The 43,158-nt window shown below is 59.8% G+C and carries 42 protein-coding genes, 1 tRNA gene and 1 pseudogene (1 of these 44 cut by a window edge); 17 read left to right on the top strand and 27 right to left on the bottom strand.

The genetic code is table 11. The annotated features are described in order from the left end of the window. The 12 genes and pseudogenes from J5M66_RS21910 to J5M66_RS21855 form a co-directional block, all read left to right on the top strand. A pseudogene (locus J5M66_RS21910) lies at window positions 1–340 on the top strand (arginine-ornithine antiporter); the annotation flags it as partial. A 35-nt stretch (window positions 341–375) separates the two neighbouring features. Then, window positions 376–1,632 carry an arginine deiminase gene (gene arcA / locus J5M66_RS21905; protein WP_016773516.1) on the top strand — a complete coding sequence of 419 codons (1,257 nt, stop codon included), beginning with the start codon at window positions 376–378 and terminating at the stop codon, window positions 1,630–1,632. A gap of 69 nt (window positions 1,633–1,701) precedes the next feature. Next, entirely contained in the window at window positions 1,702–2,712 is a 1,011-nt protein-coding gene (locus tag J5M66_RS21900; protein ID WP_024014074.1) for an ornithine carbamoyltransferase, read from the top strand. Between the two features lie 138 nt (window positions 2,713–2,850). Further along, the gene (arcC, locus tag J5M66_RS21895) at window positions 2,851–3,780 is read left to right on the top strand and encodes a carbamate kinase (protein WP_016770621.1); all 930 of its coding nucleotides are present in this window, start codon (window positions 2,851–2,853) and stop codon (window positions 3,778–3,780) included. A gap of 62 nt (window positions 3,781–3,842) precedes the next feature. After that, a complete protein-coding gene (locus J5M66_RS21890; protein ID WP_041479784.1) occupies window positions 3,843–4,205 on the top strand; it encodes a DUF5064 family protein in 363 nt (120 codons plus the stop codon). 200 nt (window positions 4,206–4,405) lie between these two features. Continuing rightward, a complete protein-coding gene (locus tag J5M66_RS21885; protein ID WP_073472002.1) occupies window positions 4,406–5,914 on the top strand; it encodes a sigma-54-dependent transcriptional regulator in 1,509 nt (502 codons plus the stop codon). A gap of 450 nt (window positions 5,915–6,364) precedes the next feature. Further along, the gene (gene gcvH, locus J5M66_RS21880) at window positions 6,365–6,748 is read left to right on the top strand and encodes a glycine cleavage system protein GcvH (RefSeq protein WP_016773514.1); all 384 of its coding nucleotides are present in this window, start codon (window positions 6,365–6,367) and stop codon (window positions 6,746–6,748) included. Between the two features lie 11 nt (window positions 6,749–6,759). Next, the gene (gene gcvP / locus J5M66_RS21875; protein WP_016773513.1) at window positions 6,760–9,612 is read left to right on the top strand and encodes an aminomethyl-transferring glycine dehydrogenase; all 2,853 of its coding nucleotides are present in this window, start codon (window positions 6,760–6,762) and stop codon (window positions 9,610–9,612) included. A gap of 176 nt (window positions 9,613–9,788) precedes the next feature. Then, the gene (locus tag J5M66_RS21870; protein ID WP_016773512.1) at window positions 9,789–11,165 is read left to right on the top strand and encodes an L-serine ammonia-lyase; all 1,377 of its coding nucleotides are present in this window, start codon (window positions 9,789–9,791) and stop codon (window positions 11,163–11,165) included. Between the two features lie 50 nt (window positions 11,166–11,215). Continuing rightward, a complete protein-coding gene (gene gcvT / locus J5M66_RS21865) occupies window positions 11,216–12,340 on the top strand; it encodes a glycine cleavage system aminomethyltransferase GcvT (protein WP_207808330.1) in 1,125 nt (374 codons plus the stop codon). A 403-nt stretch (window positions 12,341–12,743) separates the two neighbouring features. Next, complete coding sequence (locus tag J5M66_RS21860; RefSeq protein WP_003227496.1) at window positions 12,744–12,956, top strand: cold-shock protein; 213 nt, start codon at window positions 12,744–12,746, stop codon at window positions 12,954–12,956. Window positions 12,957–13,053: 97 nt separating this feature from the next. Next, complete coding sequence (locus J5M66_RS21855; protein ID WP_024014082.1) at window positions 13,054–13,542, top strand: RDD family protein; 489 nt, start codon at window positions 13,054–13,056, stop codon at window positions 13,540–13,542. A 177-nt stretch (window positions 13,543–13,719) separates the two neighbouring features. Here J5M66_RS21855 and nadA read toward each other — a convergent pair whose 3' ends face one another. The 19 genes from nadA to J5M66_RS21760 all read right to left on the bottom strand — a co-directional run bounded on the left by nadA (window position 13,720) and on the right by J5M66_RS21760 (window position 28,699). Continuing rightward, window positions 13,720–14,778 (bottom strand): quinolinate synthase NadA, encoded by a 1,059-nt coding sequence (gene nadA, locus J5M66_RS21850; RefSeq protein WP_016773509.1) that lies wholly within the window; start codon window positions 14,776–14,778, stop codon window positions 13,720–13,722. A gap of 272 nt (window positions 14,779–15,050) precedes the next feature. Next, window positions 15,051–15,126, bottom strand: a tRNA-Lys gene (locus tag J5M66_RS21845). 62 nt (window positions 15,127–15,188) lie between these two features. Continuing rightward, on the bottom strand, window positions 15,189–15,881 hold the full coding sequence (gene queC / locus J5M66_RS21840) for a 7-cyano-7-deazaguanine synthase QueC (protein WP_071173362.1): 693 nt from the start codon (window positions 15,879–15,881) through the stop codon (window positions 15,189–15,191). Window position 15,882: 1 nt separating this feature from the next. Further along, the gene (gene queE, locus J5M66_RS21835) at window positions 15,883–16,530 is read right to left on the bottom strand and encodes a 7-carboxy-7-deazaguanine synthase QueE (protein WP_041479789.1); all 648 of its coding nucleotides are present in this window, start codon (window positions 16,528–16,530) and stop codon (window positions 15,883–15,885) included. Window positions 16,531–16,697: 167 nt separating this feature from the next. Then, complete coding sequence (gene ybgF, locus J5M66_RS21830) at window positions 16,698–17,537, bottom strand: tol-pal system protein YbgF (protein ID WP_024014085.1); 840 nt, start codon at window positions 17,535–17,537, stop codon at window positions 16,698–16,700. A gap of 6 nt (window positions 17,538–17,543) precedes the next feature. Next, on the bottom strand, window positions 17,544–18,041 hold the full coding sequence (gene pal / locus J5M66_RS21825) for a peptidoglycan-associated lipoprotein Pal (RefSeq protein ID WP_003178634.1): 498 nt from the start codon (window positions 18,039–18,041) through the stop codon (window positions 17,544–17,546). 52 nt (window positions 18,042–18,093) lie between these two features. Further along, window positions 18,094–19,374: a Tol-Pal system beta propeller repeat protein TolB gene (gene tolB / locus J5M66_RS21820; RefSeq protein ID WP_016773506.1), complete on the bottom strand. Its 1,281-nt coding sequence runs from the start codon at window positions 19,372–19,374 to the stop codon at window positions 18,094–18,096. Between the two features lie 17 nt (window positions 19,375–19,391). Then, window positions 19,392–20,393, bottom strand: coding sequence for a cell envelope integrity protein TolA (tolA, locus tag J5M66_RS21815; RefSeq protein ID WP_207817500.1), 1,002 nt, complete (start codon window positions 20,391–20,393; stop codon window positions 19,392–19,394). Continuing rightward, a complete protein-coding gene (gene tolR / locus J5M66_RS21810) occupies window positions 20,393–20,845 on the bottom strand; it encodes a protein TolR (RefSeq protein WP_160767866.1) in 453 nt (150 codons plus the stop codon). Before tolR ends, tolA begins: the two co-directional genes overlap by 1 nt. Window positions 20,846–20,868: 23 nt before the next feature. Then, on the bottom strand, window positions 20,869–21,564 hold the full coding sequence (tolQ, locus tag J5M66_RS21805; RefSeq protein WP_008080223.1) for a protein TolQ: 696 nt from the start codon (window positions 21,562–21,564) through the stop codon (window positions 20,869–20,871). Further along, entirely contained in the window at window positions 21,554–22,021 is a 468-nt protein-coding gene (gene ybgC, locus J5M66_RS21800) for a tol-pal system-associated acyl-CoA thioesterase (RefSeq protein ID WP_041479792.1), read from the bottom strand. The genes tolQ and ybgC overlap by 11 nt, the downstream gene beginning before the upstream one ends. 127 nt (window positions 22,022–22,148) lie before the next feature. Beyond that, window positions 22,149–23,210 carry a Holliday junction branch migration DNA helicase RuvB gene (gene ruvB / locus J5M66_RS21795; RefSeq protein ID WP_024014087.1) on the bottom strand — a complete coding sequence of 354 codons (1,062 nt, stop codon included), beginning with the start codon at window positions 23,208–23,210 and terminating at the stop codon, window positions 22,149–22,151. After that, a complete protein-coding gene (ruvA, locus tag J5M66_RS21790; RefSeq protein ID WP_024014088.1) occupies window positions 23,211–23,819 on the bottom strand; it encodes a Holliday junction branch migration protein RuvA in 609 nt (202 codons plus the stop codon). It abuts the gene before it with no gap. A 114-nt stretch (window positions 23,820–23,933) separates the two neighbouring features. Beyond that, window positions 23,934–24,461, bottom strand: coding sequence for a crossover junction endodeoxyribonuclease RuvC (gene ruvC / locus J5M66_RS21785; RefSeq protein ID WP_016773501.1), 528 nt, complete (start codon window positions 24,459–24,461; stop codon window positions 23,934–23,936). Window positions 24,462–24,616: 155 nt separating this feature from the next. Next, window positions 24,617–25,363: a YebC/PmpR family DNA-binding transcriptional regulator gene (locus J5M66_RS21780; protein WP_024014089.1), complete on the bottom strand. Its 747-nt coding sequence runs from the start codon at window positions 25,361–25,363 to the stop codon at window positions 24,617–24,619. Window positions 25,364–25,482: 119 nt separating this feature from the next. Further along, window positions 25,483–27,258 carry an aspartate--tRNA ligase gene (gene aspS, locus J5M66_RS21775; RefSeq protein WP_064365013.1) on the bottom strand — a complete coding sequence of 592 codons (1,776 nt, stop codon included), beginning with the start codon at window positions 27,256–27,258 and terminating at the stop codon, window positions 25,483–25,485. Window positions 27,259–27,356: 98 nt separating this feature from the next. Then, entirely contained in the window at window positions 27,357–27,578 is a 222-nt protein-coding gene (locus tag J5M66_RS21770; RefSeq protein WP_016773499.1) for a zinc ribbon domain-containing protein, read from the bottom strand. A gap of 130 nt (window positions 27,579–27,708) precedes the next feature. Then, window positions 27,709–28,047, bottom strand: coding sequence for a ribbon-helix-helix domain-containing protein (locus tag J5M66_RS21765; RefSeq protein ID WP_038861040.1), 339 nt, complete (start codon window positions 28,045–28,047; stop codon window positions 27,709–27,711). 181 nt (window positions 28,048–28,228) lie between these two features. After that, window positions 28,229–28,699, bottom strand: coding sequence for a Dps family protein (locus J5M66_RS21760; RefSeq protein ID WP_016773497.1), 471 nt, complete (start codon window positions 28,697–28,699; stop codon window positions 28,229–28,231). Between the two features lie 311 nt (window positions 28,700–29,010). Here J5M66_RS21760 and J5M66_RS27185 point away from each other — a divergent pair, with 311 nt between their 5' ends. Further along, a complete protein-coding gene (locus J5M66_RS27185) occupies window positions 29,011–29,613 on the top strand; it encodes a cold-shock protein (protein ID WP_016773496.1) in 603 nt (200 codons plus the stop codon). A 62-nt stretch (window positions 29,614–29,675) separates the two neighbouring features. Here J5M66_RS27185 and J5M66_RS21750 read toward each other — a convergent pair whose 3' ends face one another. Both J5M66_RS21750 and J5M66_RS21745 read right to left on the bottom strand, forming a co-directional pair. Further along, a complete protein-coding gene (locus J5M66_RS21750; protein WP_016773495.1) occupies window positions 29,676–29,882 on the bottom strand; it encodes a SlyX family protein in 207 nt (68 codons plus the stop codon). Between the two features lie 3 nt (window positions 29,883–29,885). Continuing rightward, window positions 29,886–30,311, bottom strand: a complete 426-nt coding sequence (locus J5M66_RS21745) for an HIT domain-containing protein (protein WP_016773494.1) — start codon at window positions 30,309–30,311, stop codon at window positions 29,886–29,888. Between the two features lie 889 nt (window positions 30,312–31,200). On the opposite strand from J5M66_RS21745, the gene J5M66_RS21740 reads away from it, so the two are divergent. Then, window positions 31,201–32,550, top strand: coding sequence for an OprD family porin (locus tag J5M66_RS21740; RefSeq protein WP_039758197.1), 1,350 nt, complete (start codon window positions 31,201–31,203; stop codon window positions 32,548–32,550). Window positions 32,551–32,662: 112 nt separating this feature from the next. Here the strand turns inward: J5M66_RS21740 and J5M66_RS21735 are convergent, their stop codons facing one another. Then, entirely contained in the window at window positions 32,663–33,505 is an 843-nt protein-coding gene (locus J5M66_RS21735; protein WP_016773492.1) for a mechanosensitive ion channel family protein, read from the bottom strand. Between the two features lie 152 nt (window positions 33,506–33,657). Then, window positions 33,658–34,143, bottom strand: coding sequence for a YajQ family cyclic di-GMP-binding protein (locus tag J5M66_RS21730; protein WP_016773491.1), 486 nt, complete (start codon window positions 34,141–34,143; stop codon window positions 33,658–33,660). A 139-nt stretch (window positions 34,144–34,282) separates the two neighbouring features. On the opposite strand from J5M66_RS21730, the gene J5M66_RS21725 reads away from it, so the two are divergent. From J5M66_RS21725 to J5M66_RS21715, 3 genes are read left to right on the top strand one after another with little or no spacing between them, the layout of a single operon-like run. Beyond that, complete coding sequence (locus J5M66_RS21725) at window positions 34,283–35,200, top strand: putative 2-dehydropantoate 2-reductase (protein ID WP_207808332.1); 918 nt, start codon at window positions 34,283–34,285, stop codon at window positions 35,198–35,200. A gap of 45 nt (window positions 35,201–35,245) precedes the next feature. Next, window positions 35,246–37,282 carry a HAMP domain-containing sensor histidine kinase gene (locus tag J5M66_RS21720; RefSeq protein ID WP_016773489.1) on the top strand — a complete coding sequence of 679 codons (2,037 nt, stop codon included), beginning with the start codon at window positions 35,246–35,248 and terminating at the stop codon, window positions 37,280–37,282. Between the two features lie 3 nt (window positions 37,283–37,285). After that, window positions 37,286–37,870, top strand: a complete 585-nt coding sequence (locus J5M66_RS21715; RefSeq protein ID WP_110602529.1) for a cob(I)yrinic acid a,c-diamide adenosyltransferase — start codon at window positions 37,286–37,288, stop codon at window positions 37,868–37,870. A gap of 124 nt (window positions 37,871–37,994) precedes the next feature. Here J5M66_RS21715 and J5M66_RS21710 read toward each other — a convergent pair whose 3' ends face one another. The 4 genes from J5M66_RS21710 to secA form a co-directional block, all read right to left on the bottom strand. Beyond that, window positions 37,995–38,939 carry a Nudix family hydrolase gene (locus J5M66_RS21710; protein ID WP_207808334.1) on the bottom strand — a complete coding sequence of 315 codons (945 nt, stop codon included), beginning with the start codon at window positions 38,937–38,939 and terminating at the stop codon, window positions 37,995–37,997. After that, complete coding sequence (locus J5M66_RS21705; RefSeq protein ID WP_024014096.1) at window positions 38,936–39,568, bottom strand: glutathione S-transferase family protein; 633 nt, start codon at window positions 39,566–39,568, stop codon at window positions 38,936–38,938. Before J5M66_RS21705 ends, J5M66_RS21710 begins: the two co-directional genes overlap by 4 nt. Window positions 39,569–39,727: 159 nt before the next feature. Then, the gene (gene argJ / locus J5M66_RS21700; RefSeq protein WP_024014097.1) at window positions 39,728–40,945 is read right to left on the bottom strand and encodes a bifunctional glutamate N-acetyltransferase/amino-acid acetyltransferase ArgJ; all 1,218 of its coding nucleotides are present in this window, start codon (window positions 40,943–40,945) and stop codon (window positions 39,728–39,730) included. A gap of 121 nt (window positions 40,946–41,066) precedes the next feature. Next, window positions 41,067–43,158, bottom strand: partial view of a preprotein translocase subunit SecA gene (gene secA, locus J5M66_RS21695; protein ID WP_038861039.1) — the 3' portion only. It continues 650 nt past the right edge of the window; only the last 2,092 of its 2,742 coding nucleotides appear in the window; the start codon falls outside the window, past its right edge; the stop codon is at window positions 41,067–41,069.

Raw genomic sequence — 43,158 nt, 5'->3', positions numbered from 1 at the left:
CTCGATGATTCTGGTGCCCTACCTGTGGTCGGCGGCCTATGCCCTGCTGCTGGCGGTGCGCGGCGAGAGCTACGAAGGCTTTGCCGCCGAGCGGCGCAAGGATCTGATCATCGGCGGTATCGCCCTGATCTATGCGGTGTGGTTGTTGTACGCCGGCGGGGTCAAGTACCTGCTGCTGTCGGCCCTGCTCTACGCGCCCGGCGCGATCCTGTTCGCCAAGGCCAAGCTGGAACTCAAACAACCGGTTTTCACCAACGTCGAGAAGCTGATTTTCGCCGCAGTGGTCGTGGGCGCCGTGGTGGCGGCCTACGGTCTCTACGATGGCTTCCTGACGCTGTAACCCCTGATTGAATTGTCATCTGGAGGAACACAGAAATGACCACGGAAAAAGTGAAGTACGGCGTCCACTCCGAAGCCGGGAAACTGCGTAAAGTCATGGTTTGCTCCCCAGGTCTGGCCCATCAGCGGCTGACCCCGAACAACTGCGATGAACTGCTGTTCGATGACGTGCTGTGGGTAGCGCAGGCCAAGCGCGACCATTTCGACTTTGTCACCAAGATGCGCGAGCGCGGCATCGACGTGGTGGAAATGCACAACCTGCTGACCGACATCGTCGCCATTCCCGAAGCGCTGGACTGGATTCTTGAGCGCAAGGTGACCGCCGACTCGGTGGGCCTGGGCCTGATCAGCGAAGTGAAATCCTGGCTGAAAAGCCTCGAGCCACGGCACATCGCCGAATTCCTGATTGGCGGCGTCTCGGCCGATGATCTGCCGGACAGCTTCGGTGGCAAGACCATCCAGATGTTCCGCGATTTCCTCGGCCACTCCAGCTTCATCCTGCCACCGCTGCCCAACACCCAGTTCACCCGCGATACCACCTGCTGGATCTACGGTGGTGTGACGCTGAACCCGATGTACTGGCCGGCGCGCCGTCAGGAAACCCTGCTGACCACCGCCATCTACAAATTCCATCCGCAGTTCACCAACGCCGAATTCGAGATCTGGTACGGCGACCCGGACAAGGACCACGGCAACTCTACCCTTGAGGGCGGCGACGTCATGCCGATCGGCAACGGTGTGGTGCTGATCGGCATGGGCGAGCGTTCATCGCGTCAGGCCATCGGCCAACTGGCGCTGAACCTGTTCAACAACAAAGCAGTGGAAAAAGTCATCGTCGCCGGCCTGCCGAAATCCCGCGCCGCAATGCACCTGGACACCGTGTTCAGCTTCTGCGACCGCGACCTGGTGACGATCTTCCCGGAAGTGGTCAACCAGATCGTCGCCTTCACCCTGCGCCCTGACGAAAGCAAACAGGGCGGCATCGACATCCGCCGCGAAGAAGGCAGCTTCCTCGACACCGTCGCTGCGGCGCTCAACCTGCCGAAACTGCGCGTGGTGGAAACCGGCGGCAACAGCTTCGCCGCCGAACGCGAGCAATGGGACGACGGCAACAACGTGGTCGCGATGGAACCCGGCGTGGTCATCGGCTACGACCGCAACACCTACACCAACACCCTGCTGCGCAAGGCTGGCGTGGAGGTCATCACCATCAGCGCCGGCGAACTCGGCCGGGGCCGTGGCGGCGGTCACTGCATGACCTGCCCGATCATCCGCGACCCGATCGATTACTAAACGACCGTCCTCCCGGCCGCACCCATCCCGTCGCGGCCGGGCCGATTACCGAATCCAAGGAGAATCATCATGGCGTTTAACATTCACAACCGTAATTTGCTGAGCCTGGAACACCACACCCCTCGCGAATTGCGTTACTTGCTCGACCTGTCTCGCGATCTGAAACGTGCGAAGTACACCGGCACCGAGCAACAGCATCTGAAGGGCAACAACATCGCCCTGATCTTCGAGAAAACTTCGACCCGCACCCGTTGCGCCTTCGAAGTGGCGGCCTATGACCAAGGCGCCAACGTCACTTACATCGACCCGAACTCCTCGCAGATCGGCCACAAGGAAAGCATGAAGGACACCGCCCGCGTGCTCGGGCGCATGTACGACGCCATCGAGTACCGTGGCTTCAAGCAGGAAATCGTCGAAGAGCTGGCCAAGTTCGCCGGCGTGCCGGTGTTCAACGGCCTGACCGATGAATATCACCCGACCCAGATGATCGCCGACGTGCTGACCATGCGTGAACACGCTGACAAGCCGATCCACGAAATCAGCTACGCCTACTTGGGCGACGCGCGCAACAACATGGGCAACTCGCTGCTGCTGATCGGCGCCAAACTGGGCATGGACGTGCGCATCTGCGCGCCGAAAGCGCTGTGGCCGCTGGACGATCTGGTGGCGCGCTGCAAAAAATACGGTGAGGAAAGCGGCGCACGCATCACCCTCACCGAAGATCCGAAAGAAGCGGTCAAAGGCGTCGACTTCATTCACACCGATGTCTGGGTGTCTATGGGCGAACCGGTGGAAGCCTGGGCCGAGCGTATCCAGCAACTGCTGCCGTATCAGGTCAACGCCGACCTGATGAAAGCCACCGGCAACCCGCGTACCAAGTTCATGCACTGCCTGCCGGCCTTCCACAACAGCGACACCAAGGTCGGCAAACAAATCGCCGAGCAGTATCCGCACCTGAAAAACGGCATCGAAGTGACCGACGACGTGTTCGAGTCGCCAGCCTGCATCGCCTTCGAGCAAGCGGAAAACCGCATGCACACGATCAAGGCGATTCTGGTCTCGACCCTGGCTGATCTCTAACTGGTTGAAGATGATCGTTCCCTCGCTCCCGCGTGGGAATGCATCCCGTGACGCTCTGCGTCACAGCGGACGCGGAGCGTCCGTGGCGGCATTCCCACGCAGAGCGTGGGAACGATCAATACGAAAAGGACATGCACCATGCGTATCGTCGTAGCCCTGGGCGGTAACGCCCTGCTTCGCCGTGGTGAGCCGATGACCGCTGACAATCAGCGCGCCAACATCCGCATCGCCACCGAGCAAATCGCCAAGATCCATCCCGGCAACCAACTGGTCATCGCTCACGGCAATGGCCCGCAAGTCGGTCTGCTGTCGCTGCAAGCGGCGGCCTACACCTCCGTCACCCCCTACCCGCTGGACGTGCTCGGCGCTGAAACCGAAGGCATGATCGGCTACATCATCGAACAGGAACTGGGCAATCTGCTCGACTTCGAAGTGCCGTTCGCCACCCTGCTGACCCAGGTCGAAGTCGACGCCAATGACCCGGCTTTCAAGAACCCGACCAAGCCGATCGGCCCGGTGTACGAGAAAGCCGAAGCGGAAAAACTCGCCGCCGAGAAAGGCTGGGCGATTGCTGCCGATGGCGACAAATTCCGCCGTGTGGTCGCCAGCCCACGGCCGAAGCGCATCTTCGAAATCCGCCCGATCAAGTGGCTGCTGGACAAGGGCAGCATCGTCATTTGCGCTGGTGGCGGCGGTATTCCGACCATGTACGACGAGCAGCGCAACCTCAAGGGCATCGAGGCGGTGATCGACAAGGATCTGTGTTCGTCGTTGCTTGCCGAGCAACTGGAAGCCGACCTGCTGGTGATCGCCACTGACGTCAACGCAGCGTTCATCGATTACGGCAAGCCGACGCAGAAAGCCATCGCCGAAGCCCACCCGGACGAACTCGAACGCCTCGGCTTCGCCGCCGGCTCCATGGGACCGAAGGTGCAGGCAGCCTGCGAATTCGCGCGCCATACTGGCAAGGTCGCGGTGATCGGTTCGCTGGCCGATATCGAAGCCATCGTCCAGGGCACCGCCGGTACGCGGGTCAGCACGGCGAAGCCGGGGATCAGCTACCGATAACAATAAACGCCGGGGCAGGCTCAAGGCCTGCCCCGCTTCCATGCCTTGAAAGGAGTAGCTCAATGGCCCAGTTCGAACCCGGTCATCTGCACATCGAGCGGCACGCGTTGACCGACGATGACGTCAATTACAACGTGCATCTGGACTATGAAGTGTTCACCGATCCGCAGAAAGGCAAAGGGATTCAGTTCACCCTGCACGGCAGCATGCAGGGCAAGGACATGAAGGAGGCGTTTTTCCTGCCCAAGGAAGAGGCCTACAACTTCGCCCGCGATGTCACGCGGATTGCCGAGAAGTACGGCATCCCCAAGACCCACAGCCAGATCGGCTCGGTGCACAAGCATTACGATCTGATGTTTGAAGACATTCGGCAGAAGTTGAATATGCAGTCGGGGGATCCGGTCAATCTCGAGCATTTCGAATAACTTCCTTTCCACTGATCGTTCCCACGCTCCGCGTGGTGATGCATCCCGTGACGCTCCGCGTCACAGCGGACGCGGAGCGTCCGTGGCGGCATTCCCACGCAGAGCGTGGGAGAGATCAGCGCAGGGACAAGATTTCACCATTAGCCCGCCCCAAGGCATACTTGCCCCCCTCCGCTCTGCAGATCACTGAACCCGCCCCCATGCGTATCCACGTCAGCTTCATCGACCGCGTCGGCATCACCCAGGAAGTCCTGGCTATCCTCGGTGGGCGCAATCTCAATCTGGACGCGGTGGAGATGATCCCGCCGAACGTCTACATCGACGCGCCGACGCTCAGCCCGCAAGTGCTCGAAGAACTGAAAGATGCGCTGTTTCGCGTGCTCGGCGTGGAAGCGGTGACCGTGGTCGATATCCTGCCCGGCCAGCGTCGGCATCTGCAGCTAGATGCCCTGCTCGCGGCGATGACTGACCCGGTGCTGGCCCTCGACAGCGCCGGCAAGGTGCTGCTGGCCAATCCGGCGCTGATTGCCCTGTACGGTCGCGAACCGGCCGGCGAAAGCGTCTCGGCGCTGTTCAATGATCCCGGTCTGCTCGACACCCTGCTGGAAAACGGCTTTCGCCTGCCGCTGCGCGAGATCACCGTCAACGGCCAGACCCTGCTGCTCGATGCCACGCCGATCACCGACGCCGGCGCCCTGCTGACCCTGTATCAACCGAACCGCATCGGCGAACAACTCTCAGCACTGCACCACGATCACGCCGAAGGCTTCGACGCCCTGCTCGGCGAATCCCCGGCGATCCGCACACTCAAGGCCCGCGCGCAACGCGTCGCCGCCCTTGATGCACCGCTATTGATTCAGGGCGAAACCGGCACCGGCAAAGAATTGGTGGCCCGCGCCTGTCACGCGATCAGTGCGCGGCACAGCGCTCCGTTTCTCGCCCTCAACTGCGCAGCGCTGCCGGAAAACCTCGCCGAAAGCGAACTGTTCGGCTACGCCCCCGGCGCCTTCACTGGCGCGGCGCGTGGCGGTAAGCCGGGGCTGATGGAGCTGGCCAACCAGGGCACGGTGTTTCTCGATGAGATCGGCGAGATGTCGCCGTACTTGCAGGCCAAACTCCTGCGTTTTCTCAACGACGGCAGCTTCCGCCGCGTCGGTGGTGATCGGGAAGTAAAGGTCGACGTGCGCATCCTCAGCGCGACCCACCGCGACCTGGAAAAAATGGTCAGCGAAGGCCTGTTCCGCGAGGACCTGTTCTATCGCCTCAACGTGCTCAACGTCGAAGTGCCGCCGCTGCGTGAACGCGGTCAGGACATCCTGCTGCTGGCGCGCTACTTCATGCAGCAGGCCTGTGCGCAGATCCAGCGCCCGGTCTGCCGCCTGGCGCCCGGCACTTATCCGGCGCTGCTCGGCAATCGCTGGCCGGGCAACGTGCGGCAATTGCAGAACGTGATTTTTCGCGCAGCGGCGATTTGCGAGAGCAGCCTGGTCGATATCGGCGACCTCGACATCGCCGGCACTTCGGTGGCGCGCCAGGCCGATACCGATGTCGACAGCCTTGAGCAAGCGGTCGAATCGTTCGAGAGAGAGCTGCTGGAAAAGCTCTACGTCAGCTACCCCTCGACCCGGCAATTGGCGAGCCGCTTGCAGACCTCGCACACCGCCATTGCCCATCGCCTGCGCAAATACGGCATTCCCAATAAACCCTGACTCACCGCGCATCCCTATTGCAGGAAATTCCCCATGTGGGAGCGAGCCTGCTCGCGAAAGCGGTCTATCAGCAAAATAGCTGGCGCCTGACACACCGTCTTCGCGAGCAGGCTCGCTCCCACAGGATTTATGGCGGATTCGAAATCCGTCCAAAAACGACCTCCATCTGTACCGAAAGCGCTACAGCGGAACGATATCGCTACACCCGCCTGTGACCAGCGCTGCGCAACGCTTTGATCCCGTTCAGCTTTTCTCCTCGCCCCAAGCTGTAGCGATTTCGCTACAGGCGCAACCTGCCGACGCCCACCTGAAAAATCCAAGCCATTGATTTATATAGATAAATCAACCTTGGCCGCATTCTTGCTACCTGCCTTCTCATCTATAAAGGGCTTCCCCGCCCCAAGCTTTCCACCGCGTCCACCAGACGAGTCTGGCCCCTGAGGAGTTTCCATGAGCGAGTTGCGTTTTACTGAAGATCACGAATGGCTGCGCACCGAAGCCGACGGCAGTGTCACTGTCGGCATCACCGCATTCGCGCAGAACGCTTTGGGCGACGTGGTGTTCGTGCAACTGCCTGAGCTGCAGGCTTACGAAAAAGGCGCTGAAGCCGCCACCGTGGAATCGGTGAAAGCCGCAAGCGGCGTGTACATGCCGCTCGATGGCGACGTGCTGGAAGTCAACCCGGCGCTGGAAAACGCTCCTGAGCTGGTCAACGAAGATCCGCTGGGCGAAGGCTGGTTCTTCCGCTTCCAGCCAAGCGACGCCGCCGCTGTCGGCAAATTGCTCGATCAGGACGCTTACGACCGCCTGATCAAAGCCCAAGCCGAAGCCTGAGGAATTACCCCATGACCGCCATCAATCTCGGCACCGCCAACGAATTCATCGCCCGTCACATCGGCCCGCGCGCCGGTGACGAGCAAGCCATGCTCAACAGCCTCGGCTTCGATTCCCTCGAAGCCCTGAGCGCCAGCGTCATCCCCGAAAGCATCAAGGGCACCAGCGTGCTCGGCATGGACGACGGCCTCAGCGAGGCCGACGCCCTGGCGATGATCAAATCCATCGCCGGCAAGAATCAGCTGTTCAAGACCTACATCGGCCAGGGCTACTACAACTGCCACACGCCGTCGCCGATCCTGCGCAACCTGCTGGAAAACCCGGCCTGGTACACCGCTTACACCCCCTACCAGCCAGAAATTTCCCAGGGCCGTCTCGAAGCGCTGCTGAACTTCCAGACCATGATCAGCGACCTCACCGGCCTGCCGATCGCCAACGCCTCCCTGCTCGACGAAGCCACCGCCGCTGCCGAAGCCATGACCTTCTGCAAACGCCTGAGCAAGAACAAAGGCAGCCACCAGTTCTTCGCCTCGATCCACAGCCATCCGCAGACCCTCGACGTGCTGCGCACCCGTGCCGAGCCGCTCGGTATTGACGTGGTCGTGGGCGATGAGCGCGAACTGACTGACGTCACGCCGTTCTTTGGCGCGCTGCTGCAATACCCGGCGAGCAACGGTGATGTGTTCGACTACCGCGAGCTGACCGAGCGTTTCCACGCCGCCAACGCTTTGGTCGCCGTGGCCGCTGATTTGCTGGCCCTGACGCTGCTGACCGCACCGGGCGAATTCGGTGCCGACGTCGCCATCGGTTCGGCGCAACGCTTCGGCGTGCCGCTGGGCTTCGGTGGCCCGCACGCCGCTTATTTCTCGACTAAAGATGCGTTCAAGCGCGACATGCCGGGCCGTCTGGTCGGTGTCTCGGTTGACCGTTTCGGCAAGCCGGCCCTGCGCCTGGCGATGCAGACTCGCGAGCAACACATCCGCCGCGAGAAGGCCACCTCGAACATCTGCACCGCGCAGGTGCTGCTGGCCAACATCGCCAGCATGTACGCCGTCTACCACGGCCCGAAAGGCCTGACCCAGATCGCCAACCGCGTGCATCACCTGACCGCGATTCTGGCCAAGGGCCTGACCGCGCTGGGCGCTCAAGTCGAGCAGGCAAACTTCTTCGACACCCTGACCGTTGCTACCGGCGCACACACCGCCGCGCTGCACGACAAGGCGCACGCTCAGCAGATCAACCTGCGTGTGATCGACGCCGAACGTCTGGGCCTGTCGGTCGACGAAACCACCACTCAGGCTGATATCGAAACCCTGTGGGGCCTGTTCGCCGACGGCAAGACCCTGCCGGACTTCGCTGCGCTGGCCGCCTCGGTGCAGAGCACCATTCCTGCTGAGTTGGTGCGCCAGTCGCCGATCCTCAGCCACCCGGTGTTCAACCGTTATCACTCGGAAACCGAGCTGATGCGCTACCTGCGCAAACTGGCGGACAAGGACCTGGCACTGGATCGCACGATGATTCCACTGGGCTCGTGCACCATGAAACTCAACGCCGCCAGCGAAATGATCCCGGTGACCTGGGCCGAATTCGGTGCACTGCACCCGTTCGCCCCGGCCGCACAAAGCGCCGGTTACCAGCAACTGACCGACGAGCTGGAAGCGATGCTCTGCGCCGCCACCGGTTACGACTCGATCTCGCTGCAACCGAACGCCGGTTCGCAAGGTGAATACGCAGGTCTCCTGGCGATCCGCGCCTACCACCAGAGCCGTGGCGATGAGCGCCGCGACATCTGCCTGATCCCGTCGTCGGCCCACGGCACCAACCCGGCCACCGCGCAAATGGCAGGCATGCGCGTGGTCGTTACCGCATGCGATGCCCGTGGCAACGTCGACATTGAAGACCTGCGCGCCAAAGCCATCGAGCACCGCGAACACCTCGCCGCGCTGATGATCACCTACCCGTCGACCCACGGCGTGTTCGAAGAAGGCATCCGCGAAATCTGCGCGATCATTCACGACAACGGCGGCCAGGTGTATATCGACGGCGCCAACATGAACGCCATGGTCGGCCTCTGCGCACCGGGCAAGTTCGGCGGCGACGTTTCGCACCTGAACCTGCACAAAACCTTCTGCATCCCGCACGGCGGTGGCGGCCCGGGCGTTGGCCCGATCGGCGTCAAATCGCACCTGACCCCGTTCCTGCCCGGCCACGGCCAGATGGAACGCAAGGAAGGCGCGGTCTGCGCGGCGCCGTTCGGCAGCGCAAGCATTCTGCCGATCACCTGGATGTACATCCGCATGATGGGCGGCGCTGGTCTGAAGCGCGCTTCGCAACTGGCGATCCTCAATGCCAACTACATTTCCCGTCGCCTCGAAGAGCATTACCCAGTGCTCTACACCGGCAGCAACGGCCTGGTGGCGCACGAGTGCATTCTTGATCTGCGTCCATTGAAAGACAGCAGCGGCATCAGCGTCGATGACGTCGCCAAACGCCTGATCGACTTCGGCTTCCACGCGCCGACCATGTCGTTCCCGGTCGCCGGCACATTGATGATCGAGCCGACCGAAAGCGAATCCAAGGAAGAACTGGACCGCTTCTGCGACGCGATGATCCGCATCCGCGAAGAAATTCGCGCAGTGGAAAACGGCACCCTGGACAAGGAAGACAACCCACTGAAAAACGCCCCGCACACCGCAGCGGAACTGGTTGGCGAATGGACCCACCCGTACAGCCGCGAGCAAGCCGTTTACCCAGTCGCGTCGCTGATCGAAGGCAAATACTGGCCGCCGGTCGGCCGCGTCGACAACGTCTTCGGCGATCGCAACCTGGTGTGCGCCTGCCCGTCGATCGAAAGCTACGCTTAAGAGCGGCAGCTGCAAGTTTCTAGCTGCAAGCTGCAAGTAAGGGCTGATCTGCTTTTAACTTGCGGCTTGTGTCTTGCTGCATGCACTGAGGCCTTATAGAGGCCGCAAGGAAAACCCGATCCGCTTTTACTTGCAGCTTGCAGCTTGAAGCTCACAACTGCTCCGCAGGAGCCCCCATGTCGTTAAGCGTGTTCGACCTGTTCAAGATTGGCATCGGTCCCTCCAGTTCCCACACCGTCGGCCCGATGCGCGCTGCTGCGCGTTTCGCCGAAGGGCTGCGCCGGGAAAACCTGCTGACCAGCACCGCCAGCGTGCGTGTCGAGCTGTACGGTTCGCTCGGTGCTACCGGTAAAGGTCACGGTAGCGACAAAGCCGTGCTGCTCGGCCTCGAAGGCGAACATCCGGACACTGTCGACACCGAGACCGTCGCCGCGCGCCTGCAAGAAATTCGCGGCAATGGCCGACTGAATCTGCTCGGTGAACACAGCATCGCGTTCAACGAGAAAGAACATCTGGCGATGATCCGCAAACCGTTGGCCTATCACCCCAACGGCATGATCTTTCGCGCCTTCGATGCGGCGGGGATTCAGATCCGCAGTCGCGAGTACTACTCGGTCGGCGGTGGTTTCGTTGTCGATGAAGATGCCGCCGGCGCCGATCGCATCGTCGAAGACGCCACGCCGCTGACCTTCCCGTTCAAAAGTGCCAAGGATTTGCTCGGTCATTGCGCCACCTATGGCCTGTCGATCAGTCAGGTGATGCTGACCAACGAGAGCGCCTGGCGCCCTGAAGCGGAAACCCGTGCCGGCCTGCTGAAAATCTGGCAGGTGATGCAGGACTGCGTCGCTGCTGGCTGTCGCAACGAAGGCATTTTGCCCGGTGGTTTGAAGGTCAAACGCCGTGCGGCAGCGCTGCATCGGCAATTGTGCAAGAACCCGGAATCCGCGCTGCGCGATCCGCTGTCGGTGCTCGACTGGGTCAATCTTTATGCACTGGCGGTCAACGAAGAAAACGCCAACGGCGGGCGCGTGGTCACTGCGCCCACCAATGGCGCGGCGGGCATCATTCCGGCGGTGCTGCATTACTACATGCGTTTTATCCCCGGGGCGAATGACGACGGTGTCGTGCGATTTCTGCTGACCGCTGCCGCAATCGGCATTCTTTACAAGGAAAACGCTTCGATCTCCGGCGCTGAAGTCGGTTGTCAGGGTGAAGTCGGTGTGGCCTGTTCAATGGCGGCCGGCGCCTTGTGCGAAGTGCTCGGCGGCAGCGTGCAGCAAGTCGAGAACGCCGCGGAAATCGGCATGGAACACAACCTCGGCCTGACCTGCGACCCGATCGGCGGTCTGGTGCAGGTGCCTTGCATCGAGCGCAACGCGATGGGCTCGGTGAAAGCGATCAACGCGGTGCGCATGGCCATGCGTGGCGACGGCCAGCATTTCGTCTCCCTCGACAAAGTCATCCGCACCATGCGCCAGACCGGCGCCGACATGAAAAGCAAATACAAGGAAACCGCTCGCGGCGGCCTGGCGGTCAACATTATCGAATGCTAATTAGCCCCTCTCCCTGCGGGAGAGGATTGGTATGAATCAAGGAGTCCCGCATGACCACCGAACACCTGTCGAAAACCCCGCTACACGCACTGCACCTCGAACTCGGCGCGCGGATGGTGCCGTTCGCCGGCTACGACATGCCCGTGCAATACCCGCTCGGCGTGATGAAAGAACACCAGCACACCCGTGAGCAAGCCGGGTTGTTCGACGTTTCGCACATGGGCCAGATTCGTCTGACCGGCGCCAATGCGGCCAAAGCCCTGGAAACCCAGGTGCCGGTGGACATCATCGACCTGCCGGTGGGCATGCAGCGTTATGCGATGTTCACCAACAAAAGCGGCGGCATCCTCGATGACCTGATGGTTGCCAACCTCGGTAACGACGAGTTGTTCCTGGTGGTCAACGCCGCGTGCAAGGATGAGGATCTCGCGCATCTGCAAAAACACATCGGCGATCAGTGCACCATTACCGCGCTGTTCGAAGAGCGCGCCCTGCTCGCCCTGCAAGGTCCGGCAGCCGTCACCGTGCTGGCGCGTCTTGCGCCGGACGTGGCGAAGATGACCTTCATGCAGTTCAACCGCGTGTCGTTGCTGGGCGTGGACTGCTTTGTCAGCCGTTCGGGCTACACCGGTGAGGACGGTTTCGAAATCTCGGTACCGGCCGCTGAAGCGGAGAAACTCGCCCGCGCCCTGCTCGCCGAACCAGAGGTCCAGGCCATCGGCCTTGGCGCCCGCGACTCGCTGCGTCTGGAAGCCGGCCTGTGCCTGTACGGCCATGACATGAACACCGAGACCACACCGATCGAAGCCAGCCTCCTGTGGGCGATCTCCAAGCCCCGCCGCGCCGATGGAGCGCGGGCCGGCGGTTTCCCGGGCGCCGAGCAGATCTTCGCGCAGCAACAGAACGGCGTCGCACGCAAACGTGTCGGCCTGCTGCCACAGGAGCGTACCCCGGTGCGTGAAGGCGCAGAGATCGTCAACGAGGCCGGCGAGATCATCGGCAGCGTCTGCAGCGGTGGCTTTGGTCCGACTTTGGGCGGGCCATTGGCGATGGGATACCTTGACAGCGCTTACGTCGCGCTCGATACACCTGTGTGGGCCATCGTCCGTGGGAAAAAGGTGCAAATGCTTGTAAGCAAAATGCCATTTGTTCCACAACGCTACTATCGCGGTTGATCGACTGTTTCTATAAGTAACGCGATTGCGTTAAACGTGCACTAATGTGTAACGCAATCGCCATAAAACAGTGCGTTTTTTAACATCCGTTTCGAATATGAACGTTGCTTATAACGTTTGCTGAAAATAGGACCAGACAATCGTCTAAGACGGAACTAATTTGCTGACGAACTGCCATGAAGAGCAGTAAAACCGGGGCCTTCGCAGGGCTTGTTTTTTCTCCCGTAGTTGGCGTAGAGTTTGTCCACTGTGTTTGCATGGGTCAGCTTGGAATCGTGACCTGGGCAGTAGCCTACAAGTTAGCTACATCCCGCTCGACGTCTTCTTACTCCTTGCAACCAGCTCCAGTACTCTTTCATGTGAAAGGGGCTGTCATCAATTTATGCGTCAAAGGAAATAAGAAATGTCCACACGTCAGAGCGGTACCGTCAAGTGGTTTAACGACGAGAAAGGTTTTGGTTTTATCACTCCAGAAAGCGGTCCGGATCTGTTCGTACATTTCCGCGCCATTCAGGGCAACGGCTTCAAAAGCCTGAAAGAAGGCCAGAAAGTGACTTTCGTTGCTGTGCAAGGCCAGAAAGGCATGCAGGCTGACGAAGTACAAGCAGAAGCCTGATCTTCTGATACGAAAAAGCCCCTGATATTGATATCAGGGGCTTTTTTGTGCGCGCTAATCCGTAAAATGGCGCTTCCATTCGCGTCCCGAGGCTGCCATGTCGAAACACCTGCTCACGCCGCAAGGGGACTTTCCCCCCGTTGCTCTCGGTCGTCGTCTGGCGGCGATGTTCTACGACTTCCTGCTGTGCACCGCCCTGCTGATCGTCACCGGATTCATCTACAAGTTGATCCAGGCCGCGATCATTGGCGAAGAACGGCTGCGGGTGATGACCGACGCCGGCCAGCTCGATGGTGACCCGCTGTATTCCACGGTGCTGCTGTTGGTATTGTTCGGCTTCTTCGCCAAGTTCTGGACCCATGGCGGGCAGACACTGGGCATGCAGGTATGGGGGATCCGCGTGCAGAACGCCAACGGCACGGCCATCAGCCTGTGGCAGGCGCTGTTGCGCTTTATGGTGTCGATCGCGTCGTGGTTGTGTGTCGGGCTGGGGTTCTTCTGGTCGCTGTTCGACAAGCAGAAGCGCACCTGGCATGACATCTATTCGGATACGCGTGTGGTGCGAATCCCGAAGAAGAGCAAATAATTTCCATACTCAAGAGTCGGCCTGTGGTGAGGTGATTTATCCCCGCTGGGTGGCGAAGCCGCCCCAAAATCAACCACCGCGGCGTATCAGACACACCGCGTGCGTTGCTTAACGACTGCTACGCAGCCGAACGGGGATAAATCCCCTCGCCACAGGGCTCACTTCTACAAGGAGTACTCAGGCGTTACCGGCCAGCTTCATCCGCGCTGCCTGGGTGAAGTCGAGCATGCGCTTCAACGGGCGGATCGCTTGGGGAATCAGCGCCGGATCGACAAAGATCTCGTTGGTGCCTTCCTTCAAGCTCTTGAGCGTGCGCTCAAGGGTGTTCATGGCCATCCACGGGCAATGTGCGCAACTGCGGCAAGCCGCGCCGTTACCGGCGGTAGGCGCTTCGATGAAGACCTTGTCCGGGCACAGCTGCTGCATCTTGTAGAAGATGCCACGGTCGGTGGCGACGATCAGGGTCTTGTTTGGCAGGCTTTGCGCGGCGGCGATCAACTGACTGGTAGAACCGACGGCGTCCGCCAGCTCGATCACCGAAGTCGGCGACTCCGGATGCACCAGAATCGCTGCGTCCGGGTACAACGCTTTCATGTCCTCGAGCTGCTTGGACTTGAACTCTTCGTGGACGATGCAGGCACCATCCCAAAGCAGCATGTCGGCACCGGTCTTGCGCTGAATGTAAGTGCCCAGGTGCTTGTCCGGGCCCCAGATGATCGTTTCGCCGTTGTCCATCAGGCTTTCGACGATCTCCAGTGCGCAGCTCGAAGTCACCACCCAGTCAGCCCGAGCCTTCACGGCGGCGGAAGTGTTGGCATACACCACCACGGTACGCTCCGGGTGCTGATCGCAGAACGCCGAGAACTCGTCGACCGGGCAGCCCAGGTCCAGCGAGCAGGTCGCCTCCAGAGTCGGCATCAGCACGCGTTTTTCCGGATTAAGAATTTTTGCCGTCTCGCCCATGAACTTGACGCCGGCGACCACCACGGTCTTGGCCGGATGGGCGTTGCCGAAGCGGGCCATTTCCAGGGAGTCGGAAACACAGCCGCCGGTTTCTTCGGCCAGGGCCTGAATCACCGGATCGCAATAAAAGTGGGCCACGAGCACCGCGTCCTGAGCCTTGAGCTCGGCGGCGATGGCGGAACGGTAGTAAGCCTCCTCTTCTGCCGTCAGCGGTTTCGGCTGTTTGGCGTCGAGGTGGGCTTGAACCAGGAGGCGTTCGGAAATCTGCGTCATGTTCGCAAGACCTGCAGGCGCATTCGCGCGAAAGTCGAGTATACACCCGGCTCCGGACCGCTAGAGGGTACCGCCGGGAGAGTGAGTATCATCAGGCAAGGGACAGCGTTGAAGCTGCGCAAGGCTACAGAATATCCCGAGGATACAAAAGATGATTCTGACCTGTATCAGGTCGGGCCGCACTTGAACATCGAACGCCCGAATTGCAGGCAAAAAAAAACCCGGAAATCCTCACTTTCGTGGGCCTTCCGGATTTTCTAAACCGCCAAATATGGTGGGTCGTGTGGGATTCGAACCTACGACCAATTGGTTAAAAGCCAACTGCTCTACCAACTGAGCTAACGACCCGCTGTGTGGTGGCGCGTATAATACTGATTTTTAAGGACTATTCAACACCTTTTTTGAAAAAATCAAAAATAAGGGGTTGGATCGTCCACACCAGCCGCCGCGAAGCCTTCTGCACGCAGGCGGCAGCTGTCGCATTTGCCGCAGGCGCGGCCGTCATCGTCTGCCTGATAGCAGGAAACCGTCAGACCGTAATCAACGCCAAGCTTCACGCCGGCCTGAACGATCTGCGCTTTGCTCAGGTTCTGCAGCGGCGCCTGGATGCGGAAGCCGTTGCCTTCCACGCCGGCCTTGGTCGCCAGATTGGCCATGCGCTCGAACGACTCGATGAACTCGGGACGGCAGTCCGGGTAGCCGGAATAATCCACTGCATTGACGCCGATGAAGATGTCGCGGGCGCCGAGCACTTCGGCCCAACCCAATGCCAACGACAGGAAAACTGTGTTGCGCGCCGGCACGTAAGTCACCGGAATGCCTTCGCCCAGCTCTTCCGGAATGTCGATGCTGGTGTCGGTCAGCGCCGAGCCGCCCATGCCATTGAGGTTCAGTCCGATGACCTTGTGCTCGACCACACCCAGGTCGCGAGCAACGCGGGCGGCGGCGTGCAATTCGGCATGCGAGCGCTGGCCGTAATCGAAGCTCATGGTGTAGCAGGCGTAGCCTTCGGCGCGTGCCATCGCCACGACGGTGGCCGAGTCGAGGCCGCCCGAAAGCAGGATAACGGCACGTTTTTCGGTAGTGTTCAGTTGTTCAATCATCTCAGCGCCCCGGCTCATCATTCCATAGATATTTATGCAACTGCAGTTGCAGCCGCACTGGCAGGTTGTCTGCCACCACCCAATCCGCCAGATCCCTGGCATTGAGGTCATGATGACTTGGGGAGAAAAGCACTTCACCCGCACGTCGATCAAGCCCGTACTGGATCAGCTTCGATACCGCCCAGTCATAGTCTTCCCGCGAGCAGATGACAAACTTCACCTGATCGTTGCGGGTCAGCAGTTCGATGTTCTCGTAACGGTTGCGATGGGCTTCTTTCGAGCCCGGCGTTTTCAGATCGACGACGCGACTGACACGCGGATCGACAGCGGATACGTCTAGGGCGCCGCTGGTTTCCAGCGACACCTCGTAACCGGCATCACACAACCGCTCAAGCAAAGGAATGGCGTTCGGCTGAGCCAACGGCTCACCGCCGGTGACACAAACGTAGCGCGGACGATATCCGGCCACTTGCTCAAGGATGTCGTCGAGGGTGCGGACGGTGCCGCCGCTGAACGCGTAAGCGCTATCGCAGTACTGGCAACGCAACGGGCAACCGGTCAGGCGCACGAAAACCGTGGGCAGCCCGGCAGTCCGAGTTTCACCCTGCAACGAGTAGAAAACTTCGGTGATTCTCAATGTGTCTTGCATAGTCGCCACGGGCGTAACAGCTAAACAGGCTGTCCGCCTCCGTCAGGCACTTCAGGCAATCCCGCCAACGCGTAGACCACAAGAAGCGTGTTTCAGAAAAAGGGCGTGAATTCTAACGAAAAAACCCGCGACAAGCGCGGGTTTCTTCAAAACACGGATGAACAGGCTTACATGCGCTGTAAATCACGCTGGGCCAGCTGCGCGGCGGAAGTGCCCGGATATTGGGACACAACCTGCTGCAGAATGCCTTTGACCTTGTCGGTGTGACCGAGGCGGCGTTCTACGTCAGCCAGCTTGTACAGCGAATCCGGCACTTTGTTGTGCTTGGGATACAGCTGCGAAACCTTGGCAAAGGCCTGACCTGCACCTTGCAGATCACCCTTGGCCAGGTTCACTTCGCCCAACCAGTACTGGGCGTTGCCCGCGTACTGGCTGTTGGGGTATTTGCGCAGGAAAGCGGCGAAGGCCTGGCTGGCCTTGTCGAAATCCTTGGCTTTGATCAGGTCGAAAGCGGCATCGTAATACAGCTTTTCCTTGGCCGGATCAGCCGGTTCGCTACCCGCGGCAGGTGCCTGGGCTGCCGCAGCAGCACCCGCGCCTGCGGCAGCACCGGCAGCAGCACTTGCATCGCCACCGGCAGAAGAATTCTCGGGAGTCGCGGCTGGTGCAACGCCGGATCCTATGCGCCGATCAAGATCCTGGTATCGCTCCAGGGATTCCTGCTTCATGCGCGAAACCTGATTCTGCAGTTCTTCGATCACGCCCTGTTGGCGCGAGATCTGATCCTGCATCTGTTGCAATTGGTTGAACAGCATGCCTTGTGCCGAGGCAGGGGCCGAAGCCGCTCCCCCGGCATAGGCGCCGTTCGTACCGTAACCCGCAGGCGGATAACTGCTCCCGCTATTGTTATAACCGGAGTTGTCATCGACCACAGGAACCGCAGCCCACGCCGCAAGCGGCGCGAGGCTGAGAGCCAGAACAGTTACAGCACGACGGCACGTTCGCATATCGAATTACTTACGCAGTTCGACGCGACGGTTCTGGGCCCAGGACTGCTCGTCGTTGCCGGTAGCAACTGGACGCTCTTCGCCGTAGGAAACCAGTTCCAGCTGAGCTGGGGAAACACCTTGCAGTACCAGGTAGCGCTGAACGGCTTTCGCACGACGCTCGCCCAGTGCCATGTTGTACTCACGAGTACCACGTTCGTCGGTGTTGCCTTCCAGAACAACGCGAGCGCCGTTTGCTTTCAGGTCTTTGGCATGAACGTCCAGAGCGCGCATGGCTTCTGGCTTCAGGTCCGAGCTGTCGTATTCGAAGTAGAAGGTGGTGATTGCGCGCAGAGCAGCTTCTTCGCTCAGGGAACCGTCAACGGCACCAGTGTTTGCGCCGTAACCAGCGTTTGGATCAACAGCGCCTTCACCGGCGTTGTCGCCGCCTTTGGACGAGCAACCTACAGCTACAGCCATGGCCAGAGCCAGCGCAGCAAATTTACCAAACTTCAGCATTTCCATCGTGAAACTCCTAATGAACCCCAGTGTGTTAAGTAAAACGTGTAGCGCCCGCTCACTTCAGGTAAGGGGACCAGGACGGTTCTCTGACTTCGCCTTGAGCGGTAGGAAGCGGGAGCCTCACGCGTCCATTAATGGACACGAGCATCAAGACTCCCCGGCCCTGTTGGCGGGTGGCGTAGATTACCATGGTGCCGTTGGGCGCAACAGTAGGTGACTCGTCCAGAGTGCTATCAGTGAGGATCTTTACACTACCCCGCTGCAGATCCTGAGCTGCCACCTTGAAATTGGTGAAGCCATCCTGACGATGGATCATCACCAAAGTCTTTTCATCAGCCGAAAGTTTCGGGTTGGCGTTGTAGTTGCCCACGAACGTCACACGCTCGGCACCACCGCCACCGACGCTGGTTTTATAGATTTGCGGCTTGCCGCCACGGTCCGAGGTGAAATAGATGGTCGAGCCATCCTTGCCCCAGAACGGTTCGGTATTGATGCCCTGGCCATTGGTTACGCGGCTGATCTGACGCGAACCGAGGTTCATTACGTAGATGTCCGGGTTACCGTCTTTCGACAGCACGAACGCCAGGCGATTGCCATCCGGCGACCAAGCTGGCGCGCCGTTGAGGCCTTCGAAGTTGGTGATCTGCTCACGGCGACCAGTGTCGATGTTCTGCATGAAGATACGCGGACGCTTCTGCTCGAACGACACGTAGGCGATACGCTTGCCGTCCGGTGCAAAACGCGGCGACAGAATCGGCTCGCGCGATTGCAGCAGAGTCACTGCGCGTGCGCCGTCATAGTCGGAGCGTTGCAGGGTGTAACGGGTGTTCTTCTCGGAAAAACGCTCGGCCGTTACGTAAAGCAGACGCGTCGAGAAGGCACCTTCAATGCCGGTCAGCTTCTGGAACGACTGATCGGAAATGAAGTGCGCCATGTCACGGATCTGGTCGGTCGTACCGGAAACACTGCCGTCCGCCACTTTCTGCTCGGTGGCGACGTTGAACAGTGCCCACTGCACCTGCAGGCGACCGCCCGCTGGAGCGATGCTGCCGACCATCATGTACTGAGCACCCACCGCCTTCCAGTCACGGAAGATGATTTCGCTCGGCTGGCTTGGCTGGCTGATCATGTTGGCTTTCGGAATCGGCGAGTAATAGCCCGAGTTGCGCAAGTCGTTGCCAATGATTTCAGCCATGTCATCCGGCAGCACGGCGCCGCCCTGCATGCCGAACGGTACGACGGCGATCGGAGTAGCCCGATCGCTGCCGCTGGTGACCAGAATGTTCTTTTCATCTGCCGCCGCGATCCCTGCCATGCAGCAGATCACGACCAGCATTCCTCGAAGAAGGTTTCTCACAAGGCTAGATCCTCAGGTGTGAATGTCATCTTGAATGAACGATACGGAGCGAAATCGCTCGGCTTCATTCCCTGCATTTCTGTCAAACGTCCAATATTCTTCACTGCCGCGACTGCCGAAGCATCGAACGGACCGTCACCGCTGGACTTGGCCACGCTGACCGAAGTCACCGTGCCGTCCGGCAACATGCCGATTTGCAGCACGACCGTCATGCCTTTGCGCGCCGAAGGAGGACGAGCCCAGCCTTCTGCTGCGCGAGCGCGAATCAGGTCATCGAAACTGCCGGCAACCTCGTCACCCTGCTCATCGGCCAGGGCCTGCTGACGCTGCGGCGTGTCGGAAAGCAGATCTGCCAGGGCCTGGGCCTTTTTGTCTTCGGCAGATTTACGTGCCGCTTCCTGCGCTTTCTTCTTCGCAGCATCGGCAGCAGCTTTCTTCTTCGCGTCTTCGACGATCTTCTTCTTGGCTTCTTCGGCAGCGGCTTTCTTCGCCTCTTCCTCAGCAGCCTTCTTCGCTTCGTCTTCGGCCTTCTTCTTGGCTATATCAGCCAATTGTTTCTCTTCGGCCTTTTTCGCTTCGGCTTTCTTCGCGTCGTCAGCTTTCTTGGCTTCATCAGCCTTTTTCGCTTCGTCCGCTTTCTTCGCCTCGTCGGCCTTCTTGGCTTCCTCGGCCTTTTGAGCCGCTTCCTCTTTCTTTTGTTCCGCCGCCTTCACCGCTTCCTGCTCGATCTTTTTCTGTTCCATCTGTTCGACTTCGGTCTGGCGCGCGGCGGATTTCTTCGCCTCACCCGCAATCTTCTGATTGGTCTGGGTGGTCGCCTGACTTTTCGATTTCAGCTGGTACAGAGTCGCCTGGACGATCGGCTTGGCCGGCGGCAGTTCGGGCGTGAAGGCAAAACTGACGAACAGCATGCCGAACACCAGCACGTGCAGGACAATCGCCAGAACACTAGGCCAGAAGTAGCTTTCCGAGGCGGACGGCTCTCGCTGTTGCTGCATCAGGGGGCCTCGGTAATCAGACCAACGTTACCGACCCCGGCTTTCTGCAACCCGCCCATGGCACCCATGACGGCGCCGTAGTCGACAGTCTTGTCACCACGAATGAATACCTGGGTGCGTTTGCCGCCCTCGGTGCCGGCGCGGATGATCTTGGTCACCGCGTCAGTCATCTGTGGCAGGGTCATGGCCCTGTCCTGTTGCTTCTCGGTGTCGACTTCGCTGCCAAGGTTCCAGTAGTAGGTCTTGTCAGCCTTGATCGAAATGGTCAGGACCTGGGTGTTGTTGTCCTGCGGCAAGGCTTCGCTGGAAACCTTGGGCAGATCAACTTTCACGCCCTGATTGAGCATCGGCGCGGTCACCATGAAGATGACCAGCAGCACCAACATCACGTCGATGTAGGGCACTACGTTCATCTCGGCGACCGGCTTGCGCTTTTTGCGAGCTCGAGCGATTAAAGCCATCGGGAAATACCTGCTTATTCTTCGCTGGTGTGCACTTTGCGGTGCAGGATCGCCTGGAATTCATCGGCGAAGGTGTAGTAGCGGCCCAGCAAGGTTTCGCTGCGAGCAGCAAAACGGTTATAAGCGATGACCGCCGGGATCGCAGCGAACAGGCCGATCGCGGTGGCGATCAGGGCTTCGGCGATACCCGGAGCAACGGTGGCGAGGGTCGCTTGCTGAGCGCTGGCCAGACCGCGGAAGGAGTTCATGATCCCCCACACGGTACCGAACAGACCGATGTACGGGCTGACCGAACCGACGGTGGCGAGGAACGGCAGGCTCTGCTCGAGTTTCTCTTCTTCGCGCGAGATGGCCACGCGCATCGCACGAGCGACACCTTCCATCACGGCTTCAGGATCGACACCTGGCTGCTGACGCAGACGGGAGAACTCCTTGAAACCGGCACGGAAGATCTGCTCCACGCCCGAATCCGGATCAGGGTTGCTGCCAGCCTGACGGTACAGTTTGGACAGGTCGATACCGGACCAGAAGCGCTCTTCGAAGCTCTCCAGGGCGCGTCGACCGGCACGCAGCAAATTGCTGCGCTGAAAGATCATGATCCATGAGGTCACCGATGCGGCCACCAGGGTCAACATTACCAACTGCACCACGATGCTGGCATTGCTGACCAGGCTCCACATGGAGGAATGGTCGACGACGTTAGCTTCCACGCTTTATCTCCTGCTTTGAGTGTGTACCCGGGCCGACCGCGTCGGCGAAGGCCGCACGCAGGTCTTCGGGAAGGGCCCGGGGTTTCAAACTGTCGGTGCGCACGCAGGCCACCAAAAACTGCCCTTCGCAGAGCAGCACATTATCCGTGGCCCGCCTGACCTGCTGCTTGAAGCGCAGGCTGGCACGGTTCAATTCGATTACATCAGCGCTTACCAGCAGTTCGTCATCCAGTCGCGCCGGCGCGTGGTAGCGCGCTTCGCTGGAATGCACGACGAACAACAGGTCCTCTCCGGCAAGCACAGATTGGGCAAAGCCCAGTTCCCGTAGCCGCTCGGTTCGAGCCCGTTCCATAAACTTGAGGTAATTAACGTAATACACGATGCCGCCCGCATCGGTGTCCTCGTAATAAACGCGACAACGATGTGCGAACGGCTCAAGCCCGTTTTGCGCGCGCATACTCTAGTGCTTACTCCTCAGGTTGCCAATCCGGCCAGACAACTGTTTTTCGTGGTTTCAAAGCTTTAACGCAAAAGTACCGTCGTCTGACAGTACAAACCCTGAATAAATCACCAGCAAATGTGTATCAATCGTCGACGGCGTCGAGAAACTCGTCTGCCACGGGCATCTCGCCCATGCGTGACGGAACATTCAAACCGAAATGCAAATAGGCATGCCGAGTCACTACCCTGCCCCGAGGCGTGCGCATGATATAGCCCTGCTGGATCAGATACGGTTCGAGCACGTCTTCAATGGTATGGCGTTCTTCACTGATCGCCGCCGCCAGACTGTCGATACCGACCGGGCCGCCGTCGAACTTCTCGATCATGGTCAGCAGCAGACGCCGGTCCTGGTGATCGAAACCGTGTTCATCGACGTCCAGCAGGTTCAGCGCCAGATCCGCCACCGCTTTGGTGATGTGGCCCTTGGCGCGGACTTCGGCAAAGTCGCGCACCCGTCGCAGCAGACGGTTGGCAATTCGCGGCGTGCCACGGGCGCGACGGGCGATCTCGAACGAACCTTCCGGGTCCAGCGGCAGACCGAGAATCGCCGCCGAACGACTGACGATCGTTGCCAGATCCGCCGTGCTGTAGAACTCCAGGCGCTGGACGATACCGAAGCGGTCTCGCAACGGGTTGGTCAGCATGCCGGCGCGTGTGGTGGCGCCGACCAGCGTGAATGGCGGCAGATCCAGTTTGATCGAACGCGCCGCCGGCCCCTCGCCAATCATGATGTCGAGCTGGAAATCTTCCATCGCCGGGTACAGCACTTCTTCAACGATCGGCGACAGACGATGGATTTCGTCGATGAACAACACGTCGTGCGGCTCAAGATTGGTCAGCAACGCGGCCAGATCACCCGGACGCTCCAGCACTGGCCCGGAGGTGCTCTTGATCGACACACCCATTTCCTGGGCGATGATGTTGGCCAGCGTAGTCTTGCCTAGCCCCGGAGGGCCGAAGATCAGGGTGTGATCGAGGGATTCACTGCGGCCACGGGCAGCCTGGATGAACAGCTCCATCTGCTCGCGCACGGTCGGCTGGCCAATGTAGTCGGCCAGACTGACCGGGCGGATGGCCCGATCCTGGACTTCTTCGCGCTCGCGCGGGCTGTGCGCGGCGGCGATCAGACGATCAGCTTCAATCACTTAAATCATTCCCTTCAGAGCGCGGCGGATCAGGTCTTCGCTGCTCAGGTTCTTGTCTTTGATCGCGGAAATCGCCTTGCTCGCTTCCTGCGGCTTGTAGCCCAGCGAGATCAACGCGCTGACCGCATCGGTCTCGGCGCTGTTGACCGGCGCCGGGCCGTCCGGCTGATTCGGCACCAGCGCGAACATCGCCGGCGAGGTTTCCCAGGCCTTGAAGCGATCTTTCAATTCCACCAGCAGACGCTCGGCGGTCTTCTTGCCAACCCCCGGCACCTTGGTCAACGCCGAAGTGTCCTGAGACTGCACGCAGCGCACCAGCTCATCGACTTCCAGGCTCGACATCAACGCCAGCGCCAGTTTCGGCCCGACGCCGTTGAGACGGATCAGCTCGCGAAAGAAGTCTCGCTCACGCTTGCCGGCAAAACCATAGAGCAATTGCGCATCTTCGCGTACGACCAAATGGGTGTGCAGGGTCAGCGGTTCACCGACCGACGGCAACCGATAAAGCGTGGTCATCGGCACTTCCACCTCATAGCCGAGGCCATTGACATCGAGAATCAGGTGCGGCGGCTGTTTCTCAGCCAGGGTGCCGCGCAAGCGTCCAATCACGTTTTGAATCCTTGAGCGCTGGCCAGCCGTGGGCTGGCGACGATTGAAGGTGGCTTGCACGCCGGCAACACAGGCACCGCAAAACCACTTTCAGGAAAATTGATGCTGATGCTATCAGAGACGCAGGCGCCCGCCACGACTGCGTGCGGTTCCCAGCCCGTGTGGCAGCAGGCTTGAGCGCGTGTGCGCATGGCAAATGGCAATCGCGAGGGCGTCGGAGGCGTCGATCTGCGGCTTGCTGGTCAATTTGAGCATGTGCATGACCATCATCTGCACCTGTTCTTTATTGGCCGCACCGGTGCCGACGACGGCCTGTTTGACTTGCGTGGCGGTGTACTCGGCGATTTCCAGACACTCTTCAGCGCCGGCGACAATCGCAGCTCCCCGCGCCTGTCCGAGCTTCAGCGCCGAGTCGGCGTTTTTCGCCATGAAGACTTTTTCAATACCCATGGTCACGGGGCCGTAGGTCTTGATGATTTCGCGCACGCCGCGATAGACGATTTGCAGACGTTCATGCAGCTCGCCGGAGCCGGTGCGAATGCAGCCCGAGGCCACATAGATGCAGCCACCCCGCCCGGTATCGCGAACGATCCCGTAACCGGTGATGCGTGAACCGGGGTCGATACCAAGAATTAGAGTCATAACGCCTGCAGATTCATAAAACGATTTACCTGACAGCCAATAGCAAATGTGGGAGCGAGCCTGCTCGCGAAGGCGGTATGTCAGCACATACAGGTGCTGAATGACACACCGCTTTCGCGAGCAGGCTCGCTCCCACAGGGAAGACTAGTCGCTTATCAGCCAAGCTGAGCGGCGACGTCTTCCGGGATATCCGCGTTGGAATAGACGTTCTGCACGTCATCCAGGTCCTCAAGCATGTCGATCAACTTGAGCACCTTCTCCGCACCTTCCAGATCCAGCTCGGCGCTGGTGGTTGGCTGCATGACGATTTCCGCGTCGTCGCCCTTGAACCCGGCCGCTTCCAGCGCGTTGCGCACCGCATAGAAACCGGTGAACGAGGTAAACACGTCGATCGAACCGTCTTCGTGGGTGACCACGTCATCGGCATCGGCTTCCAGTGCCGCTTCGGTCAGTGCGTCTTCATCGACGCCCGGGGCGAAGCTGATCTGGCCCTTGCGCTCGAACAGATAGGCCACCGAACCATCGGTGCCGAGGTTGCCGCCACACTTGCTGAACGCATGGCGCACAGCCGCCGCAGTGCGGTTACGGTTGTCGGTCATGCACTCGACCATCACCGCCACGCCGCCCGGGCCGTAACCTTCATAGGTCAGTTCTTCAACGTTGTCCGCCTCAGTGGCACCGGCACCGCGCGCAACGGCACGGTCGATGATGTCGCGACTCATGTTCGCGCTCAACGCCTTGTCCAGAGCCAGACGCAGACGCGGGTTGGAACCCGGATCGCCGCCACCCTGACGGGCCGCAACGGTCAGTTCACGGATCCATTTGGTGAAGATCTTGCCCCTCTTGGCATCCTGACGTTCTTTGCGGTGCTTGATGTTTGCCCACTTGGAATGACCTGCCATAACTTGCTCCGAATGCTCTTTGAAACCTTGCCCGCCCCGCCGAGGCAGCGGCCGGCAATTGAAAAATTCGACCTGAGAAAGAAAAAAGGCGCATCCGAAGATGCGCCTTCAGGCTCGTCTTACTCAGCCTTTGGCGTTTCGCGCAGGCGAATGTGCAGCTCGCGCAGTGCCTTGGCATCCACTACGCCCGGAGCCTGCGTCATCACGTCGGCAGCACTCTGGGTTTTCGGGAAGGCGATCACTTCACGGATCGACTGGGCGCCGGTCATCAGCATCACCAGACGGTCCAGACCGAAAGCCAGACCACCGTGCGGCGGTGCACCGTACTTCAGCGCGTCGAGCAGGAAGCCGAACTTCTCTTCCTGTTCCGCTTCGTTGATGCCCAGCAGGCGGAATACCGCTTGCTGCATTTCCTTGCGGTGGATACGGATCGAACCGCCGCCCAGCTCGGTGCCGTTCAACACCATGTCGTACGCACGGGACAGTGCGCCGGCCGGGTTGGCTTCGAGCTCCTGCGGGGTGCACTTCGGTGCAGTGAACGGGTGGTGCAGCGCCGAGAAGCTGCCGTCGTCGTTCTCTTCGAACATCGGGAAGTCGACGACCCACATTGGTGCCCACTCGCAGGTCAGCAGCTTGAGGTCGTGACCGAGCTTGATACGCAGCGCGCCCAAGGCTTCGCTGACGATCTTGGCCTTGTCGGCACCGAAGAACACGATGTCGCCATCGACTGCGCCAACGCGATCAAGGATCACGTTGAGCTTGTCTTCAGGGATGTTCTTCACGATCGGCGATTGCAGGCCTTCAACACCGGCAGCACGCTCGTTGACCTTGATGTACGCCAGGCCCTTGGCACCGTAGATGCCGACGAACTTGGTGTAGTCGTCGATCTGCTTGCGCGGCATGCTCGCCCCGCCTGGAACGCGCAGTGCGGCGATGCGGCACTTCGGATCGTTGGCCGGGCCGCTGAACACCTTGAAATCGACTTCCTTGAGCTGGTCGGCAACGTCGACCAGTTCCAGCGGAATACGCAGGTCCGGCTTGTCCGAACCGTAGCGGCGCATGGCTTCTTCGAAGGTCATGTGCGGGAATTCGCCGAATTCCAGATCCAGCACTTCCTTGAACAGGTTGCGGATCATCTGCTCGGTCAGGCCCATGATCTCTTTTTCATCGAGGAAGCTGGTCTCGATGTCGATCTGGGTGAATTCCGGCTGACGGTCGGCACGCAGGTCTTCGTCACGGAAGCACTTGGCGATCTGGTAGTAACGGTCGAAGCCGGCCACCATCAGCAGTTGCTTGAACAGCTGCGGCGATTGCGGCAGGGCGAAGAACGAACCGGCGTGGGTACGGCTCGGCACCAGATAGTCACGCGCGCCTTCCGGGGTGGCCCGGGTCAGGATCGGCGTTTCGACGTCGAGGAAGCCGTTCTCGTCGAGGAAGCGACGGATGCTGGTGGTCATGCGCGAACGCAGACGCAGCTTCTCGGCCATTTCCGGACGACGCAGGTCGAGGAAGCGATAGCGCAGGCGGGTTTCTTCGCCAACGTCGGAGAACTCGTTGAGCGGGAACGGCGGGGTTTCCGACTCGTTCAGCACTTCCAGTTCATAACCCAGCACTTCGATCATGCCCGAGGCCATGTTGGCGTTGGTTGCGCCGGCCGGACGCAGACGCACCTTGCCGGTGATCTTCACGACGTATTCGCTGCGCACGCGATCGGCGGCGGCGAAGCTCTCGGCGCGATCCGGGTCGAACACCACCTGGGCCAGACCATCACGATCACGGATATCGAGGAAAATCACCCCGCCGTGGTCGCGGCGACGGTGAACCCATCCGCAAAGGGTAATTTCCTGGCCTTCCAGGCTTTCGTTCAGTTGGCCGCAATAGTGGCTGCGCATCATGGTGTGGTTCGCTTCTCGTAATTCGAAATTCGATGGAGATCCGGCCGCGATCAAGCAAGGCGGAAACTCACGCGTATCGTTCGTTCAGGGTTGGAACCCTAGTCAGCTTTGTCGCCACCGGCCAGATTCTTCTTGGCTCCGGTCTTGAAATCGGTCTCGTACCAACCGTTGCCGCTGAGGCGAAAACCCGGCATGGACAGCTGCTTCTTCAGTTCGGGCGCCTGGCAGGCAGGGCAATCGACCAACGGTGCGTCGCTGATCTTCTGAATGGCTTCCAACTGATGACCACAGGAAGCACATTGGTAATCGTACATTGGCATGGAGGTGTCTCGGCGATCAGATTGCTGCCGCGCGCAGGGCTTTGCGGCGAAAGCGCGGGATTATATCGATTAAATGCAGGCTGTGCAGCCGTAACGCTGCACAGCCTTCAACCTCGTTGCAACCGCCGTTTCAGCGCGAAACGGCGGGTGCGAGATCTTTGATCCCGTTCATGACACAAACCACCCGTACCAGCGCACTGAAATTCTTCACCCCGCCGTAACGCAGATGCACCTCGCGATCGACGTGGGATAACAGTGTGCTGACCGAACAATGATTGTCCTCGGCCATGCCGCCGAGAATATTCCAGTAGACCTGCTCCAGGCGCAGGCAGGTCGCAAAACCGTTGAGGCGAATCGATCGCGACAGCGGCCGGATCAGATTCATGTCGAACTCGCTGACGAACGGGTCGACTTTAATTACGTGCCGCGAAGCCGACATCCTGTCGCTTCGCCTGTCTCCTTCTACCATAGCGTTGACACTCCTTTGCCATGACTGCTGATTTATAAGGCAACATCCTGCGCCTTCATAAAAACCCAGTGACAAAGTTAGCGCCATACGACTTGTTGACCAGCCTCGTAGGATAAGCCAACGACAACGGTAAGAGTCTGGAGAGCATGCGGACGACCTCACGCCGTCCGCAGCGGCCGGGTCACTCCTCGAGCAGCGCGCGCAGCATCCACGCAGTTTTCTCGTGCACTTGCATACGCTGGGTCAGCAGGTCAGCAGTCGGCTCATCGCTGACCTTGTCCAGCAGCGGGAAAATGCCTCGCGCAGTACGGGTCACCGCTTCCTGGCCTTCGACCAATTGCTTGATCATGTCTTCGGCGCTCGGTACACCGACTTCTTCTTTAATAGAAGAAAGACGCGCGTAGGTCGCGTAGGCACCCGGCGCCGGGAAGCCCAACGCACGGATACGCTCGGCGATCGAATCGACGGCCAGCGCCAGCTCGTTGTACTGCTCTTCGAACATCAGGTGCAGCGTGCGGAACATCGGGCCGGTGACGTTCCAGTGAAAGTTATGGGTTTTCAGATACAGCACATAGGTGTCCGACAGCAGTCGCGACAGCCCTTCGACGATGGATTTGCGGTCTTCTTCACTGATACCGATATCAATTGCCATGCTTACCCCCTAACAGTGATTGAATTCATCCAGCAGGTTCAGCCCCACTTTAGCAAGGCAAGCGCCCGCTCGCAGCTATCAATCCGTGATCTGACTGCGACAAATCGACCGTTTCTCTGCCGCTGGCCGGGCTGATTTGAGTAGCCGCAGGCTTTGCTGTTAAATAGGCAGTGTGTCGCCATGCCCTATTTTCCGGGGCGTTGCGCATAGGCTGATGCCGTGTACGTGTCCACCGCCTCTTATTTTGTCCTGAAGCGAACCGTGCGCCTTCAGCTCTTCCTTGTGAGCCGTCATAACGTGAGCCAATCAAAATGTTGAAAATCGTCCACCTGCTAATGGGCGCAGCAGCCTTGCTGCTGTCGTTCATACCCAGCCTGAAAGCCGAAGCCGTTCCTTACCTGCAACAGCCCGATGCACTTTACCTGGCCTTTTTCGGCCTGCTGAACCTGGTCATCGCTCCAGTAATTCCCTACTGGAACAAAGGCCCGCGCCAGCATCTGCAAAATCTGGTCAGCGCCCTTCTGGTACTGACTGTCGTCCTGCAAACTTTGACCCTGATCGCGCCGATGCCGGTCATCGCTGGCCAGCCGGCGGTGTTGTTCAGCCTGGTGATCGCCCTGGTTGCCGTGCTGCTGCATTTGGCTGTCAGCTTCTACAAATCGTCACCGGCCGCTGCGCCGACCACCTATGACATGAGCAATCGCGATACCGGCACCGTGAAGTGGTTCAACACTTCCAAGGGTTTCGGGTTTATCTCCCGGGATTCCGGCGATGATATTTTCGTGCACTTTCGCGCCATTCGTGGCGAAGGCCACCGTGTTCTGGTCGAAGGCCAGCGCGTCGAGTTCTCGGTGATGAACCGCGACAAAGGCCTGCAAGCCGAGGACGTGATCGCCGCTCTGCCGCGTCGCTGATCCAAAGCAAAAAACCGCGAACAGCCTGGCTGTTCGCGGTTTTTTTATGCCTGCCGAATGGCTCAATAATGCGGCGGTGGCGCATCTTCTTCAAAAGCACCGAACTGCCCGACCATTTCTTCGTGACGCTTGATCAGCGCTTCCATCTGCAATTGCAGGCGCTCGATGACTCTCTGCTGGGCCACCAGCACATCGTTCAATGCCTGAATGGTGTCATCCTGAAAGGCCAGACGGCTTTCCAGATCGGTAACGCGTTCTTCAAGGCTCATGACTCAGCCCTCCACAAAGGTGAATTCTTCAGTCAGCACCAGACGCAAGCGCTCGCGAATGGCTGCTACCTGTTCCGCGCTGTACGGCTTGGCCGGGTGCCTGCCCCAGACCGGCGCCGGCCAAGCGGCGTCGTCGCGTTTACGCACAATGACATGCATGTGCAACTGACTGACAACGTTACCCAGGGTTGCCACGTTCAGCTTGTCAGCATCGAAGGAATCCTTGAGCAATTCGGCAAGGGTGGTGGTTTCCCGCCATAGCTGTTGCTGATCGGCGACATCCAACTGAAACAACTCGCTGATATCCTCGCGACGAGGTACCAGGATGAACCAAGGGTAATTGCTGTCGTTGGACAGCAACAGCCGGCACAACGGAAAGTCGCCGATGACCAGGGCGTCCTGTTGAAGTCGTGAATCCAAAGCAAACACTGTGAGCACTCCCGCTGATCCTATGACTCAGCTTAGCGGCGGCGCCGTAAAAGCAGCGCGCCAAGCGACAGAACGGCAGCATACCTGCGAATGCAGCGGGCTTCACGCTTCCCTCCGACAGTAATTCAGTCAGCGCGCCGACATAAGACATTTATCTCGCCGACGCACCAATACAGCCCCGGACATGAGCCTTGACGTGAAGATCCGCATGAAAACCCCTGATCTGTCGACCCTCGAATCGGACGGCGCCAGTTTTACTCGGGCCCGATTGTGATTTTTTTGCACCAAAACTGCACAACACGTCTACGCTCAGTGGGTCGGGCATCCGCCAAATACTCAATGCGGGGTGAACCGGTAACGTTTTTGGTTGTCCTGCGCGCCTTTGGTGCGTTGCAACACCATTGGGAAATCGTCGTCAAGCCCGCAACAAAACTGGCCCGAGGCCCCGTTTTCACAAGGTTTTCACATATCCGGACGCCAAAGAAAAAAATAACCGTATCGATTTTGCGGTTTGTGCACGCTTGTTGCATTCGTAACGGTATGGACTATAAGCGCACCACTGGAAGTGGTCGTCTGAAGCCAATAAAAACAGTGGCAGGGTTGCCCGATGGAGATTCAAGTGTTTTGCCAGGGACTCTTTTTTAGCGATGCAAAAAGGCCCGGAAACAGCGATAAAGTTGTCAGTCCGGCTGCATCGGTACTGTGAATTTGCGACATCCAGCGCTCCTTTTGCGACAACGCCGTAAAGAAGCTGAAAGGTTGGTTTCGCAAGTATCGCCAACATTGTCGGCGTGATATAAGTTTGCGCCGACACAAAAAGAAAGAGCCGCCCAGATAATAAAACAGGTGGGACGGCAGTACTCTTCTAAAACCAAAGGAGCAAATCACGATGCGCGTGATGAAGTGGAGCATGATCGCACTGGCAGTTGCAGCAGCAGCCAGTTCGCAGTTGGCTACGGCCGCCCCGTTCGTAGATGACCAGGCAGAAGCCAAAGGTTTTGTTGAAGGTGCGAAACTCACCGAGACGTTGAAGAACTACTACTTCAACCGCGACAACAAGAACGGTGGCCGTGACCAGAAAGACTGGACCCAGGGTTTCCTCGGCAACTTCACCTCCGGTTATACCCAGGGCACCGTGGGTGTAGGTATTGATGCATACGGCTATCTGGCCTTGAAACTGGATGGCGGTGACGGTACTTCCGGTACTGGCAACATGAGCCGTAGCGATACCGTCAAGGCCAACGGCTATGCCCGCGACGTCAACGACAGTCAGGGCAAGGCAGGCGCTTCCATCAAGTTCCGTGTCTCCAAGACCGAACTGAAATTCGGCGACATGCAGCCAAGCACTTCTCCAGTGTTCGCTGTCGGCGGTTCCCGCATCCTTCCGCAAACTGCCACTGGCTTCCAGTTGCAGAGCAGCGAAGTGAAAGATCTGGACCTGGAAGCCGGCCACTTCTACTCCGGCTCCAGCCAGGACAAGAACGCACGCGATGGCGGCCTCTACGCTACCTACGCCGGTGTTGAAGCGAACAACATCGACTACTTCGGCGGCAAATACTCGATCACTGACAACCTCAGTGCATCGCTGTACGGCGCCAAGCTGGAAGACATCTGGAACCAGTACTACGCCAACGTGAACCTGACCACCCCGTTCGGTGGTGATACTTCGCTGAACACCGACTTCAACATCTACCGCACCACCGACACCGGTAGCGCCGAAGCGGGCGACATCAGCAACACCACGTTCTCGCTGGCAACCGCTTTGTCGTTCCTCAAAGCGCACACCTTCACCCTGGCGTTCCAGAAGGTCAACGGCGACACCCCGTTCGACTACATCGGCGTGGGCAAGAACAACCGTGGTGGCGACTCGATCTTCCTTGCCAACTCCATCCAGTACTCTGACTTCAACGGCGCTGGCGAGAAATCCGTGCAAGCCCGTTACGACCTGAAAATGGCCGAGTACGGCGTTCCTGGCCTGAGCTTCATGGTTCGTTACGTCAAAGGTTGGGATATCGACGGTACCAACACTCCAGCGGGCAGCGCTTACGCCGGTCTGTATGGTGAAGATGGCAAACACCACGAAACCAACTTTGAGGCCAAGTACGTTGTTCAAAGCGGTCCGGCTAAAGACCTGTCCTTCCGCATTCGTCAAGCTTGGCACGTTGCCAACGCCGACGAAGGTGAAGGCGATGTCAAAGAGTTCCGTCTGATCACCGAGTACCCGCTGAACATCTTGTAATTGTCAGCGGTTAGTTTCAAAGCATAAAAAAAGGCCCATCTCCGATGGGCCTTTTTTATTTTCAATTATTTAAAAGACTGACTAGCAAAGCAAGTAGTTAGCTAGCAACCTATCATTGTGTCGCCGATTCCTGCACTACGCGTATAACCCGCTGCGGAAACGGAATATCAATCCCGGCAGCCTTCAAACGATCACGCGCCTGCTCATTGAACATGAACATCACATCCCAATAATCCGCAGTTTTAACCCAGACACGCAGGGAAACCGTGATCGAGCTATCACCCAATGTCGAAATCACCGCCTGTGGTTCCGGGTCCTGCATGACGCGGGGATCCTTGGCCAGATCCAGCAATACCTGACGGGCTTTCTGCAGATCCGCCTCGTAATCCACGCCGACATCAAACACGACTTTGCGAGTTGGCTGGCGGTTGGTGTTGGTGATGATGCCGTTCGACAGGTTGCCGTTGGGCAGGATGATGGTCTTGTTGTCGCCGGTACGCAGCACGGTGTGGAAAATCTGGATGCTGTCGACGGTACCCGCTACACCTTGGGCTTCGATCCAGTCACCGATGCGGAACGGGCGGAACAGCAGAATCAGCACACCGCCAGCGAAGTTCGCCAGGCTGCCTTGCAAGGCCAGACCGATCGCCAGACCGGCAGCACCGATGGCCGCGACGAACGAGGTGGTTTCGACGCCGATCATCGACGCGACGCTGACAATCAGCAACACCTTGAGAATGATGTTGGCCAGGCTGCTGATAAAGCCTTGCAGCGCCAGATCAGCATTGCGCAGAGCGAGCAGACCGCCGAGTTTTTGCGTGACCTTGTTGATCAGCCACCAGCCGATCGCCAGGGTAATCACTGCCAGCAGTACGCGGCTGCCGTATTCCATGATCATCGGGATCCACGCCTGGGACGCCTTGACCAGGTGGTCCACTTCCGCATTCAAATCCATGTTCTATCTCCTGATTTCCGGCTTCCCGGGGTGTATTCAAAACAACTGTGGGAGCGAGCCTGCTCGCGAATGCGGCGAGTCAGTCAACTTTTCGCTGAATGAAACACCGCATTCGCGAGCAGGCTCGCTCCCACATAGCCTTCAGACCAAGCTTAGTCGCGGAAGTTGTTGAACTGCAGCGGCATGCCGAATTCCTTGGCACGCAGGGCCGCGATGGCTTCCTGCAAATCGTCGCGCTTCTTGCCGGTGACACGCACCTGCTCGCCCTGAATCGCGGCCTGGACCTTGAGCTTGGCTTCCTTGATGTGGCCGACGATCTTCTTCGCCAGCTCTTTGTCGATGCCCTCCTTGAGGATGGCGTCCTGCTTCATCAGTTTGCCCGAAGCGTAAGCATCCTTGACCTCGAGGCACTGCACGTCGATCTTGCGCTTGGTCAGCGCCAGCTTGAGGATTTCGATCATCGCTTCGAGCTGGAAAGCGGCTTCGGCGGTGAGGCTGACGGTCAGGTCTTTTTCCTTGAACTCGAAGCTGCCCTTGCCTTTCAGGTCATAACGACGATCGAGTTCCTTCACGGCGTTCTCGACCGCGTTGGTGAGTTCGTGTTTGTCCAGTTCGGATACCACGTCGAACGACGGCATGTAATCTCTCCAATAAAAGGCGCGCTCGATGTGCATGGAGCGCGCTTGGCTTGCGGTTAAAATCGGGCTCATTATAACGGGTCTTTTCCTACCGATACGGCGAGCCGCACATGCCTGCAAGCAATCGAGCAAAAAACTGATGTCGACCACCTGGCACGTACTTGGCGCCGGCAGCCTCGGCACGCTCTGGGCGACACGTCTGGCTCGCGCCGGCTTGCCGGTGCGCCTGATCCTGCGTGATGCGGCGCGCTTGCAAAGCTACGAGGCAGTGGGCGGCTTGACCCTGGTAGAAAACGGACAAGCTCATACCTATGCAGTTCCCGGCGAAACCCCGGACAGCCCCGAGCCGATTCGCCGATTGCTGGTTGCGTGCAAGGCCTATGACGCCGAAGAGGCCGTCGCCCGCCTCGCTTCCCGCCTCGCGCCGGACGCCGAACTGATCCTCCTGCAAAACGGCCTCGGCAGTCAGGACGCCGTCGCCGCGCGGGTGCCACAGGCGCGCTGCATCAGCGCCTCCAGCACCGAGGGCGCGTTCCGTGATGGCGATTGGCGCGTGGTGTTCGCCGGTCACGGGTTCAACTGGCTGGGCGATGGCGCAAATCCGCTGGCGCCGGTCTGGCTGGACGATCTGCAAGCGGCGAACATTCCCCATGAATGGAGCGCCGACATCCTTACTCGCCTGTGGCGCAAACTGGCGCTGAACTGCGCGATCAACCCGCTGACCGTGTTGCACAACTGCCGTAACGGCGGGCTGAGCGAGCATCACTGCGAAGTCGCCACGCTCTGCGCCGAACTGGCGGAACTGCTCCAACATTGCGGCCAGCCGGCTGCGGCGGACAATCTGCAAGCGGAAGTCGAACGAGTGATCCACGCCACCGCCGCCAATTACTCTTCGATGTATCAGGACGTCGCCAACCAGCGCCGCACCGAGATCAGCTATCTGTTGGGACAAGCCTGCAAAGTTGCCGAGCGCCATCAGTTGCATCTGCCGCATCTGCAGCAGTTGCAGCAACGTTTGGTGGCGCATCTGCGCAAGCGTGGATTGCCCAGCGACTGAGCAGCCGCTAGGCTGACGACTTGTTCCCCTGCTGCGATAAACCTGATGCCATTGCGCCAGCGCCTTGAAAACCTGCCGGTCGGCCAGAAACTGCTGGCCGCCCTGCTGGTGTTGTTGACCACGGTTCTGCTGGTCGCCAACCTGACCTTTATCAGCGCCGCCTACTACATTTCTCAGGAAAGCATGGCGCCTCAGGCCCTGCAGACCATCGGCCGGCTGATCGCCAATCCGAGTCTGGTCAGCGATGCGCTGGAGTCGCCGCGCAGCGCCGAGCGCCTGCTCAAGGAGCTCGACAGTTATTCACCGCTGCGCGCCGCCGCCCTGTATGACGGCAAGGGTGAACGCCTGGCGCAAGTGCAGCGCGGCGAGAAACTCAGTCTCCCCGAGCGCTACCGCCACGTCGAAGCCTGGCAACTCACCGAGTTTCGCAGCAATCAACTGATCACCCTGCCCCGCCCCGGTGCCGCGCCGGGGCATCTGTTGCTGGTCGCCAGCAGCGAACTGCCGATGGCGTTCTACACCGGCACTCTGACCGCCAGCCTCGGCATCCTGATCTTCAGCGTACTGCTGTGGCTGGTGATTGCCCGGCAGATCAAACGTCTGATTACCCGGCCGATTCATCAGCTTGAGGAATTGTCCCGCCAGGTCACCCGCGAAGAGAACTACGCCCTGCGCGCCGCGCGCGGCAACCACGACGAAATCGGCAGTCTGGCCGAGGCGTTCAACACCATGCTCTCGCGCATCGAAGCCCGCGAGCAGCAATTGAAACGCGCCCGCGACGACTCGCAGGCCGCCTACGATCAGGCGCAGGGGCTGGCCGAGGAAACCCGCCACACCAACCGCAAACTGGAGCTGGAAGTCCAGGTGCGCAGCAAGATCGAAAAGAAGCTCACCGGCTTCCAGAATTACCTCAACAGCATCATCGACTCGATGCCCTCGGCGCTCATCGCTCTCGACGAGCAGCTTTACGTCACTCAATGGAATCAGGAAGCCAGCGCGCTCTCCGGCACACGCCTGGATGAGGCTTTGAACCAACCGATCTTCCTCGCCTTCGAACCGCTGAAACCGTTTTTGCCGCAGCTCAAGGCCACCGTCGAACAGCACACCGTGGCCAAAGTCGACCGAGTGACGTGGTTCAAGGACGATGAACCCAAGCATTACGCGCTGACGTTTTACCCACTGATGGGCGGTGCCGGGCGTGGCGTGGTGATCCGTATCGACGACATCACTCAGCGTCTGTCGCTGGAAGAAATGATGGTGCAGTCAGAAAAGATGCTCTCGGTCGGTGGCCTTGCGGCCGGCATGGCCCATGAAATCAACAACCCGCTTGGCGCGATCCTGCACAACGTGCAGAACATTCGTCGGCGTCTGTCGGCGGATCTGCCGAAGAACATCGAGACCGCCGAGCAACTGGGCATCGAACTGGACACGGTGAACCGCTATCTGCAAGGCCGCGAAGTCCCGCAACTGCTCGACGGCATTCAGCAGGCCGGCGCCCGCGCGGCGAAGATCGTCACGCACATGCTCAGCTTCAGCCGCCGCAGCACCCGGCAAATGGCGCCGTGCGATCTGCCGGCATTGATTGATCAAGCCGTGGAAATCGCCGGCAACGATTTCGATCTGGCCATCGGCTTCGACTTCAAGGGCCAGGCGATCATTCGTCAGTTCGACCCGGCCCTCGGTCCGGTGCCGGGCACCGCCAACGAGCTGGAACAGGTGTTGCTCAATCTGCTGAAAAACGCCGCACAGGCGATTCACCAGCGTGAAGACGACAGCGAACCGGGCCGGATCATTCTGCGCACCCGGCTCAATCCGCCGTGGGCCGAGATCCAAGTCGAAGACAACGGCATCGGCATGAGCGAGAACGTGCGCAAGCGTACCTTCGAGCCGTTCTTCACCACCAAGGAAATCGGCCAGGGCACGGGGCTTGGTCTGTCGGTGTCGTACTTCATCATCACCAACAATCACAAGGGCCAGATGGAAGTGCAGTCGGCGCCCGGCCAGGGCACTTGCTTCACCCTGCGTCTGCCGCTGGCGCAACCTGCGCCGCTGACCACCGAAACCAATCCACTACCGAGGTAACCCATGGGCTTTCGCTTGTCGAAGATCTACACCCGCACCGGCGACAAAGGCGAAACCGGCCTCGGTGACGGCCGTCGCGTCCCCAAGGATCACCCGCGCATCGAGGCGATCGGCGAGGTCGATACGCTGAACAGTCAGGTCGGCGTGCTGCTCGCCGGTTTGCTCGCCGAGCGCGCAGTGCATCCGGGGCTGAATGAGATCATCGAAGTGCTGGCGCCGTGTCAGCATCGCCTGTTCGACCTCGGCGGTGAACTGGCGATGCCGGAATATCAGGCGTTGAACGAGGCTGAAATCGAGCGGCTGGAAGCGGCGATCGATGTGTGGAATGAAGAGCTGGGGCCGCTGGAAAACTTCATCTTGCCGGGTGGTTCGATGCTGATTGCGCAGGCGCATGTCTGCCGCAGTCTGGCGCGCAGTGCCGAGCGCCGCTGTCAGCATTTGAACTCGGTTGAGCCATTGGCCGGGGTTGGCCTGGCGTATATCAATCGGTTGTCGGATTTGCTGTTTGTTGTGGCGCGGTTGATTGCGCGGCGGCAAGGGGTGGCGGAGATTTTGTGGCAGCCGGCTGCGAAACCTGAAGGAAAGTAGCGCCTTACAGGACGCCATCGCGAGCAGGCTCGCTCCCACATTTGCCTGCAATTCTGACTGGAGAAATGCAATCCACTGTGGGAGCGAGCCTGCTCGCGAAGAGGCCGCTAGCCTCAATCGAGAATCAAGCTTCTGGCCAGAACGCCCGAATCCCCGCCACACCCTGAGCCCCAGCACCCCAGGCTTTCTCGCGCTCCGCCGGGCCTACTCCACCGAGCAGAAACACCGGTTTACTGAAACCGTCGATCAACGCCTGCGCCTGCTCCCACCCCAACGGCTGTGCATCCGGGTGCGTCAGCGTAGGCTGTACCGGCGACAGGGTGACAAAGTCGACACCCATCTGCTCGGCCAGCGCCAGCTCTTCAGCGTTATGGCACGACGCCGCGAGCCAGCGCTCCGCCGGCAACGGACGCCCAGCCGCCGCGTATTTACGCAGTTGTGCAGCAGTGATGTGCCAACCGGCAGACGGGAAATCACCGAGCCATTCGAAGGGCCCTTTGATCATCAACTGTGCCTTGCCCGCACACAGGCCCACCGCGTCGACCGCCAGATCACGGTATTTCGGGTCGTAGCCGTTGGGTGCGCGCAGCTGGATCAATTTGATGCCGCCGGCAATCGCTTTCTGGATGCCGCGCAACAAGGCCGGGCCTTCCAGATCCTCCGGAGTGATCAAGTATTCGGCAGGCAAGCGCGCCGCCGCGACGATCGGCTGATTGGCCGCCGGGAACTCATAGTCGATCAATTCCCTGGCAGTGACCCAAGCCAGTGGCTGGCCTTCAGCGCCGTGGGGTTCGCCGCTGAACGCTGAGACTTCCCAGACATCCAGCAACACCTGTTTGTCCGGGTAATCGTGGCGAACCTTGATCAGCGGCCGCGCAGCATCAACGATGATGCCCAGCTCTTCGTGCAGCTCGCGAGCCAGTGCCGATTCGACAGATTCGTCAGCCTCGACCTTGCCACCGGGAAACTCCCACAAGCCGCCCTGATGCTGAGTGTCGGCACGGCGGGCGATAAGAATTTTGCCGGCACCGTCACGGATGACGGCAGCGGCGACGTGGACGCGTTTCACGGATTCAATTCCTCCAGTCCAGCCTTTTGCCACGCTTTGAAGGCGGGCCATTGGTAGATGGTTTCAACATACGCTTCGTCGACTGCCGGCAACTTCACCTGATAGGTGCGCAAGCGCACGGCGATCGGCGCGAAAAACGCGTCGGCAAGACTGACACGACCGAACAGGTAAGGCCCCTCTTCCGTGGCTGCCGCGCGGCATTCGGCCCATAGCGCGAGCATGCGTTCGATATCGACCTTCACTTCTGGCGGCACCGGGTTCAGCGGTGCGTCCTGGCTCAGGTTGAACGGCATGTGGTTACGCATGGCGAAGAAGCCGCTGTGCATTTGTGCGCAGGCCGAGCGGGCCTGGGCGCGGGCAAAGGTATCGCTCGGCCAGAGTTGCTCGGACGGAAACTGTTCGGCGAGATATTCAGCGATGGCCAGCGAATCGGCGATGGTGCCACGGGTGGTTTGCAGCAGCGGCACCTTGCCGGTCGGCGAATGCTTGAGCAGGCGCTCACGAGTGTCGGGCTTGCCGAGCTTGATCAGCTCTTCGCTGTAGGGTGCGCCGGTCAGGTCCAGCGCCAGTGCCGCACGCAGGGACCAGGAGGAAAGCAGTTTGTCGCCGATGATCAGGTGCAGGGACATGGTGTGGCGCCTTTTCGTCAGAGGAACGCTTCTGAATGGGTTGTGTCCGGATCGCCGTTTTCGCGAGCAGGCTCGCTCCCACAGAAAACCGAACTGCAGCGAGAATACCCTGTGGGAGCGAGCCTGCTCGCGAATGGAGCGGCTCGTTCCCGGATCAGGTCAAGTACGGTATTCAGCGTTGATCTTCACGTACTCATGCGACAGGTCGGTGGTCCAGATGGTTTCGCTGCAATCGCCGCGACCCAGTTCGATGCGAATGGTGATTTCTTCCTGCTGCATCACCGCCGCCCCCTGTGCTTCAGTGTAGGTCGCTGCGCGAGCGCCACGGCTGGCGATGCACACGTCGCCGAGGAACACGTCGATCTTGCTCACGTCCAGGTCCGGCACGCCGGCACGGCCCACGGCAGCGAGGATACGGCCCCAGTTCGGGTCAGAGGCGAACAGCGCGGTCTTGATCAGCGGCGAGTGGGCCACGGTGTAACCGACGTCCAGGCATTCCTGATGGTTGCCGCCGCCATTCACTTCAACGGTAACGAACTTGGTCGCGCCTTCGCCGTCGCGCACGATGGCCTGAGCGACGTCCATGCACACTTCGAACACCGCTTGCTTCAGCTTGGCGAACAGCTCGCCTTCAGCGCGGGTGATCTCAGGCAGCGCGGCCTTGCCAGTGGCGATCAGCATGCAGCAGTCGTTGGTCGAGGTGTCGCCGTCGATGGTGATGCGGTTGAACGACTTGTTGGCGCCGTCGAGCATCAGGTTGTGCAGCACCTCGCGGGAGACTTTGGCGTCGGTGGCGATGTAACCCAGCATGGTCGCCATGTTCGGGCGAATCATGCCGGCGCCTTTGCTGATGCCGGTGACGGTGATGGTCACGCCGTCATGCTCGAACTGGCGGCTGGCGCCCTTGGGCAGCGTGTCAGTGGTCATGATGCCGGTGGCGGCGGCTTCCCAGTTGTTCTCCGACAGGTCGTCCAGCGCGGCTTGCAGTGCGCCTTCGATCTTCTCGACCGGCAGCGGCTCGCCGATCACGCCAGTGGAGTACGGCAGAATCTGGCTGGCATCGACGCCGGTCAGCTCGGCCAACTTAGCGGTGGTGCGCTCGGCAGCCGCCAAGCCAGGCTCGCCGGTGCCGGCGTTGGCATTGCCGGTGTTGGTCAACAAGTAACGCACGGCGTTCTGTACGCGTTTTTTCGCCAGGATAACCGGCGCGGCGCAGAACGCGTTCAGGGTGAACACGCCAGCCACGGTCGAACCTTCAGCACAGCGCATCACCACTACATCCTTGCGCCCCGGGCGCTTGATGCCGGCCGAGGCGATACCGAGTTCAAAACCGGCAACCGGGTGCAACGTTGGCAAAGGACCAAGACCAACAGCCATGAATGCGCTCCTTACTCAATGATGTCAGCACCGCCACGGGAACGGACGGTGAGGTAAATGGCAAAACGCCGCGACGGCAGGAGCCGGTCGCGGCGCGGGTGTTCAGCGATTGAAACGGGTTTTACTGGATCTGCCCGTGGCAATGCTTGTATTTCTTGCCCGAACCGCAGTAGCACAGTTCGTTGCGGCCCAGCTTCTGCTCGTTGCGAACCGGGGCAGCGGCGGTGGCCAGTGCCACATCGACCTCTTCACCCAGCGCTTCCGGCTGATCCAGCCCAGGCGCTTCGGCGTGTTCGAACTGCATGCGCGCCGCCAGTGCTTCGGCTTCCTGACGCAGGCGTTGCTCTTCGGCTTCCGGATCTTCGCGGCGGACCTGAACGTGCGACAGCACGCGGATCGAGTCGCGCTTGATCGAATCGAGCAGCTCGGAGAACAGCGTGAACGACTCGCGCTTGTATTCCTGCTTCGGGTTCTTCTGCGCATAGCCACGCAGGTGAATGCCGTGACGCAGGTGATCCATGGTCGACAGGTGGTCTTTCCACAGGTCGTCGAGTACGCGCAGGACGATCTGCTTCTCGAACGAGCGCAGCGCCTCGGCACCGGCCTGGTCTTCTTTCTCGTTGTACGCCGCCATCAGCTCGGTCATGAGCTTCTCGCGCAGGGTTTCTTCGTACAGGTGATCGTCTTCGTCGAGCCATTGCTGGATCGGCAGTTTCACGCCGAAATCGCTTTCGATCGACGCTTCCAGACCGGCCACGTCCCACTGCTCTGGCAGCGATTGCGGCGGAATGTGCGCGCTGACGGTAGCGTTGAGCACGTCCTGACGGAAGTCGGCGATGGTTTCACCGATGTTGTCGGCGGCCAGCAACGTGTTACGCATGTGATAAATCACTTTACGCTGTTCGTTGTTGACGTCGTCGAACTCGAGCAGTTGCTTGCGGATGTCGAAGTTGCGGCCTTCAACCTTGCGCTGCGCCTTCTCGATCGCGTTGGTCACCATGCGGTGCTCAATCGCTTCGCCCGGCTGCATGCCCAGGGCTTTCATGAAGTTCTTCACCCGGTCGGAGGCGAAGATGCGCATCAGGCTGTCTTCCAGCGACAGGTAGAAGCGGCTCGAACCGGCATCGCCCTGACGGCCGGCACGGCCACGCAGCTGGTTGTCGATACGGCGCGATTCATGACGCTCGGAAGCAATTACCTGCAAGCCGCCGGACTCCAGCACTTGCTGGTGACGCTTCTGCCAGTCGGCCTTGATCTGGGCGATCTGCTCGGGAGTCGGGTTTTCCAGCGAAGCGACTTCCACTTCCCAGTTGCCGCCCAACAGGATGTCGGTACCACGACCGGCCATGTTGGTGGCGATGGTCAGCGCACCCGGACGACCGGCCTGAGCAATGATTTCAGCTTCTTTTTCGTGGAACTTGGCGTTGAGAACCTTGTGTTCGATGCCTTCTTTGACGAGCAATTCGGACATGTGCTCGGAGGTCTCGATGGTCGCGGTACCCACCAGCACCGGGCGACCGGCAGCCATGCTTTCCTTGATGTCGGCCACGATCGCCGCGTATTTCTCTTCGGCGGTGAGGAACACCAGGTCGTTGTAGTCTTTACGCGCCAACGGCTTGTTCGGCGGGATGACCATGACTTCCAGACCATAGATCTGGTGGAATTCGAACGCTTCGGTGTCGGCGGTACCGGTCATGCCCGACAGCTTGGTGTACAGACGGAAGTAGTTCTGGAAGGTGGTCGAGGCCAGGGTCTGGCTCTCGGCCTGAATGTTCAGACCTTCCTTGGCTTCGATAGCCTGGTGCAGGCCTTCGGACAGACGACGACCCGGCATGGTACGACCGGTGTGTTCGTCGACCAGCACGACCTGACCGTCCTGGACGATGTATTCGATGTTGCGGTTGAACAGCTTGTGCGCACGCAGACCGGCGTAGACATGTGTCAGCAGGCCAAGGTTGTGCGCCGAGTACAGGCTCTCGCCTTCGGCCAGCAGGCCGACGCGGGTGAGCATTTCTTCGATGAACTGGTGACCGGCTTCGTTGAGTTCGACCTGACGGGTCTTTTCGTCAACGGTGTAGTGACCGGCCTTGGTGACCTGGCCTTCAACTTCCTCGACGTGCAGTTCCAGCTGCGGGATCAGTTTGTTGATCTCCATGTACAGCTTGGAGCTGTCCTCGGCCTGACCGGAAATGATCAGCGGAGTACGCGCTTCG

The sequence above is a fragment of the Pseudomonas sp. 67(2021) genome, assembly GCF_017491835.1.
In the GTDB taxonomy this organism is placed as follows: Bacteria; Pseudomonadota; Gammaproteobacteria; order Pseudomonadales; family Pseudomonadaceae; genus Aquipseudomonas; species Aquipseudomonas atacamensis.
Note: the sequence above shows the minus strand (reverse complement) of the source record. Positions and strands in the feature narration are given on the sequence as shown.

Bases quoted from the DNA above. Each gene is read 5' to 3' on its own strand.
- J5M66_RS21855 (WP_024014082.1), top strand. From the start codon at position 13,054: ATGTCGAAACACCTGCTCACGCCGCAAGGGGACTTTCCCCCCGTTGCT.
- queC (WP_071173362.1), bottom strand. From the start codon at position 15,881: ATGATTGAACAACTGAACACTACCGAAAAACGTGCCGTTATCCTGCTT.
- J5M66_RS21740 (WP_039758197.1), top strand. From the start codon at position 31,201: ATGCGCGTGATGAAGTGGAGCATGATCGCACTGGCAGTTGCAGCAGCA.
- queE (WP_041479789.1), bottom strand. From the start codon at position 16,530: ATGCAAGACACATTGAGAATCACCGAAGTTTTCTACTCGTTGCAGGGT.
- argJ (WP_024014097.1), bottom strand. From the start codon at position 40,945: ATGGCTGTTGGTCTTGGTCCTTTGCCAACGTTGCACCCGGTTGCCGGT.
- arcA (WP_016773516.1), top strand. From the start codon at position 376: ATGACCACGGAAAAAGTGAAGTACGGCGTCCACTCCGAAGCCGGGAAA.
- J5M66_RS21760 (WP_016773497.1), bottom strand. From the start codon at position 28,699: ATGGCAATTGATATCGGTATCAGTGAAGAAGACCGCAAATCCATCGTC.
- J5M66_RS21750 (WP_016773495.1), bottom strand. From the start codon at position 29,882: ATGAGCCTTGAAGAACGCGTTACCGATCTGGAAAGCCGTCTGGCCTTT.
- ruvC (WP_016773501.1), bottom strand. From the start codon at position 24,461: ATGACTCTAATTCTTGGTATCGACCCCGGTTCACGCATCACCGGTTAC.
- J5M66_RS21890 (WP_041479784.1), top strand. From the start codon at position 3,843: ATGGCCCAGTTCGAACCCGGTCATCTGCACATCGAGCGGCACGCGTTG.
- J5M66_RS21900 (WP_024014074.1), top strand. From the start codon at position 1,702: ATGGCGTTTAACATTCACAACCGTAATTTGCTGAGCCTGGAACACCAC.
- J5M66_RS21720 (WP_016773489.1), top strand. From the start codon at position 35,246: ATGCCATTGCGCCAGCGCCTTGAAAACCTGCCGGTCGGCCAGAAACTG.
- ybgC (WP_041479792.1), bottom strand. From the start codon at position 22,021: ATGCGCGCGCAAAACGGGCTTGAGCCGTTCGCACATCGTTGTCGCGTT.
- J5M66_RS21705 (WP_024014096.1), bottom strand. From the start codon at position 39,568: ATGTCCCTGCACCTGATCATCGGCGACAAACTGCTTTCCTCCTGGTCC.
- J5M66_RS21770 (WP_016773499.1), bottom strand. From the start codon at position 27,578: ATGCCAATGTACGATTACCAATGTGCTTCCTGTGGTCATCAGTTGGAA.
- J5M66_RS21780 (WP_024014089.1), bottom strand. From the start codon at position 25,363: ATGGCAGGTCATTCCAAGTGGGCAAACATCAAGCACCGCAAAGAACGT.
- J5M66_RS27185 (WP_016773496.1), top strand. From the start codon at position 29,011: ATGTTGAAAATCGTCCACCTGCTAATGGGCGCAGCAGCCTTGCTGCTG.
- J5M66_RS21870 (WP_016773512.1), top strand. From the start codon at position 9,789: ATGTCGTTAAGCGTGTTCGACCTGTTCAAGATTGGCATCGGTCCCTCC.
- tolA (WP_207817500.1), bottom strand. From the start codon at position 20,393: ATGCAGCAACAGCGAGAGCCGTCCGCCTCGGAAAGCTACTTCTGGCCT.
- J5M66_RS21765 (WP_038861040.1), bottom strand. From the start codon at position 28,047: ATGGTAGAAGGAGACAGGCGAAGCGACAGGATGTCGGCTTCGCGGCAC.
- aspS (WP_064365013.1), bottom strand. From the start codon at position 27,258: ATGATGCGCAGCCACTATTGCGGCCAACTGAACGAAAGCCTGGAAGGC.
- J5M66_RS21730 (WP_016773491.1), bottom strand. From the start codon at position 34,143: ATGCCGTCGTTCGACGTGGTATCCGAACTGGACAAACACGAACTCACC.
- arcC (WP_016770621.1), top strand. From the start codon at position 2,851: ATGCGTATCGTCGTAGCCCTGGGCGGTAACGCCCTGCTTCGCCGTGGT.
- pal (WP_003178634.1), bottom strand. From the start codon at position 18,041: ATGGAAATGCTGAAGTTTGGTAAATTTGCTGCGCTGGCTCTGGCCATG.
- gcvH (WP_016773514.1), top strand. From the start codon at position 6,365: ATGAGCGAGTTGCGTTTTACTGAAGATCACGAATGGCTGCGCACCGAA.
- J5M66_RS21735 (WP_016773492.1), bottom strand. From the start codon at position 33,505: ATGGATTTGAATGCGGAAGTGGACCACCTGGTCAAGGCGTCCCAGGCG.
- gcvP (WP_016773513.1), top strand. From the start codon at position 6,760: ATGACCGCCATCAATCTCGGCACCGCCAACGAATTCATCGCCCGTCAC.
- ybgF (WP_024014085.1), bottom strand. From the start codon at position 17,537: ATGCGAACGTGCCGTCGTGCTGTAACTGTTCTGGCTCTCAGCCTCGCG.
- J5M66_RS21725 (WP_207808332.1), top strand. From the start codon at position 34,283: ATGTCGACCACCTGGCACGTACTTGGCGCCGGCAGCCTCGGCACGCTC.
- J5M66_RS21715 (WP_110602529.1), top strand. From the start codon at position 37,286: ATGGGCTTTCGCTTGTCGAAGATCTACACCCGCACCGGCGACAAAGGC.
- tolB (WP_016773506.1), bottom strand. From the start codon at position 19,374: ATGCTGGTCGTGATCTGCTGCATGGCAGGGATCGCGGCGGCAGATGAA.
- nadA (WP_016773509.1), bottom strand. From the start codon at position 14,778: ATGACGCAGATTTCCGAACGCCTCCTGGTTCAAGCCCACCTCGACGCC.
- gcvT (WP_207808330.1), top strand. From the start codon at position 11,216: ATGACCACCGAACACCTGTCGAAAACCCCGCTACACGCACTGCACCTC.
- J5M66_RS21885 (WP_073472002.1), top strand. From the start codon at position 4,406: ATGCGTATCCACGTCAGCTTCATCGACCGCGTCGGCATCACCCAGGAA.
- J5M66_RS21860 (WP_003227496.1), top strand. From the start codon at position 12,744: ATGTCCACACGTCAGAGCGGTACCGTCAAGTGGTTTAACGACGAGAAA.